We start from the raw sequence: 54,167 nt of genomic DNA, 5'->3' as shown, positions 1-54,167 counted from the left end.
GTGTCGCCAACCTTGAACGTCATGTGACAGGACCCCTTCCGTGGCTTTCCAGAATAACACGCTTTTCGGCGCACCCGAAGGGCGTTTTCGCAGGTCAGGGCCGGTCTCGGGGCTTGACAAGGACCCCCATGACGTGCTGCGACCGGTGTTCGACGCGGGCTTCCCGCAGGTCGGAGGCGGTTCCGGCACCTACCGAAACCTGCGGCAACACTCCCGAAACCGTGATTGGATCTTGAATTTTCACCGTTTATCGGGCCGTTTCCCGATCGTGATCCGATCTTGGTCGACTCCCGGCGCGCCGCCGGGGCGGTTCCGCGGGCAATACCCGACCGTGTCGCCGGTCGGCGCGCCCGGGCCGAAGCTTGACCTGAACACGTAGAACTTCGGCCGTACGGGCGCCGGACAGGGGCCGGGAGCGCGACACGGGGACCCACCCCGTGAAGAGCGCATAAGCGAGGTCGATAATCTGAGACCTGACCACCCGACACGTGACCTTTACCTTTAGGAGAAGCCGCCGCCGTGAGCCGCAGCCTTCGACGCGGCAGCATCGCCGCCCTCGCCGCCCTGGCCATCGTTTCGCTGTCCTCCTGCGCGACCGGCAACTCGCCGGAGACCCTGGAGATCAAGCCTGACAACGCCTCGGCGACGCTCGGTACGAACCTCCGACTGAACAACATCGTCGTCGTCACCGGCGACGAGTCCTCGGGCGAGCACACCGGCCCCGCCAGCGTGACGGTGAACATCAGCAACAGCGGCACCGAGCCCGTCGAGCTGGCGTCCGTCACCGTGGGCGCCGGCACGACCGCCGTCCTCGCCGACGAGAAGGGCGCCCCGCTGACCGGCATCGTCGTGCCGGCCGGTGGCGCGGTGCTGCTGGGCGGCGACGGCAACCCGTCCGCCAAGGTCGCCTCGGCCACCCTGAGCGTGGGCGGCTTCGTGCCGACCACCTTCGCCTTCAAGAGCGGCGACAAGGTCGCGGCCGAGGCCGCGGTCAGCCCGAACAAGGGCGTCTACAAGGGCTACGGCCCGACCGCCTCCCCGGCGGCCGCGCCGTCCAAGGCCGCCCCGGCCTCGCCCGCCGCCTCCGGCTCGGCCTCCCCGGCCGCCGCCTCCACCGGTGCGGCCACGCCGTCCGGCGGTGCCTCGACGGCCGCCGCCGCGCACTGACGTCCGGCCCCCCGGGGCTGGGCACCACACGGGGAAGGCCCCCCTCCGGCGGATACCGGAGGGGGGCCTTCGCCGTGTGCCGCAGTCGGGCGCCGCAAGTCGGGCGCCGCGGCGGTTTACGGCTCGAACTTGTAGCCCAGGCCACGCACCGTGACCAGGTAGCGCGGGGCGCCCGGGTCCGGCTCGATCTTCGCCCGCAGGCGCTTGACGTGGACGTCCAGGGTCTTGGTGTCGCCGACGTAGTCCGCACCCCAGACCCGGTCGATCAGCTGCATCCGGGTGAGCACCCGGCCCGCGTTGCGCAGCAGCATCTCCAGCAGGTCGAACTCCTTGAGCGGCAGGTCGACCTTGGCGCCGTCCACCGTCACCACGTGGCGGTCCACGTCCATCCGGACCGGGCCCGCCTCCAGGGCGCCCGGGCCGCCGCCGTTGTCGCCGATGCCGTCGGCCTCGCCGCGCCGGCGCAGCACCGCGCGGATCCGGGCGACCAGCTCGCGGGTGGAGTACGGCTTGGTGACGTAGTCGTCAGCGCCTATCTCCAGCCCGACGACCTTGTCGATCTCGCTGTCCTTGGCGGTCACCATGATCACCGGGACGTTGGAGCGCACCCGCAGCTGGCGGCAGACCTCGGTACCCGGCAGGCCCGGCAGCATCAGGTCGAGCAGGACGAGGTCGGCACCGTTGCGTTCGAACTGCTCCAGGGCGTCGGGGCCGGTGGCGGCGATGGCCACCTCGAAGCCTTCCTTGCGGAGCATGTACGAGAGGGCGTCGCTGAACGACTCCTCGTCCTCGACCACCAGTACTCGGGTCACGATCAGGCCTCCGGGGCAAGCTGCTGGGTTGTGTCTGACAGGGGTGCTGCGGGCTCCCCGGCGGGGAGCGGCCGGTCCGGGCGGCCCGTGGTGGCCGTCCGGTCCGTGAGGGTCTCGGGGGTCGTGGCGGCCGAGCCGGCCGTACCGGTCCCGGCCTCGGCGGCGGGCGCCTGGCCGGCGGGCAGGCGCACGGTGAAGGTGGAGCCCTGGCCTTCGACGCTCCACACCGAGACGGTACCGCCGTGCGAGGCGGCCACGTGCTTGACGATGGAGAGGCCGAGACCGGTGCCGCCGGTCTGCCGGGAGCGGGCCGGGTCGACCCGGTAGAACCGTTCGAAGACCCGCTCGCGGTCCTTCTCGGAGATGCCGATGCCCTGGTCGGTCACCGAGATCTCGATCAGCTCGCCGTCGGCCTCGCCGAGGGCGGCCGCGCTGGAGATCCGGCGGGTGGCGATCGCGACCCTGGTCCGCGGCGGGCTGTAGTTGACGGCGTTCTCGACCAGGTTGCCGAGCGCCGCGGCCAGCTGGCCGCGGTTGCCGTGCAGGTAGAGGCCGGCGATGCCGCCGGCCGCGATCAGGATCTGCTTGGCGGCGGCCTGCTGGCGGCAGCGGTCGATCGCCTCCGCGATCAGCTCGTCCACCGCGACCGGCTCCGGGTCGACCATCAGCCGGTCGTCCTGGACCCGGGAGAGGTCGATGATCTCCTGGACCAGGCTGGCCAGCCTGGTCGCCTCGATCTGCATCCGGCCGGCGAAGCGCTGGACGGCCTCCGGGTCGTCGGACGCGTCGGCGACCGCCTCGGAGAGCAGCGACAGCGCGCCGACCGGGGTCTTGAGCTCGTGGCTGACGTTGGCGACGAAGTCGCGGCGGACCGCCTCGACCCGGCGGCGGTCGGTCTGGTCCTCGACCAGGACCAGGACCAGCCGGGAGCCCAGCGGGGCGACCCGGACGGACACCGCGAGCGGCTCGGCGGCGCGGGCCGCGCCGGGGCGGGGCACCTCCAGCTCGACCTGGCGGATCTCGCCGTCCCGGCGGGTGGCGCGGGCCAGCGAGAGCATCTGGTCGACGGCCACCGCGCCGCCGCGGACCAGGCCCATGGCGTACGCCGCCGAGCTGGCCTTGACCACCTCGTCGCCCTCGCCGAGCACGATCGCGCAGGAGCGCAGCACGGAGAGTACGGTGTCGACCCCCGGAGGGAGCGGGGGTTCCTGGGGGCCGGTGCCCAGAGTCTGCTGCCGACCGCTGTTCTTGCCGCTGGTGCCGCTGTACCTGCCCCGGGCCTGTTCGCGCTCGCTCCAGCGGAATGCGATCGAGGCCGTGAGGCCGACGCCGAGCCCGGCTATGGCGCAGGCAGCGGCGGCGGCCACGTTCACGTCCATGCCGCCAGCCTAAGCGCACGGTGAGGGCGTTCCCCCTGGGTCGGATCAAGGGATCGGCCGCACGTTGCCGAGAATTCACCTTCACGTAGCTGCCGATTCACCGCGCGGGTCGTGCGTGGTCGCCCGGACGGCCCAGAGTTGGCCACGCAGCCCGTGTGGGACAGGGTGGCGGGCCGAACAGCCGTCCGTCGCCCCGGTGCGCGCGTAGCATTCGCGCCACCAGCAGCGGTCACTCGAACGCCGTACCGACGGTCGTACGGAATGACCGGTCGGCACCGCCACCGACACAGCTACTGAGGAGAGAGCATGCGCGACGCGTACCACGAGGAACTCGACTCGATCGGCGACAGCCTGGTCGAGATGGCCCGGCTGGTCGGCTCGGCCCTGGGGCGGGCCACCACGGCGCTCCTCGACGCGGACCTGGAGCTGGCGGAGAGCGTGATCGCCGCCGACCAGAAGGTCAACGACCTGCACCACGAGCTGGAGAACCGGGCCATCGACCTGCTGGCCCGCCAGCAGCCGGTCGCCACCGACCTGCGCATCGTCGTCACCTCGCTGCGGATGAGCGCCGACCTGGAGCGCTGCGGCGACCTCGCCCGGCACGTGGCCAAGGTGGCGCGGCTGCGCTACCCCGAGTCGGCGGTGCCGAGCGACCTGCACGCGACCGTCCTGGAGCTCGGCCAGCTCGCCCAGCGGCTGGTGGCCAAGGCCGGCCTGGTCATCGCCACCAAGGACGTCGACAAGGCGCTGGAGCTGGAGCAGGACGACGACGCGATCGACGCGCTGCACCGCGAGCTGTTCGCGCACCTGATCGACGACCGCTGGCACCACGGCATCGAGACCGCGGTGGACGTCACCCTGGTCGGCCGCTACTACGAGCGCTTCGCGGACCACGCCGTCTCGGTCGCCAAGCGCGTGGTGTACCTGGTGACCGGTGAGCACGTGGACGAGTTCGTGGCCGCCTCGGAGGCCGCCGCCGCGGAGTGACCTGCGGGGCGCACCCGCCCGGAGGGGCCTGAGGGGTTCGTCCGGGCGGGATGCTCACCCCCGGGGGTGAGTAAACCTCGGGCAGGGGTGGTGAGGGCGCACGACATCTCGGTGCCCCACCACTGCGCGCCCGTTGACGCTCCCTCCGCTCGGCGGTTTCACTCGATGCCGTAGGCACCGAAGTGTGCCCGTCACAAGGAGGGTCCAGCGCGATGAAGGCAAACCCGACCCGACCGACACCGGCACACGACACCGTAGAGCCGCCCGCTCCGAAGCTCCTGCCGGTCCTCGCGGCCGGTTGTGGCTGCGGTCCGGGCTGCGGCTGCGGCTGCCAGTCCGGCGCGCCCTGCCAGTGCGGCGGCGCCACGGGCGGCTGCTGCGGCCACTGACGCCGGCGGCCGGTTACCGCCGGCAGGCTCCGTGGTGCACGGCCGCCGTGGGAGACGGTCGTGCACCCCGGATCGCGGCCCGGTGCGGCCCGGTGCGGATCCGGGGGCCGGTGGCGATCCGGCCCGGTCAGAACCTCACGTCGGTGCAGGAGTAGAAGGCGTTGCCGGTGTCGGCGATCTCCCAGACCGCGACCACGACCTGGTGACCGGTCCGGCCGCCGGGGAGCACGGCCTTGTGGCTGACCGTGGACGGTATCTGCGTTCCGTTGTAGGGGACGGTGAGGAACGGCGTGAGTTCCAGGCTCGCGCGGGTCACCGGCTGGGCCGCGTTGTAGCCGGCCTTGGTGAGGTAGTACTTGAAGTTCGTGGTGGCGTGGCGCGCGGTGAACTTCCAGGTGAAGGTGAGCTGTTGCCCCGCCGTGACCGCGGTGGAGGGCCAGTTGCCGCCGCGCGGGGCGTCCAGCTCGGCGAACCGGGAGTTGCCTCCGGCGCAGATCGCGCCGTCGGCCGGCCCCCTGGCCGGGAAGCCCTTCGGGCCCTCGACGCTCTGCGGCTCCCACTGGATCTCACCGCAGCCGGTGACGGTGCCCGCCGCACAGAGCGCGGCCCGGCTGGGCGGGGTCGTGATGTAGCCGTGCGACTGCGCCGGCAGAGCCAGCGTGAGCGGTACCGCGAGCGCGGCCAGCACCGCCCCGACGATATGACGTTTGCGCATGGTGCTCCTCCGTGGGGGTGGATGGAGAGTGCGCCGGGCGCAGTCACACGCGCATGGGGGTGCGGCGGACCAGGGGTCTTGGGGGCGACCTCTGGCATGCCTGCGCCAGGTCGGTGCTCACACGGTAGGAGCCGCCACCGGGGCCGTCAATGGTCTGAACCACTTTTGCAGCAGTCAACAGCCCTGCTCCACAGCGGAGTTGAACGACAAAGGCCCCGCCCCCGGATATCCGGAAAGCGGGGCCCGAGCGTCTCCGGGCTTACTTCTTGCCCTGGTTCTTGACCGCCTCGATGGCGGCCGCGGCGGCGTCCGCGTCCAGGTAGCGGCCGCCCTTGGTGACGGGCTTGAAGTCGGCGTCCAGCTCGTACACCAGCGGGATGCCGGTCGGGATGTTGAGGCCGGCGATGTCCTCGTCGGAGATGCCGTCCAGGTGCTTGACCAGCGCGCGCAGGCTGTTGCCGTGGGCGGTGACCAGGACGGTCTTGCCGGCGGCCAGGTCCGGGACGATGGCGTCGTACCAGTACGGGAGCATCCGGTCGACGACGTCCTTCAGGCACTCGGTGGCCGGACGCAGCTCGCTCGGGATGTCGGCGTAGCGGGCGTCACCGGCCTGCGAGTACTCGGCGTCGTCGGCCAGCACCGGCGGCGGGGTGTCGTAGGAGCGGCGCCACAGCTGGAACTGCTCCTCGCCGAACTCGGCCAGGGTCTGGGCCTTGTCCTTGCCCTGGAGGGCGCCGTAGTGGCGCTCGTTCAGGCGCCAGCTGCGGCTGACCGGGATCCAGTGCCGGTCGGCCTTGTCCAGGGCGATCTGCGAGGTGCGGATGGCGCGGCGCAGCAGCGAGGTGTGCACCACATCGGGGAAGAAGCCCTCGGCGGCGAGCAGCTCGCCACCGCGTGCGGCCTCCTTCTCGCCCTTCTCGTTGAGGTCGACGTCGACCCAACCGGTGAACAGGTTCTTCTGGTTCCACTGGCTCTCGCCGTGGCGGAGGAGGATGAGTCGGTACGTCGTGTCAGCCATGGCGCCCAGCTTAGTGGAGGCGGGAAAAACCCCCTGGTCGGGACCACCCCCCCTGTGTAATGTGTGCACAGCACTTGTGCCACTTACCTCGACCGCTGTCCGGACCCACGGGTACCGCTCAGCGGCACGCCTGCCGCCGGGAGCCCGACATGCCCCATCTGCCCGTCTCCGCCCGTGTCCGCCGAGCCGCGAGCGAGACGATGGGCGGTCTGCCGCGGCAGTTCTGGTGGCTCTGGACGTCGACCCTGATCAACAAGCTGGGCGCGTTCGTGGTGACGTTTCTGGCGCTGTACCTCACGACCGACCGCGGGTACTCGGCCTCGTACGCGGGTCTGGTCGCCTCGCTGTTCGGCCTCGGCTCGGCGATCGCCTCCATCGGCGCCGGGGTGCTGACCGACCGGATCGGGCGCCGCCCGACGCTGGTCGCCGCCCAGCTCGGCACCGCGCTGTTCACGGCGGTGCTCGGCTTCACCGACGGCCAGGTGGCGATCGCCGTGGTCGCCTTCCTGGTGGGCCTGTGCAACAACGCGACCCGGCCGGCCACCTCGGCGATCATCGCGGACATCGTGCCCGCCGAGGACCGGGTCCGCGCCTACGCGCTGAACTACTGGGCGATCAACATCGGCTTCGGCATCTCGGCGGCCGCCGCCGGGCTGATCGCCACCCACGGCTATCTGACCCTGTTCCTGCTGGACGCGCTCTCCACCCTGATCTGCGCGGTCGTGATCTTCGTCCGGATCCCCGAGACCCGGCCGGACACCCCGGCCGGCCCCGCGGACCAGCCCGCGGTCGGCCTCGGCACGGTCTTCCGGGACACCCGCTTCATGGCGGTGGTCGGGCTCATGCTGCTGCTCGCGCTGGTCGCCCAGCAGGGCAGCACCACCCTGGCCGTGGACATGGGCCGGGCCGGGATCTCGGCCACCCAGTACGGCCTGGTGATCGGCCTCAACGGCCTGCTGATCGTGCTGCTGCAGATCCCGCTCACCCGCTGGATGGAGGGGCGCGACCGGACGGCGCTGCTGGTCGCCAGCGCGCTGCTGATCGGCTGGGGCTTCGGGCTGACCGCGCTGGCCGGTTCCTCCGCGTGGTTCTACGCGTTCACCGTCGCGGTCTGGACGATCGGCGAGATCCTGAGCGCGCCGACCATGATGGGCCTGGTCGCGGAGCTGTCGCCGACCCATGCCCGCGGCCGCTACCAGGGCGTCTACTCGCTGTCCTGGTCGCTCGCGTCGTTCCTCGGCCCGGCGGTCGGCGGTGTGCTGCTGGAGCAGGCCGGCAGCGGGGTGACGTGGGGCGCCTGTGCGGTCTGCGGCACCCTCGCGGCGGTGGGCTACGCCGTGCTGGGCCGGCGGCCCGGTGCGGCGACGGCCGCCGCGGTGGCGGCCGACCCGAAGACGGACGCCGCGACGGAGCCCGCCGCGGCCCGCGCTAGCTAGGCCCGGCCGGGTCCGTCGCGGGGGCGGCGAGGTGGGCGAAGGCGGCCAGGTTGCGGGTCGACTCCCCGCGCTTGGTCCGCCACTCCCACTCGCGCCGGATCGACGAGGCGAAGCCCAGCTCCAGCAGCGTGTTGAACGGCTCGTCGGCGTTCTCCAGCACCGTTCCGAGCAGCCGGTCCACGGTGTCCGCGGTGAGTGCCTCCAGCGGGAGCCGGCCCGTCAGGTAGACGTCGCCGAGCGGGTCGATCGCGTACGCGACGCCGTACAGCCTGGTGTTGCGCTCCAGCAGCCAGCGGTAGACGCCCTCGTGGTTCTCGTCCGGGCGGCGGATCAAGAAGGCGTTCACCGAGAGGGTGTGGTCGCCGACCCGCAGGGCGCAGGCGGTGCTCAGCTTCCGGGTGCCCGGAAGGCTCACGACCAGCGTGTACGGGTCGGCGGCGGCCGGCTCCCAGGTTGCCCCGGTGTCGTCCAGGGCGGTGCGCAGGAGGGTCAGGGCCTCGTCCTTGGTGCGGATTGCCATGGGGGTGACGTTACTCGGCGGTACCGTCGCGCGCAGCAGCGACCGCGCCCGCCGGACGGTCGGTCACCCCCGGCGGCCGCTACCCCGGGCGGTCACACCAGCCGCAGGCGGGAGCCGGTGAGCCGGCCCGCCGGGCGGGCCAGGCTGCCGGCGTAGACCTCGGCGGTGGTCGCCGCCGCGGTGTCCCAGCCGAAGCCGGCCGCGTGCCGGGCCGCCGCCTCGCCCTGCCGGGCCACCAGGGCCGGCTCGGTGACGTACGGCTCCAGTGCGTGCGCCCAGGCCAGCGGGTCGTGGCCGTGCACCAGCGTCCCGGTGCGGCCGTCCCGGACGGCCACCGGAAGACCGCCGACCGCGGCCGCCACCACCGGTGTGCCGCAGGCCTGCGCCTCCAGGGCGACCAGCCCGAAGGACTCGCTGTACGAGGGCATCACCAGCGCCGTCGCGGCCCGGTACCACTCGGCGAGCAGGGCCTGGCCGACCGGCGGGTGGAACCGGACCACGTCGCCGATGCCCAGTTGGGCGGCCAGCTTGTGCAGGCTCTCCGGCCGGGCCAGCCCGGTGCCGGACGGGCCGCCGACCACCGGCACCACCAAGCGCTCGCGCAGCTGCGGCCGGCGCTCCAGCAGCGCGGCGACGGCGCGCAGCAGCACGTCCGGGGCCTTCAGCGGCTGTATCCGGCCGGCGAAGAGCAGGACGGCCGCGTCCTGCGGCAGGCCGAGGCGGGCCCGCGCGGCGCTCCGGGCGCCCGGTCCGCCGGGGCGGAAGACGTCCAGGTTGACGCCGGGGTGGACGACGGCGAGCTGGTCCGGTCGGGCCGCGTAGTGCAGCGCCAGCTCGGCGGCCTCCTCGGTGGTGTTGGCGATCAGCCGGTCGGCGGCCTCCACCACCTGGGTCTCGCCGATGACGCGGGCGGCCGGTTCGGGGGTGTCGCCCTCGGCCAGCGCGGCGTTCTTGACCTTCGCCATGGTGTGCATGGTGTGCACCAGCGGCACTCCCCAGCGCTGGGCGGCCAGCCAGCCGACCTGGCCGGAGAGCCAGTAGTGCGAGTGCACCAGGTCGTAGTGGCCGGGGCGGTGGCCGGCCTCGGTGCGCAGCACCCCGTGGGTGAAGGCGCAGAGCTGGGCCGGCAGGTCCTCCTTGACCAGGCCCTCGTAGGGTCCGGCGGTGACGTGGCGGACCAGGACCCCGGGGGCCAGCTCGACGGTGGGGGCGTCGTCCGAGCAGATCGCCCGGGTGAACACCTCAACCTCGATGTCGAGGTCGGCGAGCCGCTTGGCGAGCTCCACGATGTAGACGTTCATGCCGCCCGCGTCACCGGTACCGGGCTGGTGGAGCGGCGAGGTGTGGACGCTGAGCATCGCTATCCGGCGCGGGCGGCGCTGGCGGCCCGTGACGAGCGACTGGATCCGGCCGCGTGCCGACGGGGTCGGCTGGGCACGGCGTACCGGACGGACGGGGTGCTGGATCACCTGGCTGAAGCCTCCTCTGTGCTGCCCGGTCTCTGCAGCCTTCTGGCCTGCGGTCTGCTGCTCGGTCTGTGCGCGTCCGCCCATGCCGCACCGCCGCGCCGTGGCTGCGGCGCGGCGGTGTGCTGCCCCGTCCGGGCACACATCACCACCAGTGTGCCAACCACCTGGTCACCGATCGGCATTCCCGTCTCGGCCGATGAGATGGCGCGACGGCGGCTGCGGGCCGGACCCGGGTGGTGGACCGGGGGCGGGCGGGGCCGGGCGGGCGCGCCCGGCGCACCCGGTGCGGGGCGACCGCCGGAGGGCGGCGGGCGGGGCTCCGCGTACCCTTCTGGGCATGCCCGCCTCCTTCGACTCCGCCGCCGCGCCCGCCCGCGGGCGCCCGGGGCGGCCGGTGGGAACGGTCACCCGGGGAACCACCAACACCAACCGGCTCCGTCGGATGGACCGCTGGATCGCCCACACGCTGGGCCCGGCGCTGCGCTCCGCCAACCGTCCCCCGGTGGCCGTCGACCTGGGGTACGGCGCCGCGCCGTGGACGGCGGTCGAGCTGTCCGGTCGGCTGCGGGCGGTGCGCCCGGACGTCCGGGTGGTGGGGATCGAGATCGAGCCGGAGCGGGTGGCGGCGGCGCTGCCGTACGCCGAGCCGCCGCTGCTGACCTTCCGCCGCGGTGGTTTCGAGGTGCCGCTGGACGGCGGCGCTCCGGCCGGGCTGATCCGGGCCGCCAACGTGCTGCGGCAGTACGACGAGTCCGCGGTGGCCGGGGTCTGGGAACGGCTCTGCGCCCGGCTGGCCCCGGACGGCCTGCTGGTCGAGGGGACCTGCGACGAGATCGGGCGGCGGCACGTCTGGGTCGCGCTCGGTCCGGAGGGCCCCCGGACGGTCACCTTCGCGGCCCGGCTCGGCGGGCTGGGGCAGCCGTCCGACCTGGCCGAGCGGCTGCCGAAGGCGCTGATCCACCACAACGTGCCGGGTCGCCCGGTGCACGCCTTCCTCGGCGACTTCGACCGGGCCTGGGCGGCGGCGGCGCCGTACGGGGCGTTCGGCGCCCGGCAGCGCTGGGTGGCCGCGTGCACGGCGCTGGCGGGCAGCTGGCCGCTGGTGGACGCGCGCGGGCGCTGGCGGCAGGGCGAGGTCACGGTGCCCTGGACGGCGCTCGCGCCGTAGCCCCGGAGCGCTCCGCGGGCGGTCCGAGCGACCCGGGAGCTGGTGAGCGAGCACGGGGATTCACTCGAACGAGTTATCGAATACCTCTGGCGTGTTGACGCCCCCTCACGCCACCATGGGGACACCCGAGCGGCACCGCCACGGCCGCCCGGGGCACCGACCGCTCAACCACCCGGGGCACCGGCCGCTCGACCACCCGACCCGCCCCGCTCGACCTCGTTCAACCTGTGCAGCTCCGCCTCGAACACCCCGTACGCCTCCGCCCCGAACAGCACGAACCGCACCTCGTCCAGCTCCGCCTCCGCCCCCGGCCGCCGGCCCCGCACCAGGCCGGCGACGGTGCCGAGCGCGATCCGGGCCGCGTCCTCCAGCGGCCACCCGTACACCCCGGCGGACACCGCCGGAAAGGCCACCGAGCTCGCGCCGAGACCCACAGCCGTCCGGAGCGACTCGCGATAGCAGGAAGCCAGCAGCTCGGCCCTGCCGTCGTAGTCCTCCGCCCGATAGACCGGCCCCACCGTGTGCACCACCCAGCGGGCCGGCAGCCGCCCGGCCGTCGTCGCCACGGCCTGCCCGGTGGGCAGGCCCTTGCCCCAGTGCGAGGCGCGCAGCCGCCGGCAGTCCTCCAGGATCAGCGGCCCGCCCTTGCGGTGGATCGCACCGTCCACCCCGCCGCCGCCCAGCAGGGAGGAGTTGGCGGCGTTCACCACCACGTCCACCTGCTGTTCCGTGATGTCACCCTCGACCAGAGTGATCCGCGTCACCATCGTCCAATCCTTTCCTGCCCGCTCCCGCGCCTGCCGGTACGGGCCCCGGCCGTCGTCCTCGTCCATCCATCACACCGCCACCGGCGTGGCAATAGCCACAACGGCGCCGGTCGGCCAGAGAAATCCCCGGAGATCACGTTATGGTCGCGAGACATTCCCCGACGCACGGTGCCAGGCGGGCACTGCGGACGGACTCCGACCGTTACGCACTCGGGGAAAGGGAGGATCAACCGATGCCCGCAACGGGAGACGGGCGGGTACCTGGTACCGCAGACCTGCCGGGCGCCCTCGACGGCGCCCTCTCCAGTCATGCCCGCAAGCGGACCGGTCCCGCCGAGCAGCCGGCCGGACGCGTCATCGTCACTCCCCAGATACCTCACCCCCGGGCGAACGCCGGCAGTGCCCTCCCCTCCCCCGCGTCCTCCCCGGTCGGAGCCCCCACCCCCTCCGCCGCACCGCTCAAGCTGCTGGTGATCGAGGACGACGCCTCCGACGTCCAGCTGATCAAGGCCGCGGTGGCCGACAGCGGCACCTCCATCGAGGTCCACTGGGCCCGCGGCCTGGAGCAGGCCACCGAGCTGCTGGGCAGCGCCCCGTCGTGGAGCCGGCGCGTCCGCGCCCGCGGCAGCGACTTCAGCTGCGTCCTGCTCGACCTCGCCGCCCCCGCTGATCTGGCGCACCCCTCGGACGCCTCCGACGGCCTGGAGGGCCTGCACGAGCTGCTCCGCCGGGCCCCGCACACCGCCGTCGTGGTGCTCACCGACGCCGCCGGAGCCGAGCTGGGCGCCGCCGCCGTGGCGGCGGGCGCCCAGGACTTCCTGATCAAGAACGAGACGGACGGCCCGCTGCTGGCCCGGGCGCTGCGCTACGCGGTCGAGCGCAGGCGGGCCGACGAGTCGCAGCGCCGCCTGGTCGAGGCCGAGCTGCGCGGCCAGGAGAACGCCCGGCTCCAGCGCCACCTGCTGCCCACCCCGCTGCTGGACGGCGCCGGCCTCTCCTTCACCCGGCGCTACCGCCCCGGCCGCCGCCGCGCCCTGCTCGGCGGCGACTTCTACGACGCCGTCCGCACCGACGACGGCACCGTCCACGTGGTGATCGGCGATGTCTGCGGACACGGCCCCGACGAGGCCGCTCTCGGGGTGGCCCTCCGGATAGCGTGGCGCACCCTCGTCTTCGCCGGCCTCACCGGCGAGGCCCTGCTGACCACCCTCCAGCACGTCCTGGAGCACGAGCGGCGCAGCGACGAGATCTTCGCGACGCTCTGCATGCTGGTCATCGAGCCCGGCGGGGGCCCCGGCGAGCTCACCTCGCTCGGCGCCGCCGAGTACGCCCGGCTCTATCTGGCCGGCCACCCCTCGCCGCTGCTGCTGAGCCGGGACCGCAAGCCCGTGATGCTCCCCGCCGAGCTCGCCGGGCCCGCGCTGGGCCTGCTGCCCTGCGACGACGGCCAGGCGGTCTGGCCCGCGCACCGGGTCGAACTGCCGCCCGGCTGGCGACTGTTGCTCTACACCGACGGGCTGATCGAAGGCCGGGTCGGCGCCGGCTCCCGCCGCCTCGGCCAGGACGGACTGGCCGATCTGATCGGCGACCACCAGTCCGCCGGTCTGACCAGGGGCCGACTGGTCGACAGCGCCATCGCCGAGGTCGAGGAGCTCAACGGCGGCGCGCTGACGGACGACGTCGCCGTGCTGCTGCTGGAGCGCAACCCCGTCCAGCTGATCCTGGGCTGACCCGGACGGCGACGAGCCCCGGCGCGCGGGACGTCCCGCGCGCCGGGGCTCGATGTCTGTCGCCCTGCCGGCGCTCTACCAGGGCCCGTACGGCCCCATGTTGCGCCGGTCGTCCCGTCCGCCGCCCCGGTTGGTCAGCTCCCGGATCGCCGGACGCACGTCGACCATGTAGACGATCGCCGCGACCAGGCCGCCGAGGGTCAGGAAGCTGGTCAGGAAGTTCGCCCCGAAGAGCAGGTCCAGCCCGAACGCGACACCCAGAAGGGCCAGCCAGAACGGCTTGGTCTTCTTGTCGGCCGCCCGGTAGCCGTCCTCCGGACGGGTGGCGGCGTCGAGAAGCGCGAACAGCTTGAAGCCCAGGATGGCGATGGCCAACCACCAGAACGGATTCAGGTAGTCCAAGTCCAGCAACTGGACCAGTCCGCCCATCACGGCCTCCTCTTCGTCTCGGCTCCGGCACCTTGCCCGCCCATCCTGGCACGGCGCGGCGGGCGGCAAGGGGTCAACGTACCGGGCTCACCTGATGTGCCCCGGCGGGCCGGTCCGCAACCGGCCGCAGTCTGCTACTCGGCGGTCTTCCGCGCGCGGGCGGCCTTCTTCGGCGCGGGCGCGGGCGCGTCCTCGGCCGCGTCGTCCTCGACCAGCTCCGCCTCGACCGGCTCCTGCTCGGCCTTCGCGTCGGCCGGCTGCGGCTCGGCGAGCTCGCCCGGTCGGCCCCGGTCCACGACGCCCTTGCCGCGCTCGGCCAGCTCGTCGTAGGCCTCCTTGGCCTTCACCGCGAGCTCGACGGCCCGGCCGACCTGCTGGAGGGCGAAGGTCTGCGCCTTCTCCTGCAGCACCTTGAGGTCGGTCGGCAGCGTGGTGACGCCGTCCGCGACCTTCGCCTGCGCCTCGACCAGCCGGGCCTGGGCCTCCTGGAGCGCGGCGGTGGCCTTCTCCTGGGTGCCCTTGCGGTCCGCCGCCAGCGCCTCGACCTTGCCTGGCACCTCGCGCAGCTTCTCGTAGGCGAGGTCGCCTGCGCCTGCGAGGGCGTAGAGCGGGGTCGGGTCGCTCAGGGTCTTCTTGATCTCGTCCGTGATCGGCATGGCCGGTCCTCCCGGTGTCTAGGTTTCTGGGCCATCGGCTTGCGGGCCGTCGGCTTGCGGGCCGTCGGACGCCGCGTCCTTGTGAGCGGCGTTCTCCTTGAGGAAGGCGTCGTAGACCGCGAGCAGCGCCTGCTTCTGCTGCTCGTTGATCAGCGGATCGGCCAGGATCGAGGCCCGTAGCTCCAGGCCCTCGCCCCGCCGCTCCTCCAGGATCCCGGCCTGGACGTACAGCGTCTCCGCCGAGATCCGCAGCGCCTTCGCGATCTGCTGCAGGATCTCCGCGCTCGGCTTGCGCAACCCTCGCTCGATCTGGCTGAGGTAGGGGTTGGACACGCCGGCGGCCTCCGCCAGCTGCCGCAGCGAGTACTGCGCGTTCCTCCGCTGCTCGCGGATGTACTCGCCCAGCGAACCGACATTCAGTGAGGCCATGCCACCACCCTGCCCCACCGTGCTTGCAAATGCAAGCACGGTGCTAGCAGTAGCAAACGTTCCTGATGGCGGGCGTGCCGAGGGGCGTAGCCGGGCTCGGGGCTCAGACGGGTTCGGGGATCCGGATCGGCATCAGCAGGGAGAAGGTGCCGTCCCGGCCGGGGGTGCGGATGGCGAGCGGTGCGATGGGGCCGCCGAGTTCGAGCACCAGCTGCTCGGGGGCCCCGGCCCGGAGGGCGTCCAGCAGGAAGTCGCGGTTGACCGCCACCCGGAGGCCGTCACCGACCGGGCCGCCGCCGTCGGCCGGGGCGATGGCGAGGCGGCCGCCCCCGTCGACGGTGAGCACGGTGACCTCGCAGGCGGCTCCGTGCGGACCGGAGGGCAGGCTGCGGGTGGCCCCGGACTCGACGGCGCTGCGCAGCTCGGCGGCGGACAGGCCGATCCGGTGGCCCGGGTCGAGGCGGACCAGTGGACGGTAGTCGGGGTAGTCGTGGTCCAGGGTGGCGCCCTCGATCCGGTGGCCGCCGATCTCGGCCCGGACCAGGCCGGTGCCGAGGGTCAGCTCCGCCTCCTCGGCACCCGCGCCGAGCAGCGCGCGGATGCCGTCGGCCAGGGCGGTCGGGACGACCACGCCGGCCGGGCCGGGCTCGGACGGGGCGCCGTGGACGGGCAGTTCGGCCAGGGCCAGCCGGTAGCGGTCGGTGGCGACCAGGCGCAGCACCCCGCCGTCCAGGTCGAAGAGCACGCCGGCCAGCACCGGCAGTCCGGGATCGTGGCCGACGGCGAAGCGGACGGCGTCCAGGGCGGCGGCCAGTTCCTCGGCGGCGACGGTGAAGCGGTGTTCGGCGGGCGTGGCGGTCACGGGGTTCTCCCTCTGGTCGATCAGCGCTCGGATCAGGGAGAGCTCCCGGCGGGCGTCGGCGAGGCCGTCCTCCAGCCGGCGCAGATGCGCGGCGACCACCCGGTGTGCGGCCCCGGAGCCCGAGGCGGCGCCGAGCACGGCCCGGATGTCGGCGAGCGGCAGACCCACCCGCCGCAGCCGGCAGAGCAGCCGGGCGTCGGCGAGTTGCCGCGGCCCGTACCAGCGGTAGCCGCTCTGCGGGTCGACCCAGGCCGGGGTGAGCACGTCGGCGCCGTCGTAGAAACGCAGCGCGCTGACGCCCAGGCCGCTGTCGCGGGCCAGTTCGCCGATGCTGCGCAGGTCGCTCTCCATACCGGGGGACTCTGGGGTCTCGACCAGGTCGAGGGTCAAGCCGGGCCGGGGGCGTCGCCGGTCCCGGCGGGGTTGCCGGCCCGGCGGCAGGCGGCCCCTGCGCGGGCCCGGGCGACCGCCCCGAAGGCGGAGAGGTCCGGTCCGGCGGAGGTGTCGATCACCCGGGCGACGCTACCGCACCGGGGTCCGGGGAGAGCCCGGCCGGGCGGGCCGGAGGCGCGGTCGGCCCCACCCGGCGCGCCCGTGCGGCCTCAGGCCCGGAAGTGCTCGTAGGCCGGGGCCAGCAGGTCGGCGAGGTCGCTGCCGCGCACGGTGATCCCGGACGGGCCGAGCCGGCGCAGTGAGGGCTCCTCCGGGTCGTCCTGCGCGGGGGCCCCGAGGGTGAAGTCGCCGCGCCAGTAGTCGGCGACCGTCACCGTCTCGGCCGCGGTGTCGTCCTGGTCCGTCATCGCTCCTCCTCCTCGGCCACCGCGTCCCGGGAGAGGGTGACCAGTTCGTGCAGCGCCTCTGCGGAGAGGCCGGTCAGCCACTGCTCGCCCTCCCCCACCACCGCCTCGGCCAACGCGCGCTTGCCCGCCAGCAGTTCGTCGATCCGCTCCTCGATCGTGCCGACGCAGACCAGTCGGCGGACCTGGACGTCCCGGCGCTGGCCGATCCGGAACGCCCGGTCGGTGGCCTGCTCCTCCACCGCGGGGTTCCACCAGCGGTCGAGGTGCACCACCTGGTTGGCGGCGGTGAGGTTGAGGCCGGTGCCGCCGGCGCGCAGCGAGAGCAGGAACACCCGTGGCCCGTCCGGGGACTGGAAGCGGTCCACGAGTTCCTGGCGGCGCGCCCGGGACACCCTGCCGTGCAGGTGGAGCACCTCCTCGCCGAGCCGGCGGGCCAGGTGCGGCTGGAGCATCGCGCCGAACTCCGCGTACTGGGTGAAGACCAGCGTCCGGTCACCGTCGGCGAGGGCCTGCGCGAGGATCTCCTCCAGTCGGGCGACCTTGCCCGACCGATCGCCCAACGCCGAACCGTCGTGCAGCAGTTGGGCCGGGTGATTGCAGGCCTGCTTGAGTTTGCCGATGGCCGCCAGCACGGTGCCGCGCCGCTGTACGCCCTTGATGCCCTGCACCCGCTGCAACAGGTCGGCCACCACGGCCTGGTAGAGACCGGCCTGCTCGGCGGTGAGGTTGCACCAGACGGTCATCTCCTGCTTGGCGGGCAGCTCGGCGGCCACCGCCGGATCGGACTTGAGCCGTCGCAGCACGAACGGGCCGCTGCGGCGCTGGAGTTCGGCGGTGAGGTCGGGGTTGCGGTGCAGTTCGACCGGAATCGCGTAGCGCTCCTTGAAGCGCTCGGCCGAACCGAAGAGGCCGGGGTTGGCGAAGTCCAGGACGGCGTGCAGCTCGGCCAGCCGGTTCTCCACCGGCGTGCCGGTCAGGGCGATCCGGTGCACGGTGACCGGCAGGGCGCGGATCGCCCGGGACTGGGCGGTACCGAGGTTCTTGATGTGCTGCGCCTCGTCGGCGACCACGCGGCGCCAGCGGACCGCGCGCAGTGCCGCGAGGTCGCGCTGGACCAGGCCGTAGGTGGTGACGACCAGGTCCGCTCCCGCGGCGGCGGCGCGCAGTTCGTCCTCGGCGAGGCGGCCGGAGCCGTGGTGGACGTACAGCCGCAGACCGGGGGCGAAGCGCTCGGCCTCCCGCTGCCAGTTGCCGACCAGGGACATCGGGCAGACCAGCAGGGTCGGCCCGGTGGCGCCCTCGGCTCGCTCCACGGCGAGCAGGGCCAGGGTCTGGACGGTCTTGCCGAGGCCCATGTCGTCGGCCAGGACGGCGCCGAGGCCGAGGCCGGCGAGTCCGCGCAGCCAGGCCAACCCGCGTTCCTGGTAAGGGCGCAGGGTGGTGCCGAAGTCGGCCGGGAGCACCGTCGCGGGGGCGGCGGCGGCGCGCCCGGCGAGCAGGTCGCCGAGCGGACCGGCCGCCCGGACGGCGGTGACCGGCAGGCCGGCCACGGTGGCCTCGGGGTCGAGGGCGGTGCGCAGCAGACGGGCGGTGGACATCACGCCGTCGCGGCGGTGGGCGAGGAAGGAGAGCGCGGCGGCGATCTGCGCGGGGTCGGCCTCGATCCACTTGCCGCGTACCCGGACCAGGCCCTGTTTGGCGGCGGCGAGGTCGGCGAGCTCCTGCTCGGTGAGCGGGGCGGCGTCGTCGCCGAGGGCGGCCTGCCAGCGGAAGGCGACCACCGCGTCCCGGTCCACCTGGGCGGCGACGGCGAGCGAGCCGGGGGCGGGGGGCGTGGTGGTCTGCAGGGCGAGCCCGAGCCGGGGGCGGCGGCGCCACCAGGCGGGCAGCAGCACCCCGAAGCCGGCTTCGGCCAGGGCGGGGGCGGCGGTGCGCAGGAAGTCCAGCGCACCGGCCCGGTCGATGGTCAGCGCGGCCGGGCGGGCGCGGTGGCGCAGCCGGTCCAGGGCAGGCCAGCGGTGGGCGGCCCTGGCCAGCTCGGCCGCGAGGACGCCGGCCGGGTCCTCCGCCGCCCGGGCGAGGGCGGCGAGCGAGGAGCCGCCCTCGTGCAGGTCGGCGGCCCGGACCAGCAGGGAGGGCTCGTCGACGGCCTGGAGCAGGAGCTCGACCTGCCAGTGGTCGTCGGAGGGCTGCCCCTCGGGGTCGTCCGGGTCGGGTCCGATCGGCTCCAACAGCCGGAAGCAGAGCCGCAGTCGGGGCTCGGCGGGTTCGGCGGCGGCGTACCAGGCGGCGATCCGGCGCTGCAGTTCGGCGAAGTCGTCCGCGCCGTGGCCGGGGGCGCCGGAGCGGCCGGGCCCGGACACAACGGCGGATGCCGATGCGGGGGCGGGGGCGGATACGGGGGCAGGGGCGGCTGCGGACGCGGCTGCGGGGGCGGATCCGCCGGGGGCCTGCGCATCGGCACGGCCGGGCTCCGGCGCGGGGGCGAGCCGGCCGTCCGCCGAGGACAGGGCGGCGAGCCAGCGTTCGGCGGCGCCCGCGCGGGCGGTGGCGGGCGGGCGCAGCGACGCCGGGGGCGCGTCGGCGAGGGCGGCCCGGGCTTCGGCGTCCACCAGGGCGGTCAGGGCCGCCGCCAGCAGCTCCTCCGCATCGCGCCCGGACGCGCCGCCGACCGGCCACTCGCCCCGGCCGACCGGCGGGCAGCCCGCCGCCAGCGCGGCGGCCTCGCGGCGCTCGGCCGGGCCCGGGTCCGGTCGCCAGCGGGCGTGCGGGGCGCCGTCCTCCCACACCGCCACCGGCAGCACCCGGCCCCGGCCGACCGTCCGCCAGGCGAGGTCGTGGACGCCGGTGAGCCAGCGCAGCGACGGTCCGTAGGTGACCTCGACCCGGCCGGCGCCGGGGAGTTCGGCGCCGGTGACGGCCCAGTGCGGGTCGAACACCTCACCGAGCAGCTGGGCGGCCGACGCCGCGCCGAACAGCAGCGCCGGCACCCGCCACGGCTGCAGGACGGCGGCCCCGCGCCGGGGCGTGACCGGCAGGTCGGGGGACGGCGCGGGCTGCCCGCCGACGGTGGGCAGCAGCAGGGTGGACCACCGCTCGGGGGCCTGCCCGGCCAGCCAGCCCAGACCGGGGCCGATGCCGCCCAGCAGGGCGGCCAGTTCGCCGGCCGGGAGGGCGTAGCCGTGGGCCCGCGGGGCGGGCCGGTCGGCCGGCTCGTGTCCGGCCTCGTAGGCCCGGGCGTCCTCGGCCCAGAGCGCCAGCCGCCCGTCCGCCCGCCAGAGCGCGTGCAGGACGAACATCGGCGGGCCTCCGGGGTCTCGCGGTACGGACCTTCGAAGGGTATCCGGCAACGGAGGCACCAATGAGGACAGGAACTGTCCTAGATCGTGGATACCTTCCGTACTACCGAAGCGGGGAGCCCGCGGCGGGAACCCCACCGACGAGAGGTCGACCACGATGCCCACCCTGGTGAACGCCGAGACCGACGAGCGCGACGCCCTGTTCTCCTTCCTGGAAGCCCAGCGCGGCGGGCTGCGACGGGCCGCCCTCGGCCTGACCGAGGAGCAGGCCGCCGCCACGCCGAGCGCCAGCGCCCTCTCGGTGGCCGGCCTGATCAAGCACGTGGCGCTCTGCGAACGCCACTGGATCAGTGGCGTCCTGCTCGGCCGCGACCTGGGCGAACTGGACCACGCGGAGTCCTTCCGGCTCGGCGAGGGCGAGACCCTGGCCGGCTGGCTGAAGGAGTACGAGGAGATCGCGGCGGAGACCGAGGAGGCCGTCCGGGGCCTGCCCGACCTGGAGCACGACGCGCCGCTGCCGGTGGCGCCGTGGTTCCCGCCCGGCGCGCGCCGCTCCGCCCGCTGGGTGCTGCTGCACCTGATCGAGGAGACCGCCCGGCACGCCGGACACGCCGACGTCATCCGCGAGTCGCTGGACGGGCGGACCGCGTTCGAGCTGGTCGCGGCGGTGTTCGGACCGCTGGAGGACTAGGGCTCGCTCAGTCGGTCCCGGCGGATCGGCGCGCGGCGGCGGCCGACAGGGCCGTTCGGGTGGTTCCCGGGGCGTTCCCGGGAACCACCCGACGCCCATGGTTGAACTTTGAACGAAACGGGTCTATGGTGGAGCCAACAAGTTGAAGCCTAAACAAACGGCTTCCGACCCGAGGAGGAGCCATGGGCATCTTCAACCGCACCAAGACCACCACCGCCGTCGCCGTCGCCGAGGCCCCCGCCGGGCCGGAGCTGGGCCACCTCACCGGAGACTGGGCCATCGACACCACCCACAGCGAGGTCGGCTTCTCGGTGCGCCACGCGATGGTGACCAACGTCAAGGGCCGCTTCACCGAGTACGACGGCAAGCTCCACCTGGACGGGACGACGCCGACCAACTCCAGCGCCGAGCTGGTCATCAAGGTCGCGAGCATCGACACCAACCAGGCCCAGCGCGACGAGCACCTGCGCACCGGCGACTTCTTCGCCGCCGAGACCCACCCCGAGATCCGCTTCCGCTCCACCTCCGCCGAGCGGCTGCGCGGCGACTCGTACCGGATGACCGGCGAGCTGACCATCAAGGGCACCACCCGCCAGGTCGTCCTGGACCTGGACTACACCGGCAGCGCCACCGACGCGTACGGCGCCGAGCGGGTCGGCTTCGAGGGCTCGGCCGTCCTGGACCGCACCGACTGGGGCCTGACGTACAACGCCGCCCTGGAGACCGGCGGCGTCCTGATCGGCGAGAAGGTCAAGCTCAGCTTCGACATCTCCGCCGTCAAGGCGGCCTGACCCGACCGCCCGCCACCGCGTCGAGGACGCCTCGCCCCTGCCGACCCCCGAGCGGCAGGGGCGAGGTCGTCCCCGGCCACAACAACCGCCGGGGGCCCGGCAATCCCCGAACCGGCGGGAAAATCGTCAGACCGTCAGCAGCGCCGCGTCCGCGTCCGGCAGCCAGCTGCCCGCGGGGCGGCGCAGCCAGCCCTCGCGCGCGCCGAGCCCCGCCGCCGCCTCGGCCAGCGCCGCCAGCCCGGGGTGGCGCAGCTGCGGACGGCGCACCAGGCTGACCAGGCTGAGCGGCACCGGGTCGACCAACGGCACGTTCACCACGCCGGGGATCAGCGGTCCACCCGTGGTGGTCAGCATCGGATCACCGTGCCGGGTGAGGTAGCGGGCCGTCTCGTCGACCCCGACCGGTGGCACGTACGGCGCGGCCGGCACCAGCCCGTGCTCGCGCAGCAGCCGGGCCCCCAACTCGGCCCACTCGGTGGTGGCCGGGTTGCCGGCGCAGACGTCCACCGGGTGGTCCGCCAACTCCGCGAGACGCAGCACCGGCCGGTCGGCGAGCGGGTGGCCGACCGCCATCATCACCGAGATCCGCTCCAACCGCACCGGGGTCTGGTGGAGTTGGGCGCGCTGTCCGGCCGCCAGCCCGGCGAAGCGGCCGAACGAGACGTCCAGCCGGTGGGCCAGCAGCTCACCGGCCGCCGCCGCGAGGCCGCCGTGGAACCGGGCCAGGATCTCGCCCTGCGGCCAAGCGGCCCGGGCCTGTTCGAGGATCCGGGCGGAGGTCAGATCCGGTCCGGTGACATCGCTGTTCAGGTCGAGGAGCAGCGGGCGGTGCGCGGCGTCCGTGACGAGCTCGTCGTGCAGGTCCAGCAGGCTGCGGGCCTTGGGCAGCAACCGCAGTCCGGCCGGGGTGAGTTCGACGCTGCGGGTGGTGCGGGTGAACAGCGCGTCGCCGAACAGGTCCTCCAGTGAGCGGATGTCCCGGCTGAGCGCCTGCTGGGCGATGTGCAGGCGCTCGGCGGCCCGGCCGAAGTGGAGGGTCTCGGCGGTCGCGACGAAGCCGCGCAGCAGACGGGGGTGCAGGTCACGGGACATGGCGGCAGATTAACAACATGCTGTTGTGAGTGCGGCGAAACAGGTGTTGGACCGCCGGCGGGCGGCACCGCGAGGCTGGGGGCATCCACCCCCCTTCTCTTCGGAGCCCCATGCCTGTCTCCTACCGCCGGCTGTTCGCCCTGCCCGGCACCGCCGCCTTCACCCTGGCCGGGCTGCTCGCCCGCCTCCCGATGTCGATGACCGGCGTCGCCCTGGTGGTGCTGATCAGCGAACGGCGCGGCTCGTACGCGCTGGCGGGCACCGTCGCGGCGGCCGGGCTGGCCACCGGGGCAGTGGCCCTGCCGCTGCTCGGACGGCTGGTGGACCGGTACGGGCAGGCGCGGGTGACCGTACCGACCGTGCTGTACAACGCCGTTCCGCTCACCGGGCTGCTGCTCTGCGTCCGGTCCGACGCGCCCGACTGGACGCTGTACGCCTGCTGGGCGGCGTGCGCGGGCGCGCCGAACATGGGCGGCATGGCCCGGTCCCGCTGGGCGCACCTGTACCGGGCGGACCCGGCGGCCCGGCACCTGGCGAACTCCCTCGAACAGGCGTTGGACGAGCTGTGCTTCATGGCCGGGCCGGTGCTGGCGCTGCTGCTCTGCACCTCGGTGGCGCCGGAGGCCGGGCTGGTCACGGCCGGCGTGCTCGGCACCGCGGGCGCGCTGCTGTTCGCCGCCCAGCGGCGGACCGAGCCGCCGCTCGGCGGACCCGCCGCCGGGGAGCGGCACGGCTCGCCGCTCCGGGTGCCCGGGCTGCGGGTCCTGCTGCTGACCTTCCTGGCGACCGGCGTGATCTTCGGTTCGATGGAGGTCACCACCCTCGCGTACGCCGACGCGCTCGGCCACAAGCCGCTGGCGGGCGGGCTGCTGGGGCTGGTGGCGGGCGGCTCCTGTGCGGCGGGGCTGGTCTTCGGACTGCTGCGGCCGCGCCGGGCGGCGGGCACCCGCTTCCTGCTGGGGATCACGGCGATGGCGGGGCTGCTGCTCCTGCCGCTGGCGGCGGGGCTGGGCGGCGTTGGTCTCGGCGTGCTCGGGGCAGTGCTGTTCGTGGCCGGGTCGGGCACCGCGCCGACCATGGTCACCGGGATGACGCTGGTGCAGGAGCTGCTGCCGCAGCGGCAGCTGAACGAGGGCATGGCGGTCGCGGTGTCCGGCATCGTGGTCGGCATCTCGGCCGGCGCGGCCCTCGGCGGAACGGTCGCCGAACACGCCGCCCCCGGCACCGGCTACTGGCTGCCGGCCGGGGCCGCCACGCTGGCCCTGCTGATCGCCCTCACCGGCCGCCGCCACCTGCGGGTACCGCGCGACCGCGCCGCGACCGGGCCAGCCGGGTCAACCGGAACAGTGGGGACCGCCGGGACGGCAGGAAGCACCGGAACGCCCGAAAGCACCGAGTGCAGTGTCAGTGCCGCCCGCTAGCGTGCGGGCATGGAGACGGCGACCATCCGGTACCTGCGGGGCGATGCCACCGCGCCCCAGGGGAAGGGCGCGAAGGTCATCGCGCATGTCTGCAACGACCTCGGCGGCTGGGGTAAGGGCTTCGTGTTGGCCCTGTCGAAGCGCTGGCCGGAGCCGGAGGCGGCGTTTCGGCGCTGGCACCGGGAGCGCGCGGAGAACGACTTCGGCCTGGGCGCCGTACAGGTGGTGCAGGTCGAGCGGCTCGTCTGGGTGGCGAACATGGTCGGCCAGCGCGGCATCCGGACGGGCCGTTCGACGGGCGTGCCGGTCCGGTACGAGGCGATCGACGCCGCGCTGGAGCGGCTTTCCGGGCAGGCACTCGCGCTCGGCGCCTCCGTCCACCTGCCCCGGATCGGCTGCGGCCTGGCCGGCGGGCGCTGGGAGCTGGTCGAGCCGCTGGTGACGGCACGTCTGGTGGACCGGGGGGTGCCGGTGACGGTCTACGACACCGACTGACCCGCCACCGCGCGCAGTGCCTCGGCCGGCCAGGTGTACTCGTACTCGGGCAACACGTACCCGCCGGGGAAGACGCCCTCCTGCTCGGCGGTGCGGCGCCCGCCCTCGCGCTCGTAGAAGGCGACGGCGCGGGTGTTCCCGCACAGCACCTCCAGGTAGAGGTCGGCCCCGGGGTGCTGCCGCGCGACGTGCTCACACGCCGCGTGCAGCAGTGCGCGGCCGATGCCGCCGCCGGTACGGCCCGGCCGGATGTGCAGGTTGTCGAGCAGGACGCGCCCGTCCGGCTGCGGGACGACGTACGCGAAGCCCACGGCGTTCCCCGCCTCCTCGGCTATCAGGAGCTCGGGGGTGTTGGCCGGCTCGCCGTAGTCGACGGACAGCCGCAGCGCCCAGACCTCGTGCCGCTCGCCGGTGAGCCCGTCGCCGAGCGCCTCCTCCGGAACGATCCCGGTGTAGGCCGTGCGCCAGCTGCGGGCGTGCAGACCGGCGACGGCCGCGGCGTCCTGCGCGGTACCCCGACGAATGGTGGCGTTCATGTGGCGAGCCTCCCACATCTCGGACTTGAACATGTTCAACCCATACCTCTAGAGTCTCCCCATGCTTTTGAACGTGTTCGAAAGAGTCGGGGGCGAGGCGGCGGTACCGGATGCGGAGGGGGCATCCGGTGCTGTCCGCACCGACACCGGCTGGAGCTGAGCGATCCGGCTAGGCTCGTGGCCGTGGACGACCTGGCAGCGACGAACGGAACGAACGGCACCAGCGGCACGGACAGCCCGGAGGGGGCGGACGGTGCGCCGACGACGGCACCGCCCGCCGAGCCGCGCGGCAGCCGCGCCCAGCCGAAGACGGACAAGAGCGAGCAGACCCGCGCGCTGATCCTGGAGACGGCCATGCGGCTGTTCCAGGAACGCGGCTACGAGAAGACGACCATGCGCGCCATCGCCGCCGAGGCGGGCGTCTCGGTCGGCAACGCCTACTACTACTTCTCGTCGAAGGAATTCCTCATCCAGGGGTTCTACGACCGGATGACCTACGAGCACGCCGCCGACGCCCGCCGCCGGATGGCCGGGACCAAGGACTTCACCGAGCGCCTGGAGATCGCGGTGGCCTCCTGGGTCGACTGCGCGGCGCCGTACCACGAGTTCGCCGCCCAGTTCTTCCGCACCGCGGCCGACCCGACCAGCTCGCTGAGCCCGTTCTCCAACGAGTCCCACCCGGCCCGGGCCACCGCGGTCGAGCTGTTCCGCGAGGTGCTGACCGGCTCCGACCTCGCCCCCAAGCTGGACGCCGAACTCGCCGAGCTGCTGCCCGACCTGCTCTGGCTCAACCTGATGATCGTCGTCCTCTACTGGGTCTTCGACCGCACTCCGGACACCGAGCGCACCCGCGAGTACATCCACCGCTCGACCCCGATGGTCGCCCGGGTCATCAACCTCTCCCGCTACCGGGTGTTCCGCCCGATCGTCCGCGACGCCAAGGGCCTGATCCAGGACTTCATCCTCCCCACCATCGGGAAGACGGCCGTCAAGTAGCCCGACGGCCCCCGCCGCCGACCCGGTCGGGGGCGGCGGCGGGGGCCGCAAGGGTCCGCGAGGCGGCGGGACCGGTCAGAAGCTGTCCGGGTTCCAGGCGAGCAGCGGGGTGCGCAGCAGCAGGTCGGCGGCCGCGGCGGCGCCCGGACGGAGCTCGGTGACCAGACCGGCGGCCGCCAGCCTGGGCGCGGTCTCGCCGCCCAGGTAGAGCGAGCCGAGGGCGGCGGCGCCCAGGGCCAGGTCGGCGTCGTCCGTGGTGCGGGTGACCCGGCCGGTGCCGTCGGCGGCGGCCTCGACGGCCCAGCGCCCGGCGACGTAGCCGTCGCGGTCCGTGACGTCGAGCACGATCCGGCCGGGGGCGCCGTACGTCCGGGCGGAGAAGGCCGCCTCGACGTCGAGGACCCGCAGCCACATGAAGTCCGCGTTCTCCGCGTACGGGGTGGCCGCGCGCGGGTCCCTCAGCAGCAACGGCAGCGGATCGTCCGGGCCGATGTTCTCGATGACGACCTTGCGCACCCAGTCCACGGAGAGGACGAAGCGCCACAGCTCGGCGGCGGTGGCCCGGTCGAGGGCGAGGAAGTCGACGACGGTCAGGGTGCAGTTGGGGTAGCTGCCGTCCCAGCTGTCGTCCACCCGGTAGGCCGCGTAACCGGTGACGGTGCCCTCGGCGTCCCGGTGGACGGCCGCGAACGGCTCCTTGAAGTCGAAGCCGGGCACCTGGATCTCGCCGGTCTGGCGCTTCCACCAGATCTCGTCGCGGGCGATCGCGCCGGGCTGGGTGAGCCGCCAGCGGTCGTGCAGCTCGGGGCCCAGCTTGCGCATCTCCTCCATGGTGGCGAAGTCGACCCGCCCGCCGGGCACGGTGGGCAGGTCCGCCCGCAGGCCGCGGGCGCGCTCCAGGTCGACGTCCCAGCCGTGGCCGCGGGTGGCCGGGCCGAAGCCGAACCGGCCGTAGATGTTGTACTCGGCGGCGATCAGGATGGCGACCGGCAGGCCGCGCTCGTGGGCGGCCGCGAGGTCCCGGGTGATCATCCGGGAGAGCAGGCCGCGCCGCCGGTGGGTGGCGCTGACGGTGACGGAGGTGACGGCGTCCGCCTGGACGGTGGCACCTCCGGGGACGGTCAGCTCGGTGTCGAAACTGCGGAAGGTGGCGACGTGGCGTCCGCCGTCCACCGCCGCGAGCAGCCGGCCGGGCTGCCACTGCATCCGCCGGTAGTCGGCGGCGCTCTCCACGTGGGCCCGGAAGAACCCGAGGGCCAGCGCCCTGTCCCACGCGGCGATCTCGTCCTCGGCGATCGCGCGGATCTCGACCTCGGTCACGCCCTCTTGCGGTCGGCTGCTCCCCGGGTCACGGGTCGCGCCGTGCACATCGTTGCCCATCGGCCCACCGTACGACCGGGCCCCGCGGACGGCATCCCATTTATTCCGGCACCGTTCCGGGCGCCGGGGCAGGGCCACCGGCCGGGCCACAGACCACGAGCTACGGACCACGAGCTACGGGCTGCGGGCGACCGACCGGGCTACGGGCGGGCGTAGAAGTCCGGGGTGCCCATGATCCAGAGGCTGGCCTGCTTGACGGGCATGCCGGGGCGGGGTGCCTCGATCATCTGGTCCTCGCCGATGTAGAGGCCGACGTGGTGGATGTCGGCGGCCCGGCCGGTGTCGGTCCAGAAGACCAGGTCGCCGGGGCGGAGCTGGCGGTAGCCGATCGGGGTGCTCTGGGCGTACTGGTCGGCGGCGAAGTGGTTGAGCTGCCGGCCGGCCTGACGCCAGGCCATCATGGTCAGCCCCGAGCAGTCGTAGCCGCCGGGGCCCTCACCGCCCCAGACGTAGGGCAGGCCGATCCTGGAACGGGCGAAGGCCACGGCCGCGGCGGCGCCCTCCGCCGACCACGGGCGGGCGGCGGGCGGCGGCGCGGCCGCACCCTTGGCGACCTTCTCCGCCGCCACAGCGGCAACGGCGGCGGCAACGGCGGCTTCCGCGGCGGCGGCCTTCTCCGCGGCCGCCTTCTCCGCCGCCTCCTTCTCGGCGGCGGCCTTCTCCGCGGCGGCCCGGGCGGCCTCCTCCGCCTCGCGGGCCGCGATCGCCTCCAGCGCCTCCTGCCTCCGGCGCTCCAACTCGACGGTGGTGTTGCGGGCGGCGGCGAGGTCGACGAGCAGCTGTTCGCGGCGCAGGCCGACGGTGACGACCTGGGTCTGCTGCGCCGCGAGCCGCTCCTCCGCGCGCTGCCTGGCGGCGCCGACCTCGGCGGCGGCCCGTTCGGCGGCCTCCGCGGCCTGCCGGGCGGCGGTGGAGGCACGGGTGGCGGCGGCGGCCGTGGAGGTGGCCGCGTCCAGGATCTGGCGGGTCCGGTCGCTGGCGACGCCGACCACGGCGGCCTGGTCGCCGGCCGCGCGCGGACCGTGCGCGCCAAGCAGGGCGTTGATGGCGGAGAGCTCGGCGGTGGTGCCCTGGCGGTACGTTTCGGCGGCCAGCTGGGCGGCGCCCTCGGCGGCCTCGGCCCGCTCGGTCTCGGCCGCGGCGGCCCGCCGGGCGGCGGCGGACTCCTCGGTGCGGGCCCGGTCGAGCGCGAGCCGGGCGCCGTTGTACGCCTCGACGGCCTGCTCGGCGGCCCGGCCGTCCCGGTCGAGTTCCGCCCTGGCGGCGGCGAGCCCGGCCTCGATGGCGGCGACCGAGGCGGCCCGGTGGTCGGCCTCGGCCCGGGAGCGGTCGATGTCCTCGGTCGAGGGATAGGCCTCGTCTGCGGTGCCCGGACCGCCCGCACCCGGTCCCCCGGCACCCTGGCCGGCCGCAGCCGGGGCCGCGGCGTCCACCGGGGCGGCCTGGGAGTTCGGAGAGTTCGGGGAGTCGGGACCGGCCGGGGAGGCAGCGGCGGCGGGGAGCAGCCCGAGCAGGGCGGTGAGGGACAACAGGAGGGTCGGCAGGATCCTGCGCGCCACGGGTCAGCCCTTCTCATGCGCCCGGCGCCATACCGCCCTGGGGGCGGCCGGGCCTGACGATCCGGTGGAAACATCGCATCACGTGACAATTCAGTCACTCGCCGCAATATTCTCAAGCCCGGCGCTTTTCACACACCAACCCCGCACCGCCGACCGAGTGATCCATCGGATGATCCGACTGCACCTCATCTTCGGTCAGGCGGACAGGGTATACGAACTACCGGTGGATCCTGGGCGTGCGCGGCCGCAGGTGGGGGTGACGGTCCGGCCGTCGCTCCAGGCCCGTCGGACGCACCGCGTACGTGCGGCTGCGGCCGGCCCGGACCGTCCGGCGGCGCTGCTGCGCCCCGTGCTGGCGGCCCGGCTCGTGCCCGGCGGGGGCGTAGCCGGACGGCGTCCGGGCGTACCCGGTGCCGGTCGGCGCGCCGCCGGGCGAGGAGGCCGCCGAGCGGCGGTCGGCGAGCCGGGCGGAGCGCCGGGCCAGCGCCCGGGCGGCGTGCGCGTCGAGGTGGGCGCTGGCCCGGGCGGCCATCCGCTCGGCGACCCGGTGGGCGGCGGGGTGGTTGGCCGAGACCTTGTCGGGGGCGCCGGCGATCAGGTCGAAAAGCCAGGTACGGGCGATGTCCGCACGCCGGTGCAGTCGGCGCTCGCGCCGGAGCGCCCGCGCCCGGCGGCGCGGACGGGTCGCGTACCGCCAGCGCGCCCAGGGGCTGCTCGGGCGGGCGAGCCGGATCGCGCCGATCCAGGAGATGCCGGGCACCATGATCCCGAGCAGACCGGTCCACACCTTGCCCTTGAGCAGGGTGACGACCATGGCCAGCGCGTTCAGCGAGATCACCGACACCAGCCCCCACCTGGTGTCCTTGCTGGGCTCCGCACCGAGCGGCACGTATCCCACGAGCAGCAGCGCGGTGAACAGGATGCCGAAGATCACCGCGTCCACCGACTTGCGGCCCTGCTCGCCCCAGTAGACGTCGTCCAGGTGCAGGATCAGCGCGAACTCGTCCAGCACCAGGCCGCAGCCGATGCCGAAGAGCAGCCCGAACAGGTCGATCCACGGGTGCCCGCCGTAGGTCGCGAACACCCCGATGCCGCCCACCAGCAGGAAGCCCAGGCCGAACACCATGTGGTGGATGTGCAGCCCGCCGGGGGTCACGTTGCCGGGCCACCAGCGCACCTGGGCCCTGATCATCCGCACGCTGAACCGGATGAAGACGAACGAGGTGATGAAGCCGACCAGCAGCAGGAACAGCGGTTGCTTGTGCGAGGCGAGGATGTGCTCGCGGTAGCCGTCCAGCAGTGTGGTCATGGGTCTTACCTTCGTTCCTGGTACTGCGTGCTGCCTGCCGCGACATGGACCGGGGGACAACAGCCGCCCAACCACCGGTCCGCGTGGCTCCGTTCCTTCTCCAACGTCCGCTCAGAAGCCGCGGGTGCGCTTGGCCGCCCGTCTGGGGAGGGCCGGGGCGAGCAGCGGCCGTTCGCCGCCGCCGGGGAGCTTCATGAAGAGCCGGGCCACCTCGCCACCGAGGTTGACGCCGATCGCCAGCGCCATCGCGATCGCCGCCGCGCGGCTGATCTGGACCAGGCCGCCGCTGGCGTGCCCCTGGGCGAAGGACAGCATCCCGAGGTAGAGCGCCGAACCCGGCATCAGCGGCCCGATCGCCGCCGTCACGTAGGGCAGCGCCGAGGCGTAGCGGTAACGGGCCATCAGCTGCCCGAAGAGGCCGACCAGGCCGGCCGCCACGCCGGTCGCCACGATCGGCGAGATGCCCGCGTTGTAGACCAGCACGCCGTAGCTGGACCAGCCGATGCCGCTGTTCAGGGTGACCATCGCGAGCGCGCGGCGGTCGGTCTGCAGCAGCATCGCGAAGGCGAGGGTCAGCACCAGCGCGGCGACCATCTGGACCGGCGGGTAGTTGACGCCGACCAGGCTCTCGTCCGGTCTGAGCTTGGCCTCGAAGCCGACGCCGAGGTAGAGGATCAGCATCACGCCGATCACGATGCCGGCGACCAGGTAGATCACTTCGAGCAGCCGGGCGGCGGCGGTGATGTAGAAGCCGGTCAGGCCGTCCTGGACGGCGGCCACCAGGGCGCGCCCGGGGAGCAGGGCGAACAGTCCGCCGGTGATCACGACGGAGCCGCGCAGGCCCCAGTCGTTGAAGGACAGGATGATGCCGGAGGCCGCCGCGGGCATCGCGGCGAGCACGAACTGGTAGAACTCCGGCAGCCCGCGGCGGGCGATCGAGGAGGCCAGGCGGTCGCCCAGGACGGCGGCGATGAAGGCGCTGGCGAACACCAGCCAGGCCTTGTCGTCCATCCGCCCGCCGACCAGGAAGGTCGCCGCGCCGGCCAGCAGGCCGGTGTTCAGCGAGAGCACCCAGGCCGGGTACGGGTGCCGGTTGCGGCGGATCGCGGCGAGGCGGCGGTACGCGTCGTTGACGGAGACCTGCTCCGCGGTGATGTCGGCGACCAGCTCGTAGACGGCGGTGAGGCGGGTGTAGTCGGAGGTGCGGCGGCGCACTACGCGGTCCGCGGTGATCGGCGGCTCGACCAGCGAGGGCTGGTGGGAGATGCCGATCAGGGTGAAGGTGACCTGCGGTTCGCAGCGGTCCAGCCGGTAGGCGTGCGCGATGCCGAGCATGGCCGCCTCGACGTCCTCGGCGGCCTCCCCGCTGGCGAGCAGCAGCTCGCCGATGCGCAGCGTCAGGTCGAGGATGCGCGGGACGTTGCGGGCGGAGGCGGAGGAGGGGTGCAGCTCGCGGGCGGTCCGCTCGAAGGCCGGGCGCTCGGACATCGGGGTGCGCAGCAGGGTGCGCATCCGGTCCGGCCAGGGGGCCTCGCCGGGGGCGCCGACCTGCAGGGTGGGCACGGCGATCCCGGTGGGCGGGGTGTAGCCGGCGGCGCGCCACTCCTCGGGGGTGAGGGTGTCCTCGGCGACCGAGCGCGGGCGGCGCGCGGGCGCCTCCGGGAAGGGCCCCGGTACCGGTTCGTCCTCGGGCTCGACCTCGCCTTCGGACTCGGCGGGCTCGGCGGGCTCGGCGGGCTCGGGGGCCAGCAGGCCCTTGGTCGGCGGGACCGGCGGGACGAGCGGGATCACGGTGGGGGCTTCGACGGACGGGGCCGGGTGTCCGAGCAGCCCCTCGGTGGGCGGCGCGTCGGAGGGGTGGACCGGCCGCGCCGGGGGTGTCTGCGGCCCGGTCCGGCGGGTCTGCCGGACCGCTCTGCCGCCCCTGGCCCGCTTGCCCCCGCCCGGTCGGCCCCGCTTAGGCACTTCCGCTCCTCGCCGCCCCTTGGTGGCACCGGGCTTCCCGGGCCGCCGCTCGATCTCCGGTTACACCTTGCCTGATCGAACAGCCGGACGCACATGTACGCGGCGGCGGGCGGCCGCCCCCGCGGGTGCCTACCCGGCGCGGTGGCGCGTCGCGGCGGCGCCGGCCCGGCGGGCCCGGAGCACCTCGACGGCCACCGGGACCACCGAGACCAGCACGATGCCGACCAGGATCGCCTCGATGTTGTCCCGGACGAAGGGGATCTGGCCGAGGAAGTAGCCGAGCACGGTGACCCCGGCGCCCCAGAGCACCCCGCCGATGAGGTTGAAGAGGACGAAGGTCCGGTAGTTCATCCTTCCCACCCCCGCGACGATCGGGGTGAAGGTCCGCACGATCGGCACGAAGCGGGCCAGCACGATGGCCTTCGGGCCGTGCCGGTCGAAGAAGGCGGCCGCCTTCTCCACGTTCTCCTGCTTGAACAGCCGGGAGTCGGAGCGGCGGAACAGGCCCGGTCCGACCTTGCGGCCGAAGAGGTAGCCGACCTGGTCCCCGGCCACGGCGGCGGCCACGATCAGTGCGCAGACCAGCCAGAGCGGCTGGTGGAGGTAGGTGCCGCCGGCCACCAGGAGGCCGGTGGTGAAGAGCAGCGAGTCCCCGGGGAGGAAGAAGCCGATCAGCAGGCCGGACTCGGCGAAGACGATGGCCAGGATGCCGAGCAGCCCGAAGGTGGAGATCAGGTGGGTCGGATCGAGCCAGGACGGGCCGAGGGCGAGGCTGGTCACGGGGTGGACGCTCCTGAGGGGGGTCGACTCTTGGCAATGAAACAGTAAAGCATTCACCAAGAAGATCTAAAGCAGGAGGGCGGGGCGGGCTCGGACCGCGGACGGGGGCAGGGTGCGCGACGGCCCCGGCGGGGGCCTGCGAGGCCGGCCCGCCGGGGCCGTGAACGGTGGAACGGGGAACAGGGAGCGGGAAGCAGGGAGCGGTGACCGGGGAGCGGTGACCGGACCTCAGAGGCCGTAGCGCTCGATGATCCCCTCGTGCCGGGCGGTGTCCGCGCCCGCGGCCCTGGCCAGGTCGAGCCAGGCGAGCGGATGCGGCCAGGACGCGGTGAGCCGGTGCAGCAGCGCGTCCGCCTCGGCGGCCTGCGCGGTCGGCGGCACGGCGAGGGCGGCGTAGATGCCGGGCAGCATGCCGTCCTCCTCCGCCGGGTCGGTGACGCTGTACTGCTCGCCGCTGTACGCCCACACCGCGTAGCCGGCCTGCTGCAGCTCCTCGCGCAGCTCGCCCCAGGCCTGGTCGCCCGGCCAGCCGCCGTCGATCCAGTAGGTGGTGCAGCCGGCCGGGTCGAGCAGGGTCAGCAGCCCGAACACCGGACGCCAGCGCCGCTTCTCCTCCTCCGGGGCGTCCTCGGCCGGCGGCTCCTCCAGCAGGGCCGGGCCGAAGACCACCACGTCGCCGTGGTTGAGCGTCAGGTCGTCGCCGAGCACCGGCAGGATCCGGGCGGTCGCCGGGCCGGTCCGGACGGCCGGCAGGTCCGCGGTGGCACCGTTGGTCCGGGTGGCCCGGACGGTGACCAGCTGCCACTCCTCGTCCACCGGGCCCTCGGGCTCGTCGAACTCGATGCCGATCAGGGCGCCGGTCGAGCGGACCGCGGCCCAGTCCCGGTTGACGGTGGCCGCGGTGATCAGGTGCCAGAGGTCCGGCTCCCGGACGGTGCGGTGCTGCTCGTGCTCCGGGGCGCCCTCGGCGGGCAGCGCGTGCTCCAGGATCTCCTGGTACAGCCGCTGCGCGGTCAGGTGGTCGCCCAGCTCGGTCGCCGCGGTGGCGGCCAGCCGACGGGTGTTGATCCGGTCCGGGTGCGCGGCCAGGATCGCCTCGCACTGCTCCACCACCTCGGCCCAGCGGCCCTCGGCGGCGGCCCAGCGCGCCCGCACCCAGTGCCCGTCGGCCGGGCTGGTCGCGGCGAGCCGGTCGGCGAGGCGGCGGACGCCCTCGCCGTCCTCGGCGTCGATCAGCATCGCGCCGAGCAGGCCGGTCAGCTCCTCGTTCCCCGGATCGGCGTCGAGCCGCTCCCAGAGCTGGTCGGCGGCGGCCCGGACGTGGCCGAGGCCGCCCAGCACCGCGGCCAGGTTGAGCGCCAGCCCGGTGGCACCGGACGGCTCGCCCCGGTACTGCTCCAGGGCGGCGGCGAGCAGGTCGGCGGCGCTCTCGTAGGGCGTGTCCGTCTCGGCGAGGTGGGCCGCCAGCTCGGCGGGCGGTACCGGCAGCCCGGGCACCGGGAGCGCCTCGGCGGCCGCCCGCAGTGCGGCGACCTGCTCGGCGACGCCCTCGGTGCGCCGCAGCCGGCCGAGCTTGCGCTCGCCGGTGACGGCCAGGGTGAGCGCGACCGTCCGGGCACCGCGGGCCAGGGCCAGCCGTCCGGCGGCCAGCAGCAGGTCGACGCAGGGGCGGTGCGAGCCGGTGGCGTCGAGGTAGCCGACCCAGCCGGCCAGGGCGGCCCCAAGCTCGGCGTCGTTCTCCCAGGCGCCGGCGGCGACCAGCAGCTCGACCGTCTTCGTCCACGCCGCCCGCAGGTCCGCGTGGCGCTCGGCCTGCGCCAGCGGGGGCAGCAGGGCGAGGGCCTCATCGGTGCGGCCCAGCGAGGCGAGCGCGCGGGCCCGCAGCAGGGCGCCCCAGCGCTGGTCGCTCTCGTCGATCTCGCGGCCCCGGGCGCGCTCGGCCTGCTCGGCGGTGTCGAGCAGGGCCAGCACGTCCTCGTGCCGGTCGAGCAGGTGGAGGGTACCGGCCCGGGCGTGGTGGAAGTGCAGCGAGAGCCGCTCGCCGGCCGCCTGGATCCGGGCGGCCGCGGTGTCGAGGTGGCTGAGCGCCTCGGCCGGGCGGCCGTCGTCCTCCAGGGCGTCGGAGTACTCCCGGGAGAGGCAGTCGAAGCAGGCCCGGGCGGGCTCGATCCGCTCCAGCGTCTCGCTGAGCACGGCGAGCCGCTCGGGCACGTAGCCGGGGCCGTCGACCCGGGCGTGGCAGATCGCGAAGTCCTGCACCACGCAGACGGACTGCGGGCAGCCCGCGGTCTCCTCGCGGTGCGCGAACTCCAGCAGGTCGACCGCCTCGGGCAGGGCCTGCTCGCCCTGGTGGCGCTTGTTCAGCAGGTTCTGCATCCGCCAGTGCCGCAGGTAGACCTCGACCCAGGGCAGGCCGAGCGCCCGGGCGGCGGCGACGGCCTCCGGGAAGACGGCGTCGAGCTGGTCGTTGCGCCCCTCGTTGGCGTGGCCGGGGAGCTCGTAGATGGCGTCGGCCAGCCGCCGGTGGCCGGCCTCGGCCAGCTGCTGGTGGGTGTCGTGCACCCAGGCCCAGATGTCGGTGCTCATACCGGTTCCGTCTCCCCCTGCGGGTTGTGCGTCGTACTGATGGACAGTGTGCCGACCGCCTCTGACGGGCCGTGCGGCGGGCAGGTCTCCGCGGGCACCGCTCAGGACTCCCCGGCGCGCTCGCCGGAGCGCTCCCCGGGACCGTCCGAATCACCAGGACCGCCCAGGCCGTCCGGGCTGTCCGGGACACCGGGCAGGCCCTCGGGGACGGCCGCGGTCAGCGCCGAGACCGCCGTGCCGATGCCGGCCAGGGCCGCCGTGAGGTCCCCGCCGGCCGAACCGGCCGAGGCCGCCGCCATGATCACCTTGAGCGAGCGGAGCAGCCCGGCGGCGGTGGCGCTGCCGGTGTGCCCGGCGCGGTAGGCGGTGAGCAGGTCCTGGACGGCGGGGCAGGCGAGGTTGAGGTACAGCCGGGCCTTCACCTCGCCGTCGGTGCGGGCGGTGAACGCCCTGGCCAGGCGCAGCGCCGCGGACGGGATCCGGGCGTCCGTCTGGTCGTCCTCGATCCGGGCCTTGAGCTCGGCCTCGCGGTCCGGCACCAGCACCAGCGGCAGGCCGGGCGGGTCGAACCGGGCCGGGACGAGCTGCTCGCCCGGTTCGGCGAGGGCGCCGGCCAGCCAGCCGCTCTCCTCCGCGGGCAGCGGGCGCTCGGGGTCGCGGAACAGCTCGCGGTTGCCACTCTCGCTGCCGAGTTCGACGATCCGGCAGTCGCGCAGCCGGGCGTAGCGGCGCAGGAACGGCAGGACGGCGTAGCGGTCGCCGCGGGCGATCGGCACCTGCATGGCCCGGTAGAGCATCTCCTCGAAGCCGCCGCCGCTGCCGAGCGCGACGTGCACCGCTCCCCCGCCGGCCGCCCGCAGCGCGCCGGCGGTCAGGTCCCCCTGGGAGGTGGGGACCGGGACGTCGTCGGCGAGCAGGGTGAAGAGCCGGTCGTCGCAGAGCGCGGCGCCGAGCAGGTCCTGGCCGTGCCGGGCGAGGATGCGGCGCCAGGCGGCGGGGTGCAGGCGGGCGGTCTCGTAGAGGCCGTCGACGATGGCGTCGGTGAGGGTCTGCTGGAGGGCGCGGTAGTGCTCGTCGCGCTGGAGGTCCTCGCGGCTGGCGGTGGGGGTGAGCCGGCTGGACTCGACCACGCCGCCGATGAACCCGGCCCAGCTGGGCAGCAGCTCGCGGGCGTCCTCGGAGAGCAGCATGCCGCGCAGGTAGACGGCGAGGTCGCGGTTGTCGCTGCTGCCGTAGGTGCCGCCGTCCTGGACCCAGAGCAGGCCGATCGCGTCGGTGCCGCCCTCGACCGGCTCGACCGGGAAGGCGGTGAGCGGTTCGAAGCGCCGGCCGAAGGCGGAGGCGAACCGCATCCGGGCCGCGTGCACGTCCCCCGCGGTCTGCTGGCGCCAGGGCACCGGGACGGCGTTGACGGGCTGGTCGTCGTCGCCGACGTAGACCGGGATCGGCAGCAGCACGCAGTACCGGCCGAGCACCTCGCGCAGCGCGTACTCGTCGGCGAGGTGGGCGTGTTCGGCCTTCAGGGCCAGCTCGACCACGGTGCCGGGGACGGGCCGGGCGGGCACCGGTTCGACGCTGTACTGCTCGCCGCCGCGGCTGCGGTAGCGGTGGCCGAGGGCCGGTTCGCGGTGCGAGGTGGTGGTGACGACGACCTCGTCGGCGACCGAGAAGGCGGAGAGGAAGCCGAGCCCGAAGGCACCGATCAGCTCCTGGTTGCCGGTGAGTTCGCGCAGCATCCGGGTGTAGCCGGTGCCGACGGTGGCGAGGTAGGAGTGGATCTCCGGCTCGGTCAGGCCGGCGCCGGTGTCCTCGATCGCGACGGTGCGCCGGTCGGCGTCGCCGCGCACCCGGATCAGCGGCCGGTGGTCGCCGTCCGGGTCCTCCAGCAGCCGCCGGGTGTGCGAGTCGTGGGCGTTCTGGACGAGTTCGCGCAGGGCGACCAGCGGGGTGGAGTAGAGGTGGGTGGCGAGGACGTTCACCAGTCCGCCGAGATCGACCTCGGTCGTACGCAGATCCTCGGCGGGCACGGGGTCGAGCGGGAGGCCTTCAGACATGGGTCCCCAGTGTGCCAGTGCGACTATCCGGCGACCATTTCTTTCTGACGACAGAGGACCGGTCAACACCGTGTTGACAGCGGGGCCTTGTCGACGGACCCGTTCGGCGGAGCGAACATGCCACCGGACGAGGGAACTTGGGCGCCCTGGCGAAACCCGGGCCGGGTTCGGCCGTTCACCGTAAATGCCTTCTTCATGACACCATCGGGCGAATTGCCACCCATTCGGTGGAGTTCGCCCACGGTCCTGGTGAATGCTGGGCGTGCGACGTCAGGCAACGGCGCTTCGGGGCGGCCACTCCGGAGGCGCCACTTTTCGCACTCCACCACCAGGGAGACCAGCGTGTCCCGTATTCGCGCAGCCGCCGCCGTCACCGCCCTCGGGGCGTTCCTCCTCGTCGGCGTCGGTGCCGCCACCGCGCACGCCGACAACGGCGCCGGCGCCGACCACCACTCCAACAGCAGCGTGGTGAGCAACACCGGTTCCAACAACGTCATCGGCAACGTCCACGGCAACGTGGTCAACACCCAGCAGACCGCCACCGGTTCCGGTGCCAGCAACCAGAACAACGGCGTGGCCGTCGCCGGGAACTCCGGCAACGTCGGCGCCCTGCAGGGCAACGGCAACCTCGCGGCCAAGGTGTACTACCCGCACGTCCTCTACTAGGCCGCGCCCGCGCTCCCCACGGCGCAACCGTTGTTCCAGGGCCGGGTGCCCGCCCCACCAGCGCGGGGCGGGCACCCGGCCGCGGCTATCCGTCCACCCCGAGGACGGCCCGGCCCAGACGCTGCAGGCAGTCGCCGAGGTCCGGCCGCTCGCTGCCGGGCCGGTTCCGCACCCCGTCGTTGACCAGCGCGAACAGCGCGTGCACCCGGATCCGGGCCTCCGCGCCGTCGCACTCCGGGCGGACGGCGCACAGCAGCCCGACCCAGGTCCGCAGGAAGTCCCGGCGGAAGTCGACGGCGGCCCGGCGGTCCGGCGGGGCCAGCCGTTCGGTCTCGCTGAGCATCGCGCCCAGGTAGTCGCCGTTGCGCCGGGCGAAGCCGACGTACGCGTCCAGGCCGGCCGCCAGCGCCCGCTGCGGCCCGTCGGCGGCGGCGATGGCGCCCTCGACCTCGTGCCAGAGCCGCTCCCGGCTGCGGACCAGTGAGGCGGCCAGCAGTTGCGCCTTGCTGTCGAAGTGCCGGTACACACTGGGCCCGGAGATACCGACCGCGGCGCCGATCCGGTCGGTGCTGACGTTGTCGAAGCCGCGCTGGTGGAACAGCCGGACGGCCGCCGCCAGCAGTTCCTCCCGGCGCGGCTGCGGCCTCGGCTCCGCCGCGGGCGGCGCCGCCGGACCGGGATCGGCCACGGCGGCGTCGAGCGGCACCGCGAACACCGCCGCCACCAGCTCGCGCAGCAGCCGCTCGGCCCGGCGCGGCTGCGGCGGCGCCGACTGGTAGGACAGGCCCGAACAGACCGAGAGCGCCGACCAGCCCAGCAGTTCGGCGTCGGCGGCCGCCAGCGCGGGCCGCTCGGCGCGCAGCAGGGCGGCCAGCACCGCGACGTCCGCCCGCAGTTCACGGCGCAGCGCGGCCCGCCGGGCGGGCGGCAGCAGCCGGGCGTCCCGCTGGACCAGGGTGCCCAGCGGCCGGTGCCCGACCGCGACGGCGGCCAGCGCCGCGCCGGCCCCGGCGGTGTCCCCGGCCGAGCGCAGCCCCTCCCCGAGCGCGTCCAGCCCCACCCGCAGGGCGCGGTCGAGCAGTTCGGGCTTGCCCCGGAAGTGCCGGTAGAGGGCCGGCGCGGTGATGCCGACCCCGGCGGCGACCTCGGTCATGGAGACCTGGTGGTAACCGCTGCGATGGAACCGGTCGGCGGCGACGGCGAGGATCTGCGCCCGCCGGGAGGACGCGGGCGGCCGCCGGACCACCATGACGCTCCTCCTCCACCCTGTCGTTCGATGCCGTCCGTAGGCTAGCAAGGATTCACTTGACGGCCCCGGGGGCCGGGCCCGGCACCGGTCGCAGCCACGTGGGGGCAGCGGCCGCGGCCGCCGTCGAAACCCGGGCGGCGACCCTGGACAGGCGAAGCTACCGGAGATTAACTTGTGGGGCGATCACCTGGCACCACCGAAGGGAGCGCCGTCGTGCGCCGCACCGTGTTCACCGAGGACCACGAGGCCTTCCGGGAGACCATCCGGGACTTCGTCGCACGCGAGGTCGTCCCCGTCTACGAGAGCTGGGAGGCCGAGGGCCACCCGCCGCGCGACTTCTACCGCAAGCTCGGCGAACTGGGCGTCTACGGCATCGAGGTGCCGGAGGAGTACGGCGGCGCGGGCGAGAGCGGCTTCAAGTACCAGGCGGTCATCGCCGAGGAGGTCGCCCGGGCGGGCGTCAGCTTCGGGTCCTCCGGCGTGCACACCGGCCTGGTGCTGCCGTACCTGCTGGAGTACGCCGACGAGGAGCAGAAGCGGCGCTGGCTGCCGGGCTTCGTCTCCGGCGACATCATGACCGCCATCGCGATGACCGAGCCGGGCGCCGGCTCCGACCTGGCCGGTATCACCACCACCGCCCGGCTCTCCGGGGACGGCACCCACTACGTCCTCAACGGCGCGAAGACCTTCATCACCGGCGGCGTGCTGGCCGACCTGGTCCTGGTGGTCTGCCGCACCGCGCCGTACGACCCGGAGAACCGCCGGGCGGGGCTGTCCATCCTCTGCGTGGACACCGCGTCCGAGGGCTACACGGTCGGCCGCAAGCTGCAGAAGATCGGCCTGCGCACCTCGGACACCGCCGAGCTGGCGTTCAGCGACGTCAAGGTGCCGGTGGAGAACCTGCTCGGCGAGGAGGGCCGGGCCTTCGCGTACCTGACCCACAACCTGGTGCAGGAGCGGCTGGCGATCGCGGTCGGCGCCTACGCGGCCTCCGCGGCGGCGGTGCGCTTCGCCGTCCAGTACGTCAAGGACCGCAAGGTCTTCGGCAAGCCGGTGGCGGAGTTCCAGAACACCAAGTTCACGCTGGCCGACTGCGAGGCCCAGGTGATGGCCCAGCAGTCGATGGTGGACCGCGCGCTGGAGCTGTACCAGAACGGCGAGCTGACGGTCGCCGACGCGGCGGCGGCGAAGCTGTTCTGCACCGAGTCCGCCTCGACGCTGATCGACAAGTGCCTTCAGCTGCACGGCGGTTACGGGTACATCCTGGAGTACCCGATCGCCCGGCTCTACACCGACAACCGGGTGTTCCGGATCTACGGCGGGACGAGCGAGGTCATGCGCAGCATCATCGCCAAGTCGCTCGGCCTCTGAGCCCGGACGGCCACGGACCGCCGCCCGACCGGGCCCCCGGCCGGGCGGCGGTCGGACGGCGGCCGGACCCGGAGAGGGCCCGGACCGACCAGGACCGACCAGGACCGACCAGGACCGGCCTAGTTGGCCGAGCTGCGCTCGGCGCGCCAGGCGTCCCAGCCCGCCGTCGACGCCACCTTCGCCTCGCGCAGCGCACGCTGGGCCATCGCGGAGGGCGGGGTGTCCAGCTGCTGCACCCAGCCCCGGCCGGCCGAGGCCAGCGCCGCGCACACCATGGCCGCGCCGGCCAGTCCGAGCACCGCACCGACTCCGGTGAGCACCGCACCGCCGGCCAGCAGCGAGCGGTTGACCTGGAACCCACTGAGAAAACTGTTGTTGTTGGTCGCCATGCCTCCACCATGGAGGCACTCGGCGACCTCCGCACGCCGAGTACCTCCAGGTGCGGGACACCCGCCCGTCCGCGACGCTGGGCCGGGGGAGAAACCCGCCCGGGAGGACGCGCGATGGTCGATCTCGAACAGCTGGCCGACGAACACGCCGCCAAGGCCGCCGCCGGCCCGCACGGACGCAGCGCCCATCTGGTGCTCCACGACGGCGTGCTGCGCCAGACCGTGATCGCGCTGACCGCCGGCACCTCGCTGGACGAGCACAACGCCCCGGCCGCCGCCAGCATCCAGGTGCTGCGCGGCCGGGTCTCGCTGACCATCGCCGGTCGGCTGCAGGAGCTGTCGGCGGGCCGGCTGGAGGCGATCCCGCAGGAGCGGCACGGTCTGCTGGCCCACGTCGACTCGGTCGTGCTGCTGACCGCCGTGACCGTCTGACACCGGGCCCGGCCCGGGCCCGGCGGACCAACGGGAGCGGCCCCTAGGACGCGGCCGGCTTCAGCGCGCTGTCGCCGACCAGCCGCAGTCCGCGCAGGAAGTCCCGCCCGGTCGGCGCCTGGTCGGGCGCGGCCATCCACAGGGCCGCCATCCCGGCGAGCAACGCCTGGTAGAACATTCCGCGCGCCAGCTCCTCCTCGGTGTCCGGCACCTCGGGGAGCCCCTGGAACAGTGCGGCCAGCCCGAGCCGCGCCATCCGCTGCGACTCGCCGAGCGCCTTCTCCAGCTCGGGCGCGTGCGCGATCTGCGCGATCGCCTCGAACTGGGCCGCCCAGAGGCCCCGGTGCTCGACGAAGGTGTCCTTCACCCCGTCCCAGACCGCGATGAAGCGCTCCTCCGGGTCACCCGAGGCCGCGGTCGCACCCGCCACCACCGTGGCCAGCGTCTCGCCCCACTCCCCCGTGGCCTCGATCAGCGCCGCGTTGAGCAGCGCCTCCTTGGAGCCGAAGTGGTAGCCGATGGCCGCCAGGCTGACGCCGGAGGCCGCGGCGATGTCGCGGGCGGTGGTGCGCCCGTATCCCTTTTCGTACAGGCAGCGCTTGGCGCCGGCCATCAGGTCTTCGCGGTTTCCCATGACTCCGATGCTACGAAAGATCTGGACGAATGTCTTGCACGCCCGTCTAGGACTTTCGTCTCGCACGATTGATTCAGACGCTCGTACTAGACAAACGTCTGACACGTCCGTACCGTCTTCCTCATGACCGCAACCACCGGCCGCGCAGGCCGTCGCGAATGGATCGGCCTGGCCGTCCTCCTCCTCCCGACCCTCGTCCTGACCATGGACATGGGCGTGCTCTTCTTCGCCGTCCCGTTCATCTCCACCACGCTGGCGCCGAGCGGCACCGAGCAGCTGTGGATCATGGACATGTACTCGTTCCTGCTGGCCGGGCTGCTGATCACGATGGGATCGCTGGGCGACCGGATCGGCCGCCGCCGGCTGCTGATGATCGGCGCCGCCGGGTTCATCGGCGCCTCGCTGCTCGCCGCCGAGGCGGACGGCGCCGGCGAGCTGATCGCCGCCCGTGCCCTGCTCGGCATCGCCGGGGCCACCGTGATGCCCTCGACCCTCGCGCTGATCCGCAACATGTTCCACGACCCCAAGCAGCGCCAGATCGCGCTCGGCGCCTGGGGCGGCATCCTCACCGCCGGTGCCACCCTCGGCCCGGTGGCCGGCGGCCTGCTGCTCGACCACTTCTGGTGGGGCTCGGCCTTCCTGATCGCCGTGCCGGTGATGGCGCTGGTCCTGCTCGCCGCCCCCGTGCTGCTGCCCGAGTACCGCTCGCCGCAGGCCGGCCGCTTCGACCTGGCCGGCGCGGTGCTGTCGCTGGCCGCGATCCTGCCGCTCGTCTACGGCATCAAGACCCTGTCGGTGGACGGCTGGAGCCTGCTGCCCGCCCTGGCCGTCCCGGCCGGGCTGCTGTTCGCCGCCGCCTTCGTGTGGCGCCAGCGCACCGCCGCCGCCCCGCTGCTCGACCTCGGCCTGTTCCGGATCCGGACCTTCAGCGGCGCGATCACCGTCAACACCATCGCCATGTTCGCGATGATGGGCTTCACCCTCTTCACCTCGCAGTACCTGCAGCTGGTGAAGGGCATGAGCCCGCTGGAGGCCTCGCTCTGGGCGCTGGTCCCGAGCGTCGGTGTCGGTGCGGCCGTCGGCCTGAGCGCCGCCCTGGCCGGGAAGGTCCGCCCCGCGATCATGATGGCCGGCGGCTTCCTGATCGGCGCCGGCGGCTTCGCGATGATGACCACGGTCGGCGCGCACTCCCCGCTCGCCCTCATCCTCACGGCGGCGGGCGTCCTGGCCGCCGGCACCGTCGGCACCATGACCCTCACCGCGGAGATGGTGGTCTCCGCCGCCCCGATCGAGCGGGCCGGCGCCGCCTCCGCCACCTCCGAGACCGCGGTCGAGCTCGGCAGCTCCCTCGGCATCGCCCTGCTCGGTGCCGCCGGCGCCGCGGTCTACCGCTCGCAGCTGGACGGCGCCCTGCCCGCCGGCGTGGACGGCGAGGCCGCCCGGGCCGCGCAGGACACCCTCGGCGGAGCCGTCACCGTCGCCGCCCACCTGCCCGACCGCATCGGCGCCGAACTCCTGGAGACCGCCCGCGCCGCCTTCACCGACGGCCTGCACGTCGCCGCCGTCGTCGGCCTGGTCTTCGCCCTCGGCGCCGCGACCCTCGCCTACCACCTGATGAAGCACCTCCCCGCCCAGGCCCCCGCCGCGGCCGCCGAGGCTGCCGACGCCCCCACCGCGCCGGCCGCGATCTGACGCACCGCCGACCGGTCCACGCACGCGAGTCATCGAGAGCCCCCGCCCACCCGGGCGGGGGCTCTCGCGCTGCCCGCGCCGAAACCCGGTGCCCGGAGCCCGCGGCCGTGCCAGGCTGGGGCCATGTCGGAAACGGGAGATCACGGGCGGGTCCGGGCGAGTTACGACACCGTCGCGGAGGAGTACCGGCAGCGGATCGGGGGCGAGTTGGCGGGCAAGCCGCTGGACCGGGCGCTGCTGGGGGTGCTGGCCGAGGAGGCCGCCGGGAGCGGCACCCCGGTGGCGGACCTCGGGTGCGGGCCGGGGCACGTGGCGGGGTGGCTGGCGGAGCGCGGGGTGCGGGTGGTGGGGATCGACCTGTCCCCGGCGATGGTGGGGATCGCCAGGCGGGAGCACCCCGGGGTGGAGTTCCGGCAGGGGGACCTGCTCGACCTCCCGGCGGCAGACGGCGAGTTCGGCGCGGCGGTCGCGCTCTACTCGGTGATCCACCTCGAACCCGCCGAGCTGCGGCCCGCCTTCGCGCAGATGCGGCGGGTCCTGCGGCCCGGCGGCTGCCTGCTGCTCGCGTTCCACCTCGGCACGGAGGTGCGGCACCTCGACGAGTGGTGGGGGCACCAGGTCGAGGTGGACTTCCACTTCCTGGAGTCGGAGGCCGTCGCCGGGCTGCTGACGGACGCCGGGTTCACCGTGGAGGCCCGGCTGGAGCGCACCAACCTCCCGCAGGAGGCCGAGACCCGGCGCGGCTACCTGCTCGCCCGCCGCGACTGACGCTGGACGCTAGTGCCGCGTCAGGCAACTTTTGCCCGTAAAGGAGCGGCGTCCGGTGCGTGCTATCGGCGTGCCGGCCGGAAGTCCTCGTACTGGACGTACTTGGGCTTTCGGCCGGTGCGGCGAGAGTGCGTGCCGGGCGTCGCGACGGGGCGAAGGTTGCCTGACGCGGCACTAGGGTCCGCCGGTGGCCGGCCAGCCTGAAGTGGGCGGAGCCGAAGCGCGGGGCGGCCCCCAGCGGGTGGCGGCGGAAGTCCAGCGCGCCGTAGACCGGGCGCTCCGGCGCCGGTGACCCGTCGTACGCGCCAGGGGGCGTCCCGAGCTGCGGGGCGGCGCCGGGGAGCCTAGGGTCGCGGTACGGGAACGCCCGAGGTGGAGGACCGTGGGGATGCCGGAGCCCGACCAGCAGGAGGGCGGCGACGAGCCGGACTACCGCTTCTCGCTCGCCAACGAGCGGACCTTCCTGGCCTGGATCCGGACGGCGCTCGGCCTGCTCGCGGGCGGGATCGCGGTGGACCAGCTCACCCCCGACGTCGCGCCCGCGCCGCTGCGGATCGCGCTGGCCGTGGTCTGCGCGCTCGGTGGGGCGGTTCTCGGCGCCGCCGCGTACCGGCGGTGGACCAGGATCGAGGCGGCGATGCGGGCGGGCGCGCCGCTGCCGCACTCCCCCTTCATGCTGGCGCTGGCGGTGGGGGTGACCCTGGTGGCGGCGGTCTTCTGCGGGCTGCTCATCGGATACTCGGGCTGACGGCCCCCGACCCCAAGTGGTCCAGACCACTACTCAGGACCCGCTTGAGCAACACCTGCTTTTTGACCAGCGTTTCCCGGCCGGTGTATACGTTCGCCGCCACGGACAGGCATACTGGCCAGGTCGGGCGCTTTGCCCTCCTGTGACTCTAGACAAGAAGGGACCGGTGGCCAGGATGCTGCGGAACGGTCTTGAGCCCTGGCACCTCTTGGTGGTGCTGGCTGTCGTTGTCCTGCTGTTCGGATCGAAGAAGCTGCCGGAGATGGCCCGCGGCCTCGGCAAGTCGATGCGCATCCTCAAGGCGGAGACCAAGGCGCTGCGCGAGGACGACGCACCGGCCGCGGACGCCGCCGCCGCCCCGGGGACGGCGCAGAGCACCGCCGCCCCGCAGCAGCCCGCCGCTCCCCAGCCGCCGGCCGCCGTCGCTCCGACCAACATCACCAAGGCCACCGAGACCCCCCGGTCCACCACGGCCTGATCGTCCGACAGAGCCCCCGCCGGCGAGGCGGGGGCTCTGTCGCGTCCGGGCCCGGCTCCCGCCCGGCCCGATCCGCGGGACGGCCCGGACGGAGCAACCCCGCAGGCGGAACCCCGTCCGGTCGCACAGGCTGGGCGGGATGTCCGAGAACCAGCCGCCGCCCACCCGGGACCGCATCGACGTGCGGGCCTGGTGCCTGCTGCTGGGCTCGTTCGTGCTGCTGATGGTCGGCTACTTCACCCTGCCGCTGCGCGCCCTCGGCGACCACCGGCCGGTGTTCAGCTGGCTGGTGTTCGCGGCCGTGCTGACCGGCCTGACCGGCCTGCTGCTGGCCCGGATCATCGACATCCTGCGGGGCACCGGCCGCCGGCCCGGTGTCTGGCTGGTGTTCCTGATCTGCCTCTCGCTGACCGTCTTCGCCAGCACCTACTTCGTGCTCGCCGACCACCCCGGCGAGTTCGACGGGCTGAACACCCGGCTCGACGCGCTCTACTTCACGATCGTCACCATGTCCACCGTCGGGTACGGCGACATCACCGCGGCGGGGCAGGGGCCGCGGCTGGTGGTGATCCTGCAGATCGTCTACAACTTCGTCTTCCTGGCCACCGCGGCGGGGACGCTGGCCCAGGTGGTCCGCAGCGGGGTGGAGAGCCGGGTGCGGCGGCGCCCCAAGAACGACTAGCCGCGGCTGGTGTCGATGACGCAGAAGCGGTTGCCGTCGGGGTCGGCGAGGACGACGAAGTCCGGGTCCTGCGGGTAGAGGTCCCAGTCGACGTGCCGGGCGCCGAGGGCGACCAGCCGCTCGACCTCGGCCGCCTGGTCGGCGGCGTCCGCCGCGTACAGGTCGAGGTGGACGCGCGGGTGCTCCTGGACGGGTGACTCGCTGCGGCCGAGCGCCAGCTGGACGCCGGGGCCCTCGGCGGGCACCAGGACCACCCAGCGGTCCCCGATCGCGTCGCGCGGCACGTACCCCAGCGCCTGCGTCCAGAACGCGGCCGCGTGACGGACGTCCGCGACGCCCAGGACGACGGACCCGATGCTCAGCATGTGTTCCACCCTTCGCGCATGCGCGCCGCCCCGCCGGACCCCGGGCAGCCGAGGCGGGCGTGCGCGCCCCGCCACCCCAGCACAGGGCGCGACCCGTTCATTCCCGGGCCTAGTGCCGCGTCAGGCAACCTTCGCCCCGTCGCGACGCCCGGCACGCACTCTCGCCGCACCGGCCGAAAGCACGCACCGGACGCCTCTCCTTGACGGGCAAAAGTTGCCTGACGCGGCACTAGTCGTCCTGCTGGTTGTCGGCGGAGGCGTGCAAGGAGTTGACCAGGGTGCCGAGGCGGGAGTTCCAGCTCTGATAGGTAGGGCCGTCGATGGCGTGCTTCTTGGCGAGGTCGCGGACGGTCCGCTGGGCGTTCTTCAACTCCTGGGCGGCGTCGGCCGGCCGGCCCTCGTTGAGTCGGGCGGTGGCGTCGTCGAGGGTGTGCAGCAGGTCGAGCTGGCGGTCGCGCTCCTTGGGCATCTGGGCCTGGGCGACGTTCTGGCGCAGGGCGTTGATCTGGGTGGCGGCGGCCTGGGTGCGGACCGGGGTGGCAGCGGGGGTCGGGGTCGGGGTGGGGAGGGCCGTGGGGGCGGCGGAGGGGGTGGGCGTGGTGGCCGCGGCCGAGGGGGTCGGCGCCGGGGAGGCCGGAGCGGTCCGGGCGGGCTTGGCGGCGGCCGGGGTGGCGGGCTCGTCGAAGGCGGTCAGCGCGAGGACCGCCGCCCCGGCGATGCCGACCAGGCCGAGGGCGCCGAGGAGCAGCGGCTTGCGGCGGTTCTCCCGGGCCGGCGGGCCGAGCGGCGGCTGGGCCGGGACCGGCGCCATCAGGGAGGTGGCGGGCTGGGCGGGGAGCGGAACGGGGGGCAGGAGCTGGGTGGCGTGGCCGGCCGAGGCGGTGGCGAGGAGCTCGCTGGTCGGGTCGGAGACGGCCAGCCCCGGGACCGTGGCGAGGAGCTCGAACCGGGCCGCGGCCGCGTGGGCGGGCCGGTCGGCCGGGTTCTTGGCGAGCAGGCGCAGCACGGCGGCGTCCAGGGCGGGCGGCAGGCCGGCTCTGCGGGCCGACGGCGGCAGCGGCTGCTCGCCGACGTGCTTGTAGGCGATCGCCACCGGGGTCTCGGCGACGAACGGCGGGGCGCCGGTGAGCATCTCGGTCAGCACGCAGCCCACCGCGTACAGGTCGGTGCGGCCGTCCAGATCGGAGGCCGTGGCCTGCTCGGGGGACAGGTACGCCGCGGTGCCGAGCACCGAGGCGGTCTGGGTGAGGTTGCTGGAGGCGCCGGCCCGGGCGATGCCGAAGTCGACGACCTTCACGCCCCCGTCGTTCGTGATCATGATGTTGCCGGGCTTGATGTCCCGGTGCACCAGCCCCGCGCCGTGCGCGACCTCCAGCGCCTCGCAGACCGCCGCCGCGATGCCGACGGCGCGCTCCACCGGGAGGCCGGGCTGCTGGGCCAGCAGCGCGGCGAGCGAGCGGCCGTGGACCAGCTCCATGACGATGTACGGCGAGCCCTGGTCCACGCCCGAGTCGAAGACCATGACGATCCTCGGGTGCACCAGCATGGCCGCGTGCTGTGCCTCGCGGCTGAACCGCTCGGCGAAGCGCGGGTCGTCGGCGAGGCCCCCGTTGAGGACCTTGACGGCCACCTGGCGGCCCAGCACGTGGTCCACCCCGCGCCAGACCGTGGCCATCCCGCCGACGCCGAGTATCTCGACGAGTTCGTAACGCCCGTTCAGCGCCCGTCCGATCACCTGGAACCGCTCCCCTCGCCTGCCCTGCCCGGGACCCCGGACCGGCGCGTGCACCTGTGCACGATAGCGGCCGGGGTCGCGGGGCCGGACGGCTCGGGAGGGCTGGGGGCCGCCTCGAAGGGGGAGACGGCCGGGGAACCGGGCAGCGGATCCCCGGCCGCCGGCTCGTGGTCGTACCGGGTGACGGTCACGGTCGGGTCCAGGTCGATCTGCCCGCGCGGGGTCGGGCCGCGCGGGGTGCGGGCCGACCGCTGCGGGGCGGTCGGGCCTGCGGGGTTCCGGCCCCGGGTCGGACCGGCGGCGCGTCCGGGGAGTTGCGCCGCCGATCCGACCCGGGGAACCGGGTCCGGGTGGACGGCGGGCACGGGGGGGCCGACCGGCCACCCGGAGTCTTCGGGTGGGTACTGCTGGTACTGCGGGTGGTGCTGCGGGTGGTTCGGTCCGGACGGGAGACGGGCCCGGGGGGATTCGCCCGCCGCCCGTCCGGAGTTGCGGGGTTACCTCCTGGGTGAGGCTTCGTCGGACCGCTCGGTGCGGTCGGGCCCGGTGCGGGTGCCGGTGGGGATCGGCGCGCTCGGCAGGGGCGGGACGGCGACCGGGGCGGTCGGGGTGCCGCGGTCCTTGCCACCGCCCTTCCCGTCGCCGGTACCGCCGCTCTTCCCGTCCCCGGTACCGCCGGTGCCGGTCTTCCCGTCCCCGGTACCGCCGGTCTTCCCGTCACCGGTGCGACCGGAGCCGCCGGTGTCGCGCGGCTGCGGGGAGGTGCCCTGGCGCTCGTCGTCGCTCGCGCGCTGGAGCACCTCCCTGCAGTAGTCGTCCACCCGGTCCGGACCACCGGCCTCCGAGACCAGCGGCCCGAACAGCGGATCCACGACCAGCAGGCGCGGGCGCTCGCCCTTGCCCGCCCGCTCGACGAACCCCCGGCAGAGCGCGACCAGCACGACCGGGGCCGCCTTGCCGCGGGACTGCGCCGAGGGCGGAGCCGGAGCGGTGCCCGACGGCGCCGGCTGCGGCGCACCGGCGGACGGCCCGGTCTCCGGCGCCCCGCCGGTGGACGGCCCGGCGCCCGGCCGCGACGGACCCGCACCCGCCGACGTGCCCGCCGTACCCGGCTCGGGGACGGGTGCGGCGGAGGGACGGGAGCTGCCGGGGGTGCTCGGCGCGACGAGCGTGCGGTGGCCGGGTTCGTCCGGCCCCCCGCCCAGCGGCGACGGCAGGTTTCCCGTGCCGGCGGCGACCGCGACGCCGCCGAGCGCAGTGGCCCCGAGCACGACGGCGACGGCCTTCGTGCTGAAGGCCCTGGCCAGCGCGGCGGTTGCCATCGATCGTCTCCGGACGGGTGCGGGTACGGCGGACACTGCTCGGTCGGGCGTGAGACGGGCCTCCCGGAACGCGGCCAGGGCCGCCTCCTCACCGGCCAGTTCCCCTGCCGTCGCCGGGGCGGCGGCAGCGGCGAGCACGCGGGCAACCCCCGTACGCCCAGTGCCGTCCGGTCCGGTGAGGGAGGCGTCCTGCCCGGCCGACGGTCCGCCCACGGCACCGCCGAGCAGGTGCTCGGCCGTGTCACGGTCGATCCGACGGGATCGGTTGGTGCTCATCTCATGTCCTTCAGCGTCGCGGCCCGGCGTTCTGTCACACCCTGCGGAGGAATTTCTTTCTGGCCGTGCTGCACGCCCCTCGGCGGCCGCGCCTGCGCACCCGCGCCCGCGTCGATGCTGTGCCGCGCGGCCGGCTGCCCGGTCGGTCGCGCGGCCGGGCGGGCGGGGAACCCCGCGCCCTGTTCCAGCAGCTTGGCGAGTCGGCGCAGCCCCCGGTGCGCGGCCATCCGGACCGTGCCGGCCCGCTTGCCGAGGACCTGCGCCGCGCTCTCCGCGTCCAGCTCCATCACCACCCGCAGCAGGACCGCCTCGGCCTGGTCGCTCGGGAGCCGGGAGATCAGCGCCAGCGCGTCCCCCGTACCGACGGCCGCCAGCGCCGCGCCCGCGGTGTCGTCCCTCGCGGCCAGCTCGGCCAGGTACTCGACCGGCAGGTCCGCGACCGGGCGGCGGCGTCTGGCCCGCAGGTGGTCCAGCGCGCGGTTGCGGGCGACGGTGGCCGCCCAGCCCCGGAAGCCGTCCCCGTCGCCGGAGAAGGTGCGCAGGTCGCGGGCGATCTGCAGCCAGGCCTCGGAGGCGATGTCCTCGGCGTCCTGGGTGTCCTCCGGACGGCCGCCGACCAGCACCCGCAGGTAGCGCAGCAGGCCCGGCTGGACAGTCCGGAAGAGCAGTCGGAACGACTCCTCGTCGCCGTCCTGCGCGGCCCGGACGGCCGTCGTCAGGTCGACGGGAACGGATGGAGGCGGGTCGGCGGCCGGACCAGGTCCGGCCCGGCCGACGCCGCTGTCGGTGCCCGCTCCGGGGCGCTCTGCACTCTGCACCCGCCACATCATGAGGCATCCGGCGGCGGAACCCGCCCCTCCGGAGCGGCCGTCCCACGGACACCACGGCCCTTCGCCCGATCCGTCCGAACGCCGCCGAACGCCCCGGACCAAGGCCCGTAGACCTTCGGGTCCAAGGTCCTTCAGGTATCTCTCCTTCGACTGCGGCAATAAAGAGGCCCTTACGCCTACGTTGTAGGTATCCGCCGCAGCGCCGGCCTCCCCTGCCGGCCCAGCCGCGCCACCGCGCCCCGCCCGCGCGCCCACCCGGCCCCCCACGGCCCGCCGGGTCACCACCCACCAGGAACGATCGCGATGACGTCTGCCCACGAGCTCTACGCGAGGGGCCTGCGCGAACACCTCGCGCCCGCCCTGCGCGCCCTGGGCTTCACCGGGTGGCGCCGCACCTTCAGCCTCCCCGACGAGACCCACTGGGCGCTGCTCGGCATCGTCGAACGCCCGGCCGCCGACCGGATGCGCTACACCTTCGACCTCGCGCTGGTCCGCAAGTCGGACTGGACCGCCGCCGCCCTGCCCGGCCTGCGCCCGGACCCGCGCGCCGTCCACGGCCCGGAGGCCTGGCGGGCCCGGATCGGCGAGCTGCTGCCGGTCGGCGAGGACGTCTGGTGGGAGGTGCTGTCCGGCCCGCGCTGGCAGGTCGCCCTGGACGACTCGGTCGCCGCCGTCCGCCACTACGGCCTGCCCGAACTGCTGCACCGGATCGAGGGGGACCGCGACGGCACCGGCGAGACCTACCTCTCCCCCGCCGAGCTGGACCAGGTGAACGGCGTGCTGCTGGACGCGTCGGTGGCCCGGATCCGGCGCGCCGAGCTGGCCGACAAGGCGCTCGTCCTGACCGGTGCGTGGAGAAGGGCGGACGCCGTCGCCCGGACCGTGCTGCGGGGCGTCGCGGACGGGTTCCTCTCGGCCGGGGACGAGCGGTTCACCGCGGTGCGCTGCCTGGACACGCTGGGCCGGGAGCTGTGGTTGTTCGACCGGTGAAAGCGCAGGTCGGCGCCTCTGTCACGGCGGACACCATGACAACCGTCATACGGATCCCGCAACGGACGACACTGATCTGACGCTGGGTCGGCCCGCAAGACTGGAGGCACGACGCAGGCAGCAGCCCGCGAGCCGAGCACCAGTCCGGGGAGGACCCCACCGTGAGCCAGACCCTCAGCGCCCCCGCCGTCACCACCGCTGCCGCCGCCACCGCCGCTGTCGCCACCGCGAAGGCGCCGAACCCGGTCGCCGCGGCGCTCCGCCCGCTCGCCCTCGACGTCGCCGCCCCGCTGGCCGGCTACTACCTGCTCCACTCGGCCTTCGGGATGAGCGAGTTCGCCGCCCTCGCCTGGAGCGGCGCGATCCCCGCCGTCCGGACGGTCCACGGGCTGCTCCGCGAGCGCCGGCTCAACCTCTGGGCCTCGATGATGCTCGGCGTGAACGTCGCCGGCCTGGCGCTCACCACCGTCTCCGGCGACGCCCGGCTGATGATCGCCAAGGACGGCGCGCTCAGCGGCACCCTCGCGCTGGCCGTCCTGTTCTCCGTGCTGGTCGGCCGGCCGCTGATGTCCCCGATGCTGATGCCCTTCCTCACCAAGGGCGACCGGGCCCGCGGCGCGGCCTGGGAGCGGCTCGCGGGCGGCCGCTCGGCCCACTCGCGCGCCTTCCGCCGCCACGAGCGGATGTTCTCCGGGATCTGGGGCACCGCGCTGCTGGCCGAGTGCACGGCCCGGGTGGTCGGTGCCTTCACCCTGCCGGTGGCCACCATGGCCTGGCTGTCCACGGTGTTCCTGATCGGCGCGATCGCCGCCGGCTCGGTGCTCGGCCGGGCCGCCGCCGACCCGATGGAGAAGCTGGTCCGTGCCGAGGCGGCCGAGCAGACCGGCCGCTGACCCCGCCCGACCGCCCGGCCGCCCGGCCACCGCGGGACGCCACCGCACGCCTTTCGGCCGAAGATCCGAAAACCTGACCACCCGACAGCCGCCAGGAACCATCCGGGAGTCCCCGGAGTCCTCTATAACGAGGGGGTAACGAGCCCCCGGTATGAAACGGGGAGCCTGATGAGCCGGACGCACACGCTGACCACCGCCACCGAGGACCGCACCCTGGTCTGGGACGGCTGCCTCAACGTACGCGACCTCGGCGGGCTCCCCACCCGCTCCGGCGACCGGACCGCCCACGGCGCCGTCGTCCGGGCCGACAACCTCGACCGCCTCACCGCCGAGGGCTGGGACACCCTGCTCGACCACGGCGTCCGCACCGTCGTCGACCTGCGCAACATCGAGGAGTACAAGCCGCTCCTGCCGCTCCCCGCCGGCGTCGACCTGGTCCGCGTCCCGCTGGACGAACTGGCCGGATCCGCCTGGTGGCAGGCCTACGGCCACCTGGACGGCACCCCGCTGGCGCTGCGCCCGTACCTCGACCACTGCCCGCGCGCCTCCGCCGAGCTGATCGCCACCATAGCCGGGGCCGGTCCCGGCGGCCTGGTCGTCCACTGCGGCGCCGGCCGCGACCGCACCGGCCTGGCCGCCCTGCTGCTGCTCTCCCTGGCGGGCGTCGAGCCCGCCGAGATCGTCGCCGACTACCTGCTCAGCGCGCCGAACGTCCGCCCGCTGTACGGCATGCTCGGCCTGCCCGACCGGTACCGGCGGATCGACTCCGTGCTCGCCGAGGCCGGCACCACCGCCGAGGACGCCCTGTTCGCGGCCCTGGACGGCTTCGACCCGGTCGACCACCTGCTCGCCGCGGGCGTCGACCCCGCCGACCTCGGCGCCGTCCGCGCCCGGCTGCTCGGCGCCTGAGCGGCCGCCGGACCCCACCGGCCGCCCCGCCCCGCCCGGTTCGCGGCGCGG

The 54,167-nt window shown here is 74.3% G+C and carries 53 protein-coding genes and 1 pseudogene (1 of these 54 only partly in view); 22 read left to right on the top strand and 32 right to left on the bottom strand.

Annotated features, from left to right (window positions below; translation table 11 throughout):
• Nucleotides 1-23, bottom strand: the 5' portion of a protein-coding gene (locus tag ACFVVX_RS18560; RefSeq protein ID WP_030244332.1) for a CarD family transcriptional regulator. Its footprint begins 460 nt before the window's first position; 23 of the gene's 483 nt are visible here — the first part of the coding sequence; it begins with the start codon at nt 21-23; the stop codon falls past the left edge of the window.
• Nucleotides 24-40: 17 nt separating this feature from the next.
• On the opposite strand from ACFVVX_RS18560, the gene ACFVVX_RS18555 reads away from it, so the two are divergent.
• Together ACFVVX_RS18555 and ACFVVX_RS18550 are read left to right on the top strand one after the other, a co-directional pair.
• Entirely contained in the window at nt 41-379 is a 339-nt protein-coding gene (locus ACFVVX_RS18555) for a hypothetical protein (protein ID WP_387946729.1), read from the top strand.
• 140 nt (nt 380-519) lie between these two features.
• A complete protein-coding gene (locus ACFVVX_RS18550; RefSeq protein ID WP_387946727.1) occupies nt 520-1,167 on the top strand; it encodes a DUF461 domain-containing protein in 648 nt (215 codons plus the stop codon).
• A gap of 116 nt (nt 1,168-1,283) precedes the next feature.
• Here the strand turns inward: ACFVVX_RS18550 and ACFVVX_RS18545 are convergent, their stop codons facing one another.
• A complete protein-coding gene (locus ACFVVX_RS18545) occupies nt 1,284-1,979 on the bottom strand; it encodes a response regulator (RefSeq protein WP_387946725.1) in 696 nt (231 codons plus the stop codon).
• A 2-nt stretch (nt 1,980-1,981) separates the two neighbouring features.
• Nucleotides 1,982-3,358 (bottom strand): sensor histidine kinase, encoded by a 1,377-nt coding sequence (locus ACFVVX_RS18540; protein WP_387946723.1) that lies wholly within the window; start codon nt 3,356-3,358, stop codon nt 1,982-1,984.
• Between the two features lie 306 nt (nt 3,359-3,664).
• On the opposite strand from ACFVVX_RS18540, the gene phoU reads away from it, so the two are divergent.
• The gene (gene phoU / locus ACFVVX_RS18535) at nt 3,665-4,345 is read left to right on the top strand and encodes a phosphate signaling complex protein PhoU (RefSeq protein ID WP_387946721.1); all 681 of its coding nucleotides are present in this window, start codon (nt 3,665-3,667) and stop codon (nt 4,343-4,345) included.
• A 516-nt stretch (nt 4,346-4,861) separates the two neighbouring features.
• Here phoU and ACFVVX_RS18530 read toward each other — a convergent pair.
• Complete coding sequence (locus ACFVVX_RS18530; protein WP_387946719.1) at nt 4,862-5,449, bottom strand: lytic polysaccharide monooxygenase; 588 nt, start codon at nt 5,447-5,449, stop codon at nt 4,862-4,864.
• Nucleotides 5,450-5,708: 259 nt separating this feature from the next.
• Nucleotides 5,709-6,467 carry a phosphoglyceromutase gene (locus tag ACFVVX_RS18525; protein ID WP_387946717.1) on the bottom strand — a complete coding sequence of 253 codons (759 nt, stop codon included), beginning with the start codon at nt 6,465-6,467 and terminating at the stop codon, nt 5,709-5,711.
• Nucleotides 6,468-6,616: 149 nt separating this feature from the next.
• Here ACFVVX_RS18525 and ACFVVX_RS18520 point away from each other — a divergent pair, with 149 nt between their 5' ends.
• A complete protein-coding gene (locus tag ACFVVX_RS18520; protein ID WP_387946715.1) occupies nt 6,617-7,903 on the top strand; it encodes an MDR family MFS transporter in 1,287 nt (428 codons plus the stop codon).
• On the opposite strand, the gene ACFVVX_RS18515 is transcribed toward ACFVVX_RS18520, so the two are convergent.
• Together ACFVVX_RS18515 and mshA are read right to left on the bottom strand one after the other, a co-directional pair.
• Nucleotides 7,896-8,423, bottom strand: coding sequence for a YbjN domain-containing protein (locus ACFVVX_RS18515; protein ID WP_387946713.1), 528 nt, complete (start codon nt 8,421-8,423; stop codon nt 7,896-7,898). The two genes, ACFVVX_RS18520 and ACFVVX_RS18515, sit on opposite strands and share 8 nt — an antisense overlap.
• Before the next feature lie 92 nt (nt 8,424-8,515).
• Complete coding sequence (mshA, locus tag ACFVVX_RS18510) at nt 8,516-9,829, bottom strand: D-inositol-3-phosphate glycosyltransferase (protein ID WP_387946894.1); 1,314 nt, start codon at nt 9,827-9,829, stop codon at nt 8,516-8,518.
• A 400-nt stretch (nt 9,830-10,229) separates the two neighbouring features.
• Between mshA and ACFVVX_RS18505 the strand changes: the two genes are divergently transcribed.
• The gene (locus ACFVVX_RS18505; protein ID WP_387946711.1) at nt 10,230-11,060 is read left to right on the top strand and encodes a class I SAM-dependent methyltransferase; all 831 of its coding nucleotides are present in this window, start codon (nt 10,230-10,232) and stop codon (nt 11,058-11,060) included.
• Between the two features lie 164 nt (nt 11,061-11,224).
• Here ACFVVX_RS18505 and ACFVVX_RS18500 read toward each other — a convergent pair whose 3' ends face one another.
• On the bottom strand, nt 11,225-11,827 hold the full coding sequence (locus ACFVVX_RS18500; RefSeq protein WP_387946709.1) for an O-acetyl-ADP-ribose deacetylase: 603 nt from the start codon (nt 11,825-11,827) through the stop codon (nt 11,225-11,227).
• 233 nt (nt 11,828-12,060) lie between these two features.
• Here ACFVVX_RS18500 and ACFVVX_RS18495 point away from each other — a divergent pair, with 233 nt between their 5' ends.
• A complete protein-coding gene (locus ACFVVX_RS18495) occupies nt 12,061-13,557 on the top strand; it encodes a PP2C family protein-serine/threonine phosphatase (RefSeq protein ID WP_387946707.1) in 1,497 nt (498 codons plus the stop codon).
• Between the two features lie 75 nt (nt 13,558-13,632).
• Here the strand turns inward: ACFVVX_RS18495 and ACFVVX_RS18490 are convergent, their stop codons facing one another.
• The 7 genes from ACFVVX_RS18490 to ACFVVX_RS18460 all read right to left on the bottom strand — a co-directional run bounded on the left by ACFVVX_RS18490 (nt 13,633) and on the right by ACFVVX_RS18460 (nt 20,032).
• Nucleotides 13,633-13,986 carry a DUF2516 family protein gene (locus ACFVVX_RS18490; protein ID WP_387946705.1) on the bottom strand — a complete coding sequence of 118 codons (354 nt, stop codon included), beginning with the start codon at nt 13,984-13,986 and terminating at the stop codon, nt 13,633-13,635.
• A 134-nt stretch (nt 13,987-14,120) separates the two neighbouring features.
• Nucleotides 14,121-14,642, bottom strand: a complete 522-nt coding sequence (locus ACFVVX_RS18485; protein WP_387946703.1) for a hypothetical protein — start codon at nt 14,640-14,642, stop codon at nt 14,121-14,123.
• A gap of 18 nt (nt 14,643-14,660) precedes the next feature.
• On the bottom strand, nt 14,661-15,071 hold the full coding sequence (locus ACFVVX_RS18480; RefSeq protein WP_387946701.1) for a helix-turn-helix domain-containing protein: 411 nt from the start codon (nt 15,069-15,071) through the stop codon (nt 14,661-14,663).
• A 103-nt stretch (nt 15,072-15,174) separates the two neighbouring features.
• Entirely contained in the window at nt 15,175-16,284 is a 1,110-nt protein-coding gene (locus ACFVVX_RS18475; protein WP_387946699.1) for a MerR family transcriptional regulator, read from the bottom strand.
• Nucleotides 16,285-16,319: 35 nt separating this feature from the next.
• Nucleotides 16,320-16,445, bottom strand: a complete 126-nt coding sequence (locus tag ACFVVX_RS18470; protein WP_387946697.1) for a hypothetical protein — start codon at nt 16,443-16,445, stop codon at nt 16,320-16,322.
• 90 nt (nt 16,446-16,535) lie between these two features.
• Nucleotides 16,536-16,733 (bottom strand): hypothetical protein, encoded by a 198-nt coding sequence (locus ACFVVX_RS18465; protein ID WP_387946695.1) that lies wholly within the window; start codon nt 16,731-16,733, stop codon nt 16,536-16,538.
• Nucleotides 16,730-20,032, bottom strand: coding sequence for a DEAD/DEAH box helicase (locus tag ACFVVX_RS18460; protein WP_387946693.1), 3,303 nt, complete (start codon nt 20,030-20,032; stop codon nt 16,730-16,732). The genes ACFVVX_RS18465 and ACFVVX_RS18460 overlap by 4 nt, the downstream gene beginning before the upstream one ends.
• A 157-nt stretch (nt 20,033-20,189) precedes the next feature.
• On the opposite strand from ACFVVX_RS18460, the gene ACFVVX_RS18455 reads away from it, so the two are divergent.
• Both ACFVVX_RS18455 and ACFVVX_RS18450 read left to right on the top strand, forming a co-directional pair.
• The gene (locus ACFVVX_RS18455) at nt 20,190-20,723 is read left to right on the top strand and encodes a DinB family protein (protein ID WP_387946691.1); all 534 of its coding nucleotides are present in this window, start codon (nt 20,190-20,192) and stop codon (nt 20,721-20,723) included.
• A 182-nt stretch (nt 20,724-20,905) separates the two neighbouring features.
• Nucleotides 20,906-21,514 (top strand): YceI family protein, encoded by a 609-nt coding sequence (locus ACFVVX_RS18450; protein WP_387946689.1) that lies wholly within the window; start codon nt 20,906-20,908, stop codon nt 21,512-21,514.
• Nucleotides 21,515-21,640: 126 nt separating this feature from the next.
• On the opposite strand, the gene ACFVVX_RS18445 is transcribed toward ACFVVX_RS18450, so the two are convergent.
• Nucleotides 21,641-22,606, bottom strand: coding sequence for a LysR family transcriptional regulator (locus ACFVVX_RS18445; RefSeq protein ID WP_387946687.1), 966 nt, complete (start codon nt 22,604-22,606; stop codon nt 21,641-21,643).
• A 110-nt stretch (nt 22,607-22,716) separates the two neighbouring features.
• On the opposite strand from ACFVVX_RS18445, the gene ACFVVX_RS18440 reads away from it, so the two are divergent.
• Both ACFVVX_RS18440 and ACFVVX_RS18435 read left to right on the top strand, forming a co-directional pair.
• Nucleotides 22,717-24,027, top strand: a complete 1,311-nt coding sequence (locus ACFVVX_RS18440) for an MFS transporter (protein WP_387946685.1) — start codon at nt 22,717-22,719, stop codon at nt 24,025-24,027.
• A 9-nt stretch (nt 24,028-24,036) separates the two neighbouring features.
• The gene (locus ACFVVX_RS18435) at nt 24,037-24,522 is read left to right on the top strand and encodes a macro domain-containing protein (protein ID WP_387946683.1); all 486 of its coding nucleotides are present in this window, start codon (nt 24,037-24,039) and stop codon (nt 24,520-24,522) included.
• Here the strand turns inward: ACFVVX_RS18435 and ACFVVX_RS18430 are convergent.
• Nucleotides 24,507-25,058, bottom strand: coding sequence for a GNAT family N-acetyltransferase (locus ACFVVX_RS18430; RefSeq protein ID WP_387946681.1), 552 nt, complete (start codon nt 25,056-25,058; stop codon nt 24,507-24,509). The two genes, ACFVVX_RS18435 and ACFVVX_RS18430, sit on opposite strands and share 16 nt — an antisense overlap.
• Before the next feature lie 192 nt (nt 25,059-25,250).
• Here ACFVVX_RS18430 and ACFVVX_RS18425 point away from each other — a divergent pair, with 192 nt between their 5' ends.
• Entirely contained in the window at nt 25,251-26,054 is an 804-nt protein-coding gene (locus tag ACFVVX_RS18425; RefSeq protein WP_387946892.1) for a TetR family transcriptional regulator, read from the top strand.
• 75 nt (nt 26,055-26,129) lie between these two features.
• Here the strand turns inward: ACFVVX_RS18425 and ACFVVX_RS18420 are convergent, their stop codons facing one another.
• The 7 genes from ACFVVX_RS18420 to ACFVVX_RS18390 form a co-directional block, all read right to left on the bottom strand.
• Nucleotides 26,130-27,434, bottom strand: coding sequence for a GNAT family N-acetyltransferase (locus ACFVVX_RS18420; protein ID WP_387946679.1), 1,305 nt, complete (start codon nt 27,432-27,434; stop codon nt 26,130-26,132).
• A 140-nt stretch (nt 27,435-27,574) separates the two neighbouring features.
• A complete protein-coding gene (locus ACFVVX_RS18415; RefSeq protein WP_387946677.1) occupies nt 27,575-28,993 on the bottom strand; it encodes a C40 family peptidase in 1,419 nt (472 codons plus the stop codon).
• A gap of 217 nt (nt 28,994-29,210) precedes the next feature.
• The gene (locus ACFVVX_RS18410; RefSeq protein WP_387946675.1) at nt 29,211-30,302 is read right to left on the bottom strand and encodes a hypothetical protein; all 1,092 of its coding nucleotides are present in this window, start codon (nt 30,300-30,302) and stop codon (nt 29,211-29,213) included.
• A 111-nt stretch (nt 30,303-30,413) separates the two neighbouring features.
• Nucleotides 30,414-32,267, bottom strand: a complete 1,854-nt coding sequence (locus ACFVVX_RS18405) for a threonine/serine exporter ThrE family protein (RefSeq protein WP_387946673.1) — start codon at nt 32,265-32,267, stop codon at nt 30,414-30,416.
• 129 nt (nt 32,268-32,396) lie between these two features.
• A complete protein-coding gene (locus tag ACFVVX_RS18400) occupies nt 32,397-33,047 on the bottom strand; it encodes a DedA family protein (RefSeq protein ID WP_387946671.1) in 651 nt (216 codons plus the stop codon).
• 228 nt (nt 33,048-33,275) lie between these two features.
• On the bottom strand, nt 33,276-35,633 hold the full coding sequence (locus ACFVVX_RS18395) for a hypothetical protein (protein ID WP_387946669.1): 2,358 nt from the start codon (nt 35,631-35,633) through the stop codon (nt 33,276-33,278).
• A gap of 101 nt (nt 35,634-35,734) precedes the next feature.
• Nucleotides 35,735-37,687 carry an ATP-binding protein gene (locus ACFVVX_RS18390; protein ID WP_387946667.1) on the bottom strand — a complete coding sequence of 651 codons (1,953 nt, stop codon included), beginning with the start codon at nt 37,685-37,687 and terminating at the stop codon, nt 35,735-35,737.
• A 342-nt stretch (nt 37,688-38,029) separates the two neighbouring features.
• Between ACFVVX_RS18390 and ACFVVX_RS18385 the strand changes: the two genes are divergently transcribed.
• A complete protein-coding gene (locus ACFVVX_RS18385; protein WP_387946665.1) occupies nt 38,030-38,353 on the top strand; it encodes a hypothetical protein in 324 nt (107 codons plus the stop codon).
• A gap of 85 nt (nt 38,354-38,438) precedes the next feature.
• Here the strand turns inward: ACFVVX_RS18385 and ACFVVX_RS18380 are convergent, their stop codons facing one another.
• Nucleotides 38,439-39,602 (bottom strand): TetR/AcrR family transcriptional regulator, encoded by a 1,164-nt coding sequence (locus tag ACFVVX_RS18380; RefSeq protein WP_387946663.1) that lies wholly within the window; start codon nt 39,600-39,602, stop codon nt 38,439-38,441.
• Nucleotides 39,603-39,815: 213 nt separating this feature from the next.
• Between ACFVVX_RS18380 and ACFVVX_RS18375 the strand changes: the two genes are divergently transcribed.
• Entirely contained in the window at nt 39,816-40,973 is a 1,158-nt protein-coding gene (locus tag ACFVVX_RS18375) for an acyl-CoA dehydrogenase family protein (RefSeq protein WP_387946661.1), read from the top strand.
• A 119-nt stretch (nt 40,974-41,092) separates the two neighbouring features.
• Here the strand turns inward: ACFVVX_RS18375 and ACFVVX_RS18370 are convergent, their stop codons facing one another.
• Nucleotides 41,093-41,362, bottom strand: a complete 270-nt coding sequence (locus tag ACFVVX_RS18370) for a hypothetical protein (RefSeq protein WP_387946659.1) — start codon at nt 41,360-41,362, stop codon at nt 41,093-41,095.
• A gap of 114 nt (nt 41,363-41,476) precedes the next feature.
• Between ACFVVX_RS18370 and ACFVVX_RS18365 the strand changes: the two genes are divergently transcribed.
• Nucleotides 41,477-41,794, top strand: coding sequence for a cupin (locus ACFVVX_RS18365; RefSeq protein WP_387946657.1), 318 nt, complete (start codon nt 41,477-41,479; stop codon nt 41,792-41,794).
• A gap of 43 nt (nt 41,795-41,837) precedes the next feature.
• Here ACFVVX_RS18365 and ACFVVX_RS18360 read toward each other — a convergent pair whose 3' ends face one another.
• Nucleotides 41,838-42,428, bottom strand: coding sequence for a TetR/AcrR family transcriptional regulator (locus ACFVVX_RS18360; RefSeq protein ID WP_387946655.1), 591 nt, complete (start codon nt 42,426-42,428; stop codon nt 41,838-41,840).
• A gap of 123 nt (nt 42,429-42,551) precedes the next feature.
• On the opposite strand from ACFVVX_RS18360, the gene ACFVVX_RS18355 reads away from it, so the two are divergent.
• Together ACFVVX_RS18355 and ACFVVX_RS18350 are read left to right on the top strand one after the other, a co-directional pair.
• Nucleotides 42,552-44,120: an MFS transporter gene (locus ACFVVX_RS18355; protein WP_387946653.1), complete on the top strand. Its 1,569-nt coding sequence runs from the start codon at nt 42,552-42,554 to the stop codon at nt 44,118-44,120.
• A gap of 123 nt (nt 44,121-44,243) precedes the next feature.
• Nucleotides 44,244-44,888 (top strand): class I SAM-dependent methyltransferase, encoded by a 645-nt coding sequence (locus ACFVVX_RS18350; RefSeq protein ID WP_387946651.1) that lies wholly within the window; start codon nt 44,244-44,246, stop codon nt 44,886-44,888.
• Between the two features lie 196 nt (nt 44,889-45,084).
• Here ACFVVX_RS18350 and ACFVVX_RS18345 read toward each other — a convergent pair.
• A pseudogene (locus ACFVVX_RS18345) lies at nt 45,085-45,195 on the bottom strand (DUF3626 domain-containing protein); the annotation flags it as partial.
• An 81-nt stretch (nt 45,196-45,276) separates the two neighbouring features.
• On the opposite strand from ACFVVX_RS18345, the gene ACFVVX_RS18340 reads away from it, so the two are divergent.
• The 3 genes from ACFVVX_RS18340 (at nt 45,277) to ACFVVX_RS18330 (ending at nt 46,796) form a co-directional block, all read left to right on the top strand.
• Nucleotides 45,277-45,636, top strand: a complete 360-nt coding sequence (locus ACFVVX_RS18340; protein WP_387946649.1) for a YidH family protein — start codon at nt 45,277-45,279, stop codon at nt 45,634-45,636.
• 175 nt (nt 45,637-45,811) lie between these two features.
• Nucleotides 45,812-46,114: a Sec-independent protein translocase subunit TatA gene (gene tatA / locus ACFVVX_RS18335; protein ID WP_387946890.1), complete on the top strand. Its 303-nt coding sequence runs from the start codon at nt 45,812-45,814 to the stop codon at nt 46,112-46,114.
• 139 nt (nt 46,115-46,253) lie between these two features.
• Nucleotides 46,254-46,796, top strand: coding sequence for a potassium channel family protein (locus tag ACFVVX_RS18330; protein WP_387946647.1), 543 nt, complete (start codon nt 46,254-46,256; stop codon nt 46,794-46,796).
• On the opposite strand, the gene ACFVVX_RS18325 is transcribed toward ACFVVX_RS18330, so the two are convergent.
• The 4 genes from ACFVVX_RS18325 to ACFVVX_RS18310 form a co-directional block, all read right to left on the bottom strand.
• Nucleotides 46,793-47,161 carry a VOC family protein gene (locus ACFVVX_RS18325; RefSeq protein WP_387946645.1) on the bottom strand — a complete coding sequence of 123 codons (369 nt, stop codon included), beginning with the start codon at nt 47,159-47,161 and terminating at the stop codon, nt 46,793-46,795. The genes ACFVVX_RS18330 and ACFVVX_RS18325 overlap by 4 nt on opposite strands.
• A 229-nt stretch (nt 47,162-47,390) precedes the next feature.
• Nucleotides 47,391-48,896: a protein kinase gene (locus ACFVVX_RS18320; protein ID WP_387946643.1), complete on the bottom strand. Its 1,506-nt coding sequence runs from the start codon at nt 48,894-48,896 to the stop codon at nt 47,391-47,393.
• A gap of 497 nt (nt 48,897-49,393) precedes the next feature.
• Nucleotides 49,394-50,494 (bottom strand): hypothetical protein, encoded by a 1,101-nt coding sequence (locus ACFVVX_RS18315; protein WP_387946641.1) that lies wholly within the window; start codon nt 50,492-50,494, stop codon nt 49,394-49,396.
• Nucleotides 50,491-51,321, bottom strand: a complete 831-nt coding sequence (locus tag ACFVVX_RS18310) for an RNA polymerase sigma factor (protein ID WP_387946888.1) — start codon at nt 51,319-51,321, stop codon at nt 50,491-50,493. The genes ACFVVX_RS18315 and ACFVVX_RS18310 overlap by 4 nt, the downstream gene beginning before the upstream one ends.
• Nucleotides 51,322-51,627: 306 nt before the next feature.
• On the opposite strand from ACFVVX_RS18310, the gene ACFVVX_RS18305 reads away from it, so the two are divergent.
• The 3 genes from ACFVVX_RS18305 (at nt 51,628) to ACFVVX_RS18295 (ending at nt 54,116) form a co-directional block, all read left to right on the top strand.
• A complete protein-coding gene (locus ACFVVX_RS18305) occupies nt 51,628-52,314 on the top strand; it encodes a hypothetical protein (protein ID WP_387946639.1) in 687 nt (228 codons plus the stop codon).
• Between the two features lie 161 nt (nt 52,315-52,475).
• Nucleotides 52,476-53,207: a VC0807 family protein gene (locus ACFVVX_RS18300; RefSeq protein WP_387946637.1), complete on the top strand. Its 732-nt coding sequence runs from the start codon at nt 52,476-52,478 to the stop codon at nt 53,205-53,207.
• Nucleotides 53,208-53,375: 168 nt separating this feature from the next.
• Nucleotides 53,376-54,116 carry a tyrosine-protein phosphatase gene (locus ACFVVX_RS18295; RefSeq protein WP_387946635.1) on the top strand — a complete coding sequence of 247 codons (741 nt, stop codon included), beginning with the start codon at nt 53,376-53,378 and terminating at the stop codon, nt 54,114-54,116.
• Nucleotides 54,117-54,167 lie beyond the last annotated feature (51 nt).

This window comes from Kitasatospora sp. NPDC058170 (assembly GCF_042883905.1).
Taxonomy (GTDB): Bacteria; Actinomycetota; Actinomycetes; order Streptomycetales; family Streptomycetaceae; genus Kitasatospora.
The sequence above is the reverse complement of the archived record's forward strand: the minus strand, read 5'-3'. Positions and strand labels throughout refer to the sequence as shown.

What these genes read in the sequence shown, in the direction of transcription:
- ACFVVX_RS18395 (WP_387946669.1), bottom strand. Translation starts at nt 35,633, where the DNA reads ATGAGCACCGACATCTGGGCCTGGGTGCACGACACCCACCAGCAGCTG.
- ACFVVX_RS18305 (WP_387946639.1), top strand. Translation starts at nt 51,628, where the DNA reads ATGACGTCTGCCCACGAGCTCTACGCGAGGGGCCTGCGCGAACACCTC.
- ACFVVX_RS18410 (WP_387946675.1), bottom strand. Translation starts at nt 30,302, where the DNA reads ATGACCACACTGCTGGACGGCTACCGCGAGCACATCCTCGCCTCGCAC.
- ACFVVX_RS18380 (WP_387946663.1), bottom strand. Translation starts at nt 39,602, where the DNA reads ATGGTGGTCCGGCGGCCGCCCGCGTCCTCCCGGCGGGCGCAGATCCTC.
- ACFVVX_RS18465 (WP_387946695.1), bottom strand. Translation starts at nt 16,733, where the DNA reads ATGACGGACCAGGACGACACCGCGGCCGAGACGGTGACGGTCGCCGAC.
- ACFVVX_RS18445 (WP_387946687.1), bottom strand. Translation starts at nt 22,606, where the DNA reads ATGTCCCGTGACCTGCACCCCCGTCTGCTGCGCGGCTTCGTCGCGACC.
- ACFVVX_RS18480 (WP_387946701.1), bottom strand. Translation starts at nt 15,071, where the DNA reads ATGGCCTCACTGAATGTCGGTTCGCTGGGCGAGTACATCCGCGAGCAG.
- ACFVVX_RS18520 (WP_387946715.1), top strand. Translation starts at nt 6,617, where the DNA reads ATGCCCCATCTGCCCGTCTCCGCCCGTGTCCGCCGAGCCGCGAGCGAG.
- ACFVVX_RS18525 (WP_387946717.1), bottom strand. Translation starts at nt 6,467, where the DNA reads ATGGCTGACACGACGTACCGACTCATCCTCCTCCGCCACGGCGAGAGC.
- ACFVVX_RS18315 (WP_387946641.1), bottom strand. Translation starts at nt 50,494, where the DNA reads ATGAGCACCAACCGATCCCGTCGGATCGACCGTGACACGGCCGAGCAC.
- ACFVVX_RS18505 (WP_387946711.1), top strand. Translation starts at nt 10,230, where the DNA reads ATGCCCGCCTCCTTCGACTCCGCCGCCGCGCCCGCCCGCGGGCGCCCG.
- ACFVVX_RS18360 (WP_387946655.1), bottom strand. Translation starts at nt 42,428, where the DNA reads ATGGGAAACCGCGAAGACCTGATGGCCGGCGCCAAGCGCTGCCTGTAC.
- ACFVVX_RS18370 (WP_387946659.1), bottom strand. Translation starts at nt 41,362, where the DNA reads ATGGCGACCAACAACAACAGTTTTCTCAGTGGGTTCCAGGTCAACCGC.
- ACFVVX_RS18450 (WP_387946689.1), top strand. Translation starts at nt 20,906, where the DNA reads ATGGGCATCTTCAACCGCACCAAGACCACCACCGCCGTCGCCGTCGCC.
- ACFVVX_RS18340 (WP_387946649.1), top strand. Translation starts at nt 45,277, where the DNA reads ATGCCGGAGCCCGACCAGCAGGAGGGCGGCGACGAGCCGGACTACCGC.
- ACFVVX_RS18490 (WP_387946705.1), bottom strand. Translation starts at nt 13,986, where the DNA reads ATGGGCGGACTGGTCCAGTTGCTGGACTTGGACTACCTGAATCCGTTC.
- ACFVVX_RS18420 (WP_387946679.1), bottom strand. Translation starts at nt 27,434, where the DNA reads ATGGGCAACGATGTGCACGGCGCGACCCGTGACCCGGGGAGCAGCCGA.
- ACFVVX_RS18485 (WP_387946703.1), bottom strand. Translation starts at nt 14,642, where the DNA reads ATGCCGATCACGGACGAGATCAAGAAGACCCTGAGCGACCCGACCCCG.
- ACFVVX_RS18435 (WP_387946683.1), top strand. Translation starts at nt 24,037, where the DNA reads ATGGAGACGGCGACCATCCGGTACCTGCGGGGCGATGCCACCGCGCCC.
- ACFVVX_RS18325 (WP_387946645.1), bottom strand. Translation starts at nt 47,161, where the DNA reads ATGCTGAGCATCGGGTCCGTCGTCCTGGGCGTCGCGGACGTCCGTCAC.
- ACFVVX_RS18495 (WP_387946707.1), top strand. Translation starts at nt 12,061, where the DNA reads ATGCCCGCAACGGGAGACGGGCGGGTACCTGGTACCGCAGACCTGCCG.
- ACFVVX_RS18310 (WP_387946888.1), bottom strand. Translation starts at nt 51,321, where the DNA reads ATGTGGCGGGTGCAGAGTGCAGAGCGCCCCGGAGCGGGCACCGACAGC.
- ACFVVX_RS18355 (WP_387946653.1), top strand. Translation starts at nt 42,552, where the DNA reads ATGACCGCAACCACCGGCCGCGCAGGCCGTCGCGAATGGATCGGCCTG.
- ACFVVX_RS18390 (WP_387946667.1), bottom strand. Translation starts at nt 37,687, where the DNA reads ATGTCTGAAGGCCTCCCGCTCGACCCCGTGCCCGCCGAGGATCTGCGT.
- ACFVVX_RS18460 (WP_387946693.1), bottom strand. Translation starts at nt 20,032, where the DNA reads ATGTTCGTCCTGCACGCGCTCTGGCGGGCGGACGGGCGGCTGGCGCTC.
- ACFVVX_RS18440 (WP_387946685.1), top strand. Translation starts at nt 22,717, where the DNA reads ATGCCTGTCTCCTACCGCCGGCTGTTCGCCCTGCCCGGCACCGCCGCC.
- ACFVVX_RS18475 (WP_387946699.1), bottom strand. Translation starts at nt 16,284, where the DNA reads ATGGAGAGCGACCTGCGCAGCATCGGCGAACTGGCCCGCGACAGCGGC.
- ACFVVX_RS18455 (WP_387946691.1), top strand. Translation starts at nt 20,190, where the DNA reads ATGCCCACCCTGGTGAACGCCGAGACCGACGAGCGCGACGCCCTGTTC.
- ACFVVX_RS18500 (WP_387946709.1), bottom strand. Translation starts at nt 11,827, where the DNA reads ATGGTGACGCGGATCACTCTGGTCGAGGGTGACATCACGGAACAGCAG.
- ACFVVX_RS18330 (WP_387946647.1), top strand. Translation starts at nt 46,254, where the DNA reads ATGTCCGAGAACCAGCCGCCGCCCACCCGGGACCGCATCGACGTGCGG.
- ACFVVX_RS18350 (WP_387946651.1), top strand. Translation starts at nt 44,244, where the DNA reads ATGTCGGAAACGGGAGATCACGGGCGGGTCCGGGCGAGTTACGACACC.
- phoU (WP_387946721.1), top strand. Translation starts at nt 3,665, where the DNA reads ATGCGCGACGCGTACCACGAGGAACTCGACTCGATCGGCGACAGCCTG.
- ACFVVX_RS18530 (WP_387946719.1), bottom strand. Translation starts at nt 5,449, where the DNA reads ATGCGCAAACGTCATATCGTCGGGGCGGTGCTGGCCGCGCTCGCGGTA.
- ACFVVX_RS18295 (WP_387946635.1), top strand. Translation starts at nt 53,376, where the DNA reads ATGAGCCGGACGCACACGCTGACCACCGCCACCGAGGACCGCACCCTG.
- ACFVVX_RS18430 (WP_387946681.1), bottom strand. Translation starts at nt 25,058, where the DNA reads ATGAACGCCACCATTCGTCGGGGTACCGCGCAGGACGCCGCGGCCGTC.
- ACFVVX_RS18365 (WP_387946657.1), top strand. Translation starts at nt 41,477, where the DNA reads ATGGTCGATCTCGAACAGCTGGCCGACGAACACGCCGCCAAGGCCGCC.
- ACFVVX_RS18515 (WP_387946713.1), bottom strand. Translation starts at nt 8,423, where the DNA reads ATGGCAATCCGCACCAAGGACGAGGCCCTGACCCTCCTGCGCACCGCC.
- tatA (WP_387946890.1), top strand. Translation starts at nt 45,812, where the DNA reads ATGCTGCGGAACGGTCTTGAGCCCTGGCACCTCTTGGTGGTGCTGGCT.
- ACFVVX_RS18540 (WP_387946723.1), bottom strand. Translation starts at nt 3,358, where the DNA reads ATGGACGTGAACGTGGCCGCCGCCGCTGCCTGCGCCATAGCCGGGCTC.